The sequence below is a fragment of the Nitratireductor sp. ZSWI3 genome (assembly GCF_024655565.1).
In the GTDB taxonomy this organism is placed as follows: domain Bacteria; phylum Pseudomonadota; class Alphaproteobacteria; order Rhizobiales; family Rhizobiaceae; genus Nitratireductor.
In genome coordinates this window covers 1-55,967 of record NZ_JANKOF010000024.1, presented here as the reverse complement: position 1 = coordinate 55,967, position 55,967 = coordinate 1, and the positions used below count along the sequence as shown (strand labels likewise).

Below are 55,967 nucleotides of genomic sequence, written 5' to 3'. Positions count from 1 at the left end.
TGACGACCCCGCTCCGGTTGAGCGAGCGGACCTGATCCGGATGCCGGCCGACGGGCCGGCATCCACGCGCCTGCCGGGGCTGCCGCCCCCCTCCGGATCGCCTGTCCGAAGAGGCCTTCTTGTTACATATCTGTCGCAAGCGCGCTGTAGAGGAGAGGCGTATGCTTGCCGTTGCCGGCCGGCCGATTCCAGCATTTGTGCCAGAGGGAGTGCCCCATGAAAAAACAGGATATCGTCAGGCTGTCCTGGGACGAGTTCGATGAAATGCGCGATCCCCGCCCCGACGCGAACGGTTTCGATGCCGTCGTCGAGCGTGCGATTTCGCGCCGTGGCTTCCTCGGCGGGGCGCTCGCCTTCGGCTCTGCCGCTGCCGTGATGGGCACGGGCCTGCTTTCGTCGGCGTCCTCCGCCAGGGCTCAGGCTGCCGCCTTTGCGTTCGAGCCGATCGACATCGCGACGGACCATGAGGTCCATGTGCCCAAGGGCTACCAGTGGAAGACCCTCGTGCGCTGGGGTGATCCGCTCTTCAAGGAGGCCGAGGGCGCCTATTCGGCCGAAACCGGCGTTCCGGTGGCGATGTCCGATAAGGTCTTCGGTGAAAACACCGACGGCATGGAAACCTTCATCGACGGCGACAGGACGATCCTCGCGATCAATTCCGAATATGTGAACCCGGAAATCAACCTGCCGGCGGCTTCCGAGGGTGTGCCGAGGAATGCCGACGAAGTCCAGCTTCTCAAGAACATGCAGGGCGTCACCGTGGTGGAGATCGCGGATCGGGGCAACGGCTACGAAGTGGTGCTCGACAGCCCCTACAATCGCCGCATCACCCATGAGACGCAGATGACCATGGACGGCCCGGCCGCCGGCTCCGATCTCGTCAAGACCAATGCCGACGCGCAGGGCATGTCGCCGAAAGGCACGATGAACAATTGCGGTTCCGGCAAGACGCTCTGGGGCACCTATCTCACCTGTGAAGAGAACTTCAACGGGTACTTCGGCTCGACCGCGGAGCGCGAGGCGACCGATGGCGAGAAGCGCTACGGCGTCGGCGGCGAAGGGCGTTACGCCTATGAGAAATTCGACCCGCGTTTCGACCTGTCGAAAGAGCCCAACGAGCCGAACCGCCATGGCTGGGTCACCGAGATCGACCCGCTCGATCCGACCTCCGTGCCGGTCAAGCACACGGCGCTCGGCCGCTTCAAGCACGAGAACGCCGAGATGGTCCAGGCCGCAGACGGGCGGATCGTCGTCTATATGGGCGACGACGAACGCGGCGAGTTCATCTACAAATATGTCTCGAACGGCACCTGGGCGGAAGGTCAGGCCAGCGATGGTATTCTCTCCGACGGCACGCTTTACGTCGCCCGGTTCGACGACGACATGACCGGCCGGTGGCTGCCGCTGACGCCGGAGACCACCGGCATGCCGATCGAGGAGATCCTCGTGTTCTCGCGCATGGCCGGTTCCAAGGTCGGCGCCACCACCATGGACCGCCCCGAATGGGTCGCCGCGAACCCGCTGCGCGTGGAGGCCTATTGCGCCCTGACCAACAACAAGAACCGGGGCGTGAAACCCAATGCCGGCGGTGACGAACAGCCGGTCGGCGGCCCGAACCCGCGCGAGACCAACAATTTCGGCCAGATCGTCCGCTGGCGTCCCGACGGCGAGGACCACGGGGCCGAGACCTTCACCTGGGATCTTTATGTGATGGCGGGCAACCCGACCGTCTACAACAACAAATATGCCGGTTCGAAGAACATCAATGCGGGCAACATGTTCAACTCGCCCGACGGCATGGCCTTCTCTTCCGACGGCATGTTGTGGATCCAGACGGACGGCGAGGACAGCAACGAAGGCGAGTATGCCGGGCAGGGCAACAACCAGATGCTCGTCGGCAATCCCGAAACCGGTGAGATCGCCCGCTTCCTGACCGCCCCGAACGGCGCCGAGGTCACCGGCCTGACCTGGTCGCCGGACGGCAAGGTCGCCTTCGTCGGCATCCAGCATCCCGGCGGCTCATGGCCCGACGGGGAAGGCAAGCCGCGTTCCTCGGTCATCGCCGTGTGGCGCGAGGACGGGCAGGCCATAGGCTGAAGGCCGGCAGTCAGAGGGGCCGCGCACCGGGCCTCCTGAACCGCCGCTTTCATAGGCTTTTCCAGGAGCAGAACACCCGTTCGCGGAAACGGGTGTTCTGCTTTATCTGTTTGTTTTTACGGAATTTGTGCGACGTCAGGTGATTCCACCCCCGACTCCGATATGCTCTAAGAGATCATAACGAGTGTTCTCGCAGGACCAATCGGGGGAATTCGATGTCGAGTGCCGGAGTGGCGCCGCGTCCGTGGATTGCGGAGCGGTTGGGGATCACGGGCGGACGGAGGGACGCCGAGCACGGGCAGGCGCTGGTGCGGCTTGTCCTCGTGCCATTGTTCGGCATCTACATCATCGTCGTCCTGTCGTTCGACGGCTTTAACACGATCGGAGAAGGGCTGGCCGTTCTCGCGGTGATCGTCTACGCTCCGGTTTCGGTCGTGCTGTTCTGGCACATCGTGCAGCGGCCCGGGTATTTTGTCTGGCGCCGCATGCTGGCGATGTTCGGAGACTATGGCGCGATGACGCTGGCCATGGCCGCCGGCGGCATGACGATGCTGCCGGTTTATGCCACCCTGCTGTGGGTGACGGTCGGCAACGGCATGCGGTTCGGCTCGCGCTACCTGCTGGCGGCGACCTGCATGGCACTGGCGGCGATCGCCATCGCGACGATCTTCAACGCGCAATGGCGGGCTGAGCCGTTCGTCGTCGTCACCCTCGTGCTGACCACGCTGATCGTGCCGGCCTATATCGACAATCTGCAACGCGCCTTGCGCGGCGCGTTGGACGAGGCGCGCGCGGCAAGCCAGGCCAAGTCCAACTTCCTGGCGCAGGCCAGTCACGACCTGCGCCAGCCGATCCACGCCATCAGCCTGTTCACCGCCTGCCTGCGCGATGCCGGTCTCGGCCGCGAGGAGCGGCAGATGGTCGAGAACATCGATCGCTCCCTGCATAGCGTGGCGGGTCTGTTCAGGTCGCTGCTGGACATCGCGACGCTGGACAGCGGCAAGGTCGAGCCCAAGCTGGCGCCGGTTTGCGTCGGCGACGTCATCGCCGACGTGGTGCGCCAGTATTCGGAGATGGCGCAATGGGCCGATGTCGATCTGCGCGCGGTCCCGTGCGGCCTCGTTGTGCGCACCGACGCCGCGCTGCTGTCGACCATGCTGCAGAACATCGTCAGCAACGCACTCAAATACGCGCCGGAGGCGCCCGTGCTGATCGGCTGCCGGCGGCGCGGGGGCCGGGTGGCGATCGAGGTCCACGACCGCGGCCCGGGCATTCCCGAAGATCACCTCGGACAGGTGTTCGACGAGTTCTACCAGGTGCGCGAGCGCGGCGACCGCGATGTGGAAGGCGTCGGGCTCGGTCTGTCGATCGTGCGCCGCGTCGGCGGCCTGATGGGCCTGGAAGTCGGGCTGCGTTCCACGCCGGGGCGGGGCACGTCGGTGGTGATATCCGGGTTGGAGCCGTGCCGTAATGCCGCGAAGCCTGCCGTATCGGCGACCGCGACCGCTCCCTCCGCCGTATCGGGCCTGCGCGTGCTGCTGATCGAGGACGACGAGGACGTGCTGCTCGCCACCGCCACGCTGCTTCAGAAATGGGGCTGCGTGGTGGAGGCGCAGACCGGCATCCCGAAGACCGCGAATGCCTGGGACGTGATGATCACCGACTACGACCTCGGCGGCAGGAAAACCGGCGCCGACTGCATCCTGGCCGTTCGCAAGCTGGTCGGCCGTCCGATCCCGGCGATCATCGTGACGGGGCATGACGAGACACGCGTGCAGCGGGATCTGGGAGACGATACCGTTCCGATACTCGCCAAGCCGGTGCGCCCGGCCGAGCTACGCTCGGTTCTCACCACGGAGATGGTCGCCGCCCATCACTGATCGAGGCCGCAGGCGATCGCCCTGGCGGCGGCTCCCGCGCGGGTGGTGACACCCAGCGCCTTGAGCACGGCCGAGACATGAACCCTGACGGTGAACGGGGAAATGTCGAGTTCCAGGCCGATTTCCTTGTTGCTCAGGCCGCGCGTCAGCAGGCGCAGCACGTCGATCTGACGCTGGGTGAGGCCGGCGAGCGGTTGCTCGGCCTCGCTGACGGGCAGTCCGGATGCCTCCAGCTGGAGGACGGCATCGCCGTTGCGCACCGCGGCGACGGCGGCGACGATCTCGTGCGGCGGCAGGCTCTTGCAGATGAAGCCGTCGGCCCCGGTGTTCATCACACGCCTTGCCACTTTGATGTCATCGATCATCGAGACGACGATGATCGAGGCGCGACTGAAACGCCTGCGCAATTCGGGAAGGTGCGCTTCGAGATTTCCCACCGAGAAGAGAAGGTCGAGGATAAAGGTGCTTGGCGTCGCCCCGGCTTCCGCGAGCGCGAGGACCTCCTCGATGGTGGCGGCCTGATCGATCACGGCCTCTGGCTCATGCCGCTGGATCAGGCGCGCCAGGCCGTCCCGGAAAACGGGATGGTCATCGGCGATGATGATGCGGTCCTGACGCAAACGATTGGCACCTTTCGAGGCGGGGAAAGAAGGGGGGTCGATGAATAGCACCATGGACAAGGGCGGGCCATATGGCGCGAAAGCATTACAGAAGAGCCGGCTGTGCAAGCCGGCTATAGAGCCCCGTGCACCGCACAGAGGACGCTCTATCCCGTTGTTTTCCGCATTTATGCGCACGTCAGGGGATCTCACCTGGCTGCAAACTGCCATAGTGCATCTGTCCGACTGGATCGCTCTTTCTTCCCCAATACCATGCGTCCGATTCGTGTTGCTTGGCATGTCCTGGCGATGATGGCACGGCGCCATCCGCCGGGACTGCCTCACGAGCAAGGCAAAGCAAAGGATGCAGGATGAATTGGAAGCGGATTTCGGGGCTCGTACTGGTGTACGGCATGCTGGCGGCCGGCGCCGCCCATGCCGACGACGTGGAGGGCTCGTCCGACCATCCGTTGCTGAGCCGGTTTCCGACCGCCACGATCCGGGCCTATCAGGTGCGGAATTTCGATGAAGCGCTCCTGCCCTCCGGCAGGATCGATGATGCCGAGGCGACGGAGAACCTGCTGAAGCTCGAGGGGCGGGTGACCCGGATCGGTTACCGCATCCTCGCCGACCACTCCGTTCTGGAGGTGATGCGCAATTACGAGAACGCCCTGTCCCAAGCCGGCTTCGAAACTCTGTTCGCCTGCGACAGTCACGAGGAATGCGGCGTCGACATGATGGCGCTCATCTCCAACAGCGGCCGTGTGCGCCCGCAGGGCTTCGGGGATGCGTTTTTCGGCGAGACCGCAGAGCGGGCGCTGCTGGCGCGCCGCAGCGGTCCCGATGGCGAGATGCATGTGTTCCTGCACATGGTCGAGGACACCTCGAACAAGCGGACGGTGCTTTACCAGGAGATCGTGGAAGCGGCGGCGCTGTCGACGGATCAGGTCAAGGTGCTTCAGGCCGACGAACTGAAGCAGTCGCTCGACCGCCTCGGCCACGTGGCCGTTTCCGGCGTCTATTTCGATACCGGCAAGGCTGAGATCAAACCCGAATCGGACGCTGCGCTGGGCGAGATGGCCGCGCTGCTTGAGGCCGATGCCGCGCTGAAGGTCTATGTGGTCGGGCACACCGACAATGTCGGCGGTCTCGCCGCCAACATGGCGTTGTCCGAGGCCAGAGCCGCCGCGGTGGTCGAGCGCCTGGCAGCCGCCCACGGCATAGACGAAGCGCGCCTTTCCCCGCACGGCGTCGCATCGCTGGCGCCCGTTGCCAGCAATGCCGAGGAGGCCGGCCGGGCCCGCAATCGGCGGGTCGAGCTCGTGGTGCAGTAGCGATCGACTGCTTGGGTTTTGCCGCATCTTGTAGTGCATCTGTCCTATTGGAGCGGGTGGTCCGCGCCAATACTATCGGTCGGGCAAATCGACCTGAAGCAGCAGCATTGGCCGTCGGCTGTTTCGAGAGACCTGTTCGGCCGATGGAGACGGTGCGAGTGAAATCCGTGTGGGTCCGTTGGCTGGCGAGCGTTGTCTTCGGCATTCTGGCAGGACGTCTGGGCTACGGGATCGTCGGGCCGTTCATCCTGCCGACCCTCGGCGCCGATCCCAACTGGGTCGAAGACACATCCGGCGGCTACGGGCTTGCGGTGGCCCTGGCGGTGATCGTCCAGATCGTGGTGGCCGTTGTCGTGACGGTGCTTCTGGCACGCATCGCAAACATCTGGCGTCTGCTCGGCTGGGGCTGCGTGGTGCTGGGCGGCATCCTGATCCTGAACGTTGTGTCCACCGCCATGTTCTCGGGGCTCACATTGCAGGACTTCGTCGAAGCCGACACGCGGGCAAAGAACGATGCGGCGACCGCATTCTGGTTCTGGGTGCTCGCCATGGCCATACCCTACGTGGCGAGCGGGCTGGTCCTTTTTCTGGTCGGCTTCTTCCTGCTCCGCAGCGGGCGCAGGGTCTAGTGCCCCCCTTTCACAGGCTGGTGCCTGACACGCGCAGATTTCGAGATGGATCAGGGAAAGCGTCGATGAAACGAGCGTTGGCCATAGCAATCCTGTTGGCCGCCATTCCGGCGAACGCCGGTCCGGGAAACGCGCAGGAGGCGGTGGATCTGCGCTCCTATGCGGGCAGGTACCCGTGGGATCCGGTCGAGGGCGTCCCGTTCTTCGACAACCCCGCCGTGAAAGGCGCGGTCACCGCCGCCGTTGCCGACGCGGATATCCGGCAGGCGGTTCTGGCCGAGACCGGGGGCGGGCGGGCCGTATCCTTCCCGATGGTGGCGGTCGGCGATCGCCTCTACATGAACGCCTTCGATGCGGCGAGCGCCGGAGACACGAGCTGGGGCCTGCTCATTTCGGCAGACGGAACGGATGCGGCGGTGTGTTTCTCCACATTCGTCGAGGCAGGCACGAAGGAGGAAGGCGGGTCCGGTTCCTCCATACGCTCCTCCTGGTATGCGGATGGCGAGGTCTTCCTGACCGGAAAATTTCCCTGTCCTGCAAACGACGAGATCGAGGACGCGGCGCAGTACCGGGTGTTGCCCGCATTGGCCACGGCGCGCGGTGCGCTGCAACACGAGCGCTGCTTCGGCGTTCTGAGCACGGGTTCCGGCATGGCCGGCTCGTCGATCACCGGCGACGGGGCCTGTTTCATCTCCGCCGACAGCGAGGTTCAGGACCTCGTCACGCATGGCTGCGGCGAGGGCGACATCTGCCTCGTGGAGGCGATGGTCGAGGTCGCCAGGGACGATGGCAGGAATCTGATCCGGGAGGTGCTTTCGGTCAATCGCGTCGTGGAAGAGCCGCAGGCGGCCGGATCCTACCTGCAGCAGGTGGGCGGTTTCTTCGACGGCGTCTATGCCGACGGAGAGGACGGCTGCGACATGCCGGCCGCTTCGGCGAACGAGCGCGTGTCCATCCATCTGTCGCGCAAGGCCGGCCCTGCCATCCAGTTGCGTGATCTTTATTGCGCGGTGACGGACGCAACCGGGGACGCGCCGACCCCGGAAGGGTTCCAGAGCACGTTCCAGATCCGGTGCGGCGCCTCGCCCGACGAGGACGCGGCCCTGCGCAGCGGCGCTGCGGGCAGCCCCGATACGATCAGGCTCGGTGCATCCAACACGCGCGAGATATCCCTGCAAGGGACGGCGACGCTGCTTCGGTGTCCGATCCGGCCGTCCTACACGCCGCAATGGTGGATGAGCGAACCGCCTTCCAACGTCCTGCTGATGGACTACTGATCGGCCGGCAAGATGCGGCGCGAGATCGAAACGCTGAAGCGAAAAGATGCCGACACCCTTTGAGACGCTGAAGGCGGGCGCCAAGATTGTCTGGATTTCCCTGGCGCCTGCGATGATGCTCGGCCTGGTGGCGCTGTGGCTGAACGGCATTGCCAATGACTTCGCGCCGGATTTCGCTCTTCAGGATGTCCGGATCGTGGAGGGGACGGTCAGAAGTTTTCACGAGGCAAGAGGGTCTGTTGCCGTCACGCGAACCAGGCATCGCCGTTATGCCCCGACCATCCGACGCTTCGTTCGCTTGCAGGACTATCCGGAGACCGATTTCCTGCTCCCGTATGACGGTTACCCGATGCCGATACCAAGCGGCGCCGCGGTGCGGCTGGAGATGCCGAGCTGGCCGGCCGACGGGCGCCCCATACGCAGGGTCTACCGGGTTGCCGGGTTGGCCATCGATGGCCGGACCCATTTCACGGCGGTGCAGGAATGGTCGGCATCCCGCACGCTGGAGCGTCGCTATCGCGGGTATGCCTTGACCGTGGGAGGCCTGGCGCTTTTCTGGATCGCGTTCGTCCTGCGCTGGCGCCGCGCCGTCATCCGCCAAACCATCGAGGCCGTCCGCCGCCTTTGAAACCGCTCATCGGCGTCTGCACACCGCATATCTAGTGCATCTGTCCGAGTGGACCGGCCTGCCTGGACATGCCAGCCTCGTGACCGGGCATGGGATAGGTTGCAGGACTCCGGATCGTCGATCTCGGGGTCTTGCGACCGTTTGCGCGGGTGCCGATGGAATGGCGGGTCGGACCGCGCTTCGATCGATCGACCGACAACAGAAAGAGAACCACGCCGTGAGATTTGCAGTTTTCTTGATCCTGGGATTGCTGGTCGCAAGTGGCGCGCTCGCCCAGGGCCATGCCGAGCGGCAGCGGGCGCAGCAACGGCATTCGAACGAAATGAACCGGCAGGGCTACCTGAACCAGCAACGCCAGATGCAGGGGCAACAGATGCAGCCCGGTGCTCCGCAGGGCGACCCCATGGCCGACATGATGTCCAACCTTTCGGCGCTGATACAAATCCAGAGAAACCGCATGAATGCGGCGATGGGCACCATGAAGGCGCTGGCCGCCGATCCGCGGTTCCAGAAGCTGCATGGCGGCTACTGGACGTATTATCAGGAGGGAAATCCACCCGTACCCGGTCAAAAATGCACGGCCACCTTCGCCAATATGGACGGCATGCTCAGCATCGCGGGGCTGGGCGGCTACAAGGATCCGGCCTTGCTGTTGCTGACGGGCAAGGACGTTCCCAATCCCCGAAGGGAAGGGCGGATCCAGGCGGTCCTGCATCAATCCGGCGAGCGCCCGCAGCGCGTGTCGGTGCACAATTTCACCCACCCGCGCATGGGTCTCGGCACCGTGGCATTCGCAGTCCCAAATCTGGAGGCGGCCGTCCAGGGGCTCGAGGACAAGGCGGAAATCGGCGTCGACGTGAACAATGTGCGGATCTACACGCTGAGGTATCACAGCGGCAAGCAGGTCGGCACGCAGCTCCAGCGGTGCGCCAAACGCGCGCGTTAGTGCGCCGTCAGGCTACAATGGCGCTCAATCCTTTTTCCTGGAGACCTCCTCTGTGACGCAGCGCGTGATTGGCGTTTTTCGGGCGATATGCGGCGTCGTGGCCTCCTATATGGCGGCAACGGTGATCCTCGCGCCGTTCGGGTTCCTGGCCTCGTGGTTTTCAAGCTCGGGCTATGTCACCGGCGAGGTGCAGGTCTGGGCGGGAACGATACTGCCGATCCACCTTGGCGCGCTTCTCTTTTACCTCGCCACCGTCAGATGGGCGGAGAGAAAGGCCTGGTGGGGCGCGTCAGACGGGGCGATCGCCATCGCCATCGTGGTGCCGATACCCGCCTTGCTTCTTTCCGTTTTTCTCGCTGCATTCGCATCGTCGGATCAGCCGTATCGGCTGATCTTCCTCTTGGCGCTCTTCTGGGCCGCCGGCTGGATCGTCGCGTTTCTGCTGCTGTTGTGGCGCGCCTGGAGGAAATCCTTGAACGCGCATCCGTCATAGGGCGATCGGCCGAAGCCGGAACCGCGCATCGGGGCTGCCAGTGGCGGGTCTTTCCGGCGGGAACTCATCTCAACAAGCCTTCGGCATTGCATGCGGGCATTTACATTTGCCGCGCTTGATGCCCTGATAGGGGGCGGAGGAGAATGGGAGGGCGGCTGTGGAGGCAGCCGATTCGTTGCATGCTTCGAGGATCCGATCACATCCGGGAGATCGAGAAGGTCGGCATGGGAATGCCGACGAGCCGGGACGAGATCGTCGTCAAGTCCTGGCTGCGCTGCCTCGAGAAACACCGCCTCGATCCCGCCCGCAGTTGCGAGGCCTTTATCGTTCCCGAGCAGCAGCTGCGCGAGCACCGCCAGCAGTCGGAAGAGCTGATCGGCATTGCCCGCTCCGGCCTCGAGCATCTTTACCAGCAGGTGGCGGGGCAGAACTACGTGCTCCTGCTCTCCGACCGCGAGGGTGTCACCGTCGAGTTCCTGGGCGACCCGCTGTTCGACAACAATCTGCGCAAGGCGGGGCTCTATCTCGGCTCCGAATGGACGGAGCGGCGCGCCGGCACCTGCGCGGTGGGTGCCTGCATCGAGACCGGCGAGGCGCTGACGATCCACCAGACGGACCATTTCGACAACACCCACACGCCGCTCTCCTGCACGGCGGCTCCCATATACGACACGCAAGGCGCCCTGTGCGCGGTGCTCGACATCTCGCTGTTGAGCTCGCCGATCCTGAAAACCAGCCAGAACCTTGCCCTCCACCTTGTCAACGCTTCGGCGCGGCGCATCGAGCTCGCCAATCTGATGGCGCAGACACGGCATGAATGGGTGCTGCGCTTCGCCCGCTCGCCCGAGTTCGTCGACGTCGATCCGGAGGCTGCCATCTCCATAGATCCGAGCGGGCGGATCATCGGCATGACCCATGGCGGTGCCAAGCTGCTGGCCCGCTCGGCCCGGCTCGACTGGCGCGATCCGACACAGCTTATCGGCCAGCCGGTGTCGCGCTTCTTCGATATCGACATCGACAGCCTGCCCGAATTGACGCGCAGCCGCCCGACGCAGGAGCGCGTGCTTTTCGCGCGCGACGGTGATGCGCTGTTCGCCCATGCCATCGAGCCCAACACGCGCATGCGCCGCGCGCTCCCGACGCGCGACCAGATACCGGCGCCGCTGCACCGTCTGGGCGGCGACGCGCCGGAGATCGCGGCGCTGCAGGCGAAGACCGCCAAGCTGGCCCGCACCGCACTGCCGATCCTCATCCAGGGCGAGACGGGCACGGGCAAGGAGTATCTGGCCCGCGCCATACACGAGGGCAGCGGATTGAAGGGCCGTTTCGTTGCCGTCAATTGTGCAGCGATCCCCGAGCAGCTCATCGAGAGCGAGCTGTTCGGCTATGCGCCCGGCGCCTTCACCGGCGCGTCCGCCAAGGGGCGGAAAGGGCTGATAGAGCAGGCCGATGGCGGCACGTTGTTCCTCGACGAGATCGGCGACATGCCCTACGCGCTGCAAAGCCGCCTGCTGCGCGTCCTGGCGGAGCAGGAGGTGCTGCCGGTCGGCGCCGACGTGCCGCGCCCGGTCCGCATCCGCGTGGTGTCCGCCTCGCATCACCCGTTGCCGGAGGCGGTGAGCGACGGGCGCTTCAGGGAGGATCTCTACTATCGCCTGAACGCCGCCACGATCACCCTGCCGGCGCTGCGAGACCGCCTGGATTTCGGCTGGGTGCTGGACAGGGTGCTCGAACGCCACGCTGCGAACGGGGAGGCGCTGGAGATATCGGAACCGGCGCGCATCGCCCTCAAGGCGCATCGCTGGCCGGGCAACATCCGCGAGCTCGACAACGTCGTTGCTGTGGCCGCGGCACTCAGCGAGAACAACTGCATCGATCTCGGCGACCTGCCCGAGGAACTCGCCGGAGCCGCCGCCCTCGACGATGCAGCCGCAGCGCTGCGCCGCATGCTTGTCGCCTGTGACTGGAACGTATCGGAAGCGGCAAGGCGGCTCGAGCTCGACCGCACCACGGTGCACCGCCGCATGAAGCGCCACGGCATCTCCCAGCCGCAGTAACCTCGCCGCACAAGAAGCGCCACACCTGTAGCGCCGGCGCCGCGCCAGCGTAACGAGTTTGAGCGGCCAGTTCTTTGATATTACGCGGTTTTCCCTCGTGCACCGAATTTGGCACGACCCTTGCTCGCTTGTTGTTCGACAACAGCAGGAGGAAGCGATGTCCCACGAACTCGATGGGCGTTCCATTATAATCACTGGTGCTGCACGCGGCATCGGCGAGGCGATGGCGCGCGGGCTGGCCGCCGACGGCGCGTCCCTCACCATTGCGGACATAGACGGAAAGACGGCGGAAGAGGTCGCGGCAAGCATTCGGGAGGGCGGCGGCAAGGCAATCGCCGCCACGGTCGACGTGTCGCAACGCGAGAGCGTGCGCGCGATGATTGGCGCCGCCGTGGCCGCGTACGGCAAGTTGGATGTCATCTTCAATAATGCCGGCATCGCCCAGACAAAACCGTTCCTGTCCATCAGCGAGGAGGACTGGCGCCGCGTCATGGACGTGAACGGCCTCGGCGTCCTTGTCTGCATGCAGGAGGCCATCCGTCAGATGATCGCCCAAGGCCGCGGCGGCAAGGTGGTCAACACCGCCTCGATCGCGGGAAAGCAGGGTTACGAGCCGCTGGCCCATTATTCGGCCAGCAAATTCGCCGTCGTCGCCCTGACACAGGCCGCGGCCCGCGCCTTCGGCAAGGACGGGATCAACGTCAACGCTATCTGCCCCGGCGTGGTGGCAACCGAGATGTGGAAGGTCATCGATAAGGGTTTCGTCGACGAAGGGCTGACGCAGCGCGACAACGAAGCCTTCGAGACCTTCTCGGCGGACATCCTGCTGGGTCGTCCCTCGAAATCGGACGATCTGGTTGGCGTCGCCCGTTTCCTCGCCTCTTCGGCCTCCGACTACATGACCGGGCAAAGCCTGGTCGTCGATGGCGGCATGGTCCTCGTCTGACATTTCGAAACCTTGGGGATAGAACACGATGAAAGCACTGCGTTTCCATGCGGCGAAGGACCTTCGCATCGAGGATGTGGAGAAGCCCGACACGCGGCCGCCGGCGGGTCAGGTCCTGATCCGCAACCGTTTCGTCGGTATCTGTGGCACAGACCTGCACGAATATGCCTACGGTCCGATCTTCATCCCAACCGAACCGCATCCCTTTACCGGAGTGCACGGGCCGCAGATCCTCGGCCACGAGTTCGGCGGCGTCGTCGAGGCGGTGGGCGACGGGGTTTCCGGCCTCGCCGCCGGGGACCGCGTCTCGGTGCAGCCGCTGATCATGCCGCGCGCCGGCGACTACTATGCCGACCGCGGCCTGTTTCACCTAAGCGGAGATCTAGCGCTCGCCGGCTTGAGCTGGCCGTGGGGCGGCATGGCGGAATACGCCATGCTCAATGCCTACAATGTCCAGAAGATTCCCGACGAGATGACCGACGAGGAAGCCGCGCTGGTGGAGCCGGCGGCGGTGGCAGTCTATGCGTGCGACCGGGGCGGCGTGACGGCCGGCAACAGCGTTCTCGTCACCGGCGCCGGGCCGATCGGCATCCTTACCCTCCTTGCCGCCCGTGCGGCGGGTGCGACGCAGCTCTTCGTGTCGGACATCAACGACGCGCGGCTCGAATTCGCTCGCGCGATCCTGCCCGACGTCATCACAATAAACCCGCATCGGGAACAGCCCGGAGAGGTGGTGCGCGCCCAGACGGAAGGCGGCGTCGGCTGCGATGTGGCAATCGAGTGCGTGGGCAACGAGCATGCCCTGAAAGCCTGTGCAGACGCCGTGCGCAAGCAGGGCATTGTGGTGCAGACGGGGCTCCACCCGCATGAAAACCCGCTCGACTGGTTTCAGGTGACTTTCAAGGATATCCAGGTGCGTGGCTCCTGGGCCTACCCGACCCATTATTGGCCGCGCGTCATCCGCCTCATCGCCTCCGGACTCCTACCGGCCAAGAGGATCGTCACCAGGCGGATCGGCCTCGACCAGGCCGTCAGCGAGGGTTTCGACGCGCTGCTCGACCCATCCGGCAAGCACCTGAAGATACTGATCGACCTGACCGCATGACCATACTGGCGCCGGCGCGGCAGGGAGGCGGCCGGCACGGACCGATATCAGCAAGCAAGTGGAGGAGAAAAGAATGCTTGAAGACCATCCCAGCACGAGGATCGACACGGCGCTCGCCAAGCTCGGTCGGGCGCTCGAAGCCGGAGACATCGACGCCGCGGTGAACCTGTTCCAGGCTGACTGCTACTGGCGCGATCTCGTTACCTTCACCTGGAACATCCGCACCATGGAGGGCCAGGAGCAGATCCGCGACATGCTGTCCGCCCAACTTGCGGCGATCAGGCCAAAGCGCTTCCGGCAGGATCAGGCGGAGCCGGCGAGCGGCGGCGAGGGCATCACCGAGGGCTGGTTCGAGTTCGAGACCGAGGCCGCGCGCGGCTACGGCCACATCCGCCTGAAGAACGGCCTCATCTGGACCCTGCTCACCACCATGAGCGAGCTCAAGGGCTTCGAGGAGCCGAAGGGCCTGCGCCGGCCGATGGGAGCCGAGCACGGCCATGATCCGAACCGCAAGACCTGGAAGGAAAAGCGCGAGCAGGAAGCCGCCGAGCTCGGCTACAAGACACAGCCCTTTGTGGTGATCGTCGGCGGCGGTCAGGGCGGCATCGCGCTCGGCGCGCGGCTGCGCCAGCTCGGCGTGCCGGCGATCATCGTCGAGAAGAACGAGCGTCCCGGTGACAGCTGGCGCAAGCGCTACAAGTCGCTCTGCCTGCACGATCCCGTCTGGTACGACCACCTGCCCTACATCCCCTTCCCGGAGAACTGGCCGGTCTTTGCGCCGAAGGACAAGATCGGCGACTGGCTGGAGATGTACACCAAGGTGATGGAGCTCAACTATTGGGGTTCCACCACCTGCAAGTCTGCCGCCTTCGACGAGGAGACGAAGGAATGGACGGTGGTGGTCGACCGCGACGGCGAGGAGGTGGTTCTGAAACCGAAGCAGCTCGTGCTCGCCACCGGGATGTCGGGCAAGCCCAACATCCCCAAATTCGAGGGACAGGACATTTTCAGGGGGGAGCAGCAGCATTCCTCGCAGCACCCCGGGCCGGATGCCTATCGCGGCAGGAAAGTCGTCGTCATCGGCTCCAACAATTCCGCGCACGACATCTGCGCCGCGCTTTGGGAGGCGGGCGCCGACGTCACCATGGTGCAGCGCTCCTCGACCCACATCGTGCGCTCCGACACGCTGATGGAGATCGGCCTCGGCGACCTCTATTCCGAACGCGCGGTCGCCAGCGGTGTGACGACACGCAAGGCCGACCTCATCTTTGCCTCGCTGCCCTATCGGATCATGCACGAGTTCCAGATACCACTCTACGACAAGATGCGGGAGAAGGATGCGGATTTCTATGCCGCGCTGGAAAAGGCGGGCTTCATGCTCGACTGGGGCGCCGACGGCTCCGGCCTGTTCATGAAATACCTGCGCAGGGGGTCGGGCTACTACATCGATGTCGGCGCCTGCGACCTCGTCATCGACGGCAGCATCAAGCTCGAGTCCGGTCAGGGCGTCAGCCACCTGACGGAGGATGCCGTGGTGCTGGAAGACGGCACGGTGCTTCCGGCCGATCTCGTCGTCTACGCGACCGGCTACGGCTCGATGAACGGATGGGCCGCCGATCTCATCTCGCGCGACGTCGCCGACAGGGTCGGCAAATGCTGGGGGCTGGGATCCGATACGCCGAAGGACCCCGGACCCTGGGAGGGCGAGCAGCGCAACATGTGGAAGCCGACACGGCAGGAGGCGCTATGGTTCCACGGCGGAAACCTGCACCAGTCGCGTCACTATTCGCAGTATCTCGCCTTGCAGATGAAAGCCCGCTTCGAGGCAATCGAAACGCCGGTCTACGGACTCCAGGAGGTCCACCATCCGGGCTAGAGTATTTCATCTTTTGCTTGAAGCGTCTGGCGCCCTTCACACCCCCTCTGGCCTGCCGGAGGGGGTGCCGCGCGCGACACCGCCGGGCCGAAACCACGGCCGACCGCTTCCGTCAAAACAGGAAACGATCTAGACCGCGTCGTCTTTTGCATTCATGCGAATGATCTGAAGACTGACGATGCCATGTGCCTCAGGCGGCACATGGCATCGCCTGCCGATAACGCGTCGCTCTCGCCCCACCATCGGTCATTGCGGTGCCTGCCGGCGCAGAACCCGGCCGGGGCGTGCGCCGGTCGATCGTCCGTCGCGCCAGACGACCGTGCCGTTGACCAGCACTGTGTCTATCCCCTCCGACAGCGCGATCGGCCTCTCGAAGGTGGCGCGGTCGATCACCGTGTCCGGATCGAACAGCGTGATGTCGGCATAGGCGCCCTCCCGCACCACGCCGCGGTCGGCAAAGCCGAACTCGAGCGCCGTCAGGCCCGTCATCTTGTGCACCGCGGTTTCGAGCGGGAAGAGCCCGGTGTCGCGGCTGTAATGCCCGAGGATGCGGGGGAAGGTTCCCCACAGGCGCGGATGCGGGTTTTCGTCATGGGGCAGACCGTCCGAGCCGATCATGGTCGGGGCGTATGCGAGGATGCGCCGAACGTCGTCCTCATGCATGCGGAAATAGATCGCACCGGCCGGCTGCAGGCGCCGCACCGCCTCGTCGAGGTCGCAACCCATCATCGCCATCACCTCATCGAGCTCCTTGCCGGTGTATTGCGGCAGCGACTTCGACCAGGTGACGATGGTCTTCGGCGAACCTCGCGCATGGTCGGCCGTCAAGATGGTCGACGAGGCGGCGTAAGGATAGCAGTCAAGACACACATGCTGCTTCCGCATCTGGCCTTCGATCAGTGCCAGGGTCTCCACCGAGCGGCCATGATTGTTGGCGCCGGCCAGCTTGTGATGGGAGATCAAGAGCTGCACGCCCACCGCGCGCGCGATGCGGAAGGATTCCTCGAGCGAGTCGATCGTGTGGTCGCCCTCGTCGCGCATGTGGGTGGCGTAAAGTCCCCCGTAAGCGGCCATCGGCTGGCAAACCTCGATCACCTCTTCCGTGGTCGCCGCCTGTGCCGGCGGATAGGCAAGCCCCGTCGAAACGCCGATCGCACCGGCCGCCATGGCCTCCTCCACATGCGCCTGCATCGCGGCGATCTCCGAGGGCGTCGCCGGCCGATCCAGCTCATCCATGGTGATGGCGCGCAGGGTCGTGTGGCCGACCAGCATCGCGCTGTTGGTGGCGGCCGGCTGCTCCCCGAGCGCTTCGAGATAGTCGGCGAACCGTCTGTAGCGATACCAGTCGCCGCTCTCGTCCAGCAGGTCCAGCGGCGGCGTGACGGGCTTGCGGACCGGCTTCGGCATCGGCGCCAGCGAGATGCCGCAATTGCCGCCGACCACGGTGGTCACACCCTGACTGACCTTGGCGGTCATTTCGCCGGCCGACAGAAGAATGCGGTCGTCATGCGTGTGGGAATCGATGAAGCCGGGGGCAAGAATGAGCCCTGCGGCGTCGATCTCCGTTTTCCCACGCGCATCCGTAAGATCACCGACCGCGGCGATGCGGTCGCCCGAGACGCCGACATCCGCGGAGCAGCGCTCAGCACCCGTTCCGTCGATCACGGTTGCATTGCGGATGAGGATATCGAAGGCCTGCGGCATGGCGTGTCCCTTCCAGTGTCCGTCTGATGCCAGGGGAGAGCACAAACCCTAATCGGCCGACTTCCTGATGTTCCAGAACAGCGTCACGGGGGCTTCCAGGAAACCCGTCCATTCATTGTCATAGGCGGCGGGGATGCGGAACTGGCCGAGCGGCCCGACCACCCCCTCGTCGATGGCGAGTTTCTGGATCCTGGCCGCGATCGCCTTCTGCTCTTCGGCATCTGCTGCCCGCGCATACGCAAGACGCAGCTCTTCGATCTCCGGCACGTCGGGCCAACCTGCCCAGGACTTGCGGCCGGCGGTGGACAGCGTCGTGTTGCCGAACGGATCGCCGCTGGTCGCCAGGATGCTGTAGGTGGAGAAGGCGTTCCAGCCGCCCTCCTGCGGGGATTTCTGATTGGCCTGCTGGGTCACGACCGTCTGCCAATCCATGGCCTTCAGATCGACATTGAAACCCGCCTTTCGCCAGGCATCGGCCATGACGATGGGTTGCGCCGCCAGCATGGCGAGGTCGGTCGGCTGGAGCAGCACGACCGGCGTGCCGTCATAACCGGCTTCCTTCAGAAGCGCCTTGGCGCGCTCGATGTCGGGCTTGACCACCCATTCCTCGCCATAGGTGTTCTCATTCAGGTTGCCGCAGCCCATGACGGCCGCGCAGGTCTGGTAATAGTCGGGGTTGCCGACCAGCATGTTGAGCACGTCGTCCTGCCCGACCGCTGCCATCGCCGCCTGGCGCACCAGCTTGTTGTCGAAGGGCGGATAGAGGTGGTTCATGCGGAAATAGGTCCAGGAACCGAGCTTGTCGATCACCTTGACGTCGACGGTTTCCATCGTCTCCACGAGCGGCAGGAGGTCGAACGGAATCTGCTGGATGAAATCGATCTCCTGGCTCTGCAGCGCATTGATCGCCGTCATGTGATCCGGCATCGTTACCCATTCGACGCGGTCGACATTCACCACCTTGCCGCCGGCGGTCCAGCTCGGTGGCTCGTCGCGTGGCACGTAGTCCTCGTTCTTTTCGTAGACGACGCGGACCCCCGGCTGGAATTCCTCCTCGACGAACTTGAACGGGCCCGAGCCGATATATTCGGTGATCGCCGTGGTCCCCGGCGTCTCGGCGATGCGCTCGGGCATCATGAAGGCCGGTCGCGAACTCAGTTTGGAAAGACCCGAAAGCAGCAGCGTCGTCGGTTGCGTCAGCTGGACGACGAAGGTCCTGTCGTCGGTCCTGGTGATGCTGTCGACCATGGTCATCAGCGCCAGGCCGGTGGTGTCGACCTCGCCCCAGCGCCTGATCGAGGCGATGCAGTCGTCGGCGGTCACCGGCGTGCCGTCGTGCCAGTTCAGGCCGTCGCGCAGCGTGAAGGTGTAGGTCTTCTTGTCGTCGGACACGGTCCAGCTCGCCATTTGCGGCTGAATCTGGAAGTTCGAGTCGACGCCCAGAAGCGTGTCGTAGATCATGTAGCCGTGGTCGCGGGTGAGGAACGCCGTGGTCATGACCGGGTCCATCACGCGCAGGCTCGACATCATCACCGCTTTCACGGTTTCCGCCTGGGCGCTCGTCATGGTCATGGCGGGAACCAGAAATGCGGCAGCGCAAATGAGCGCGCGGCTGTTACGCAGCAACCTCCTGCAAGAAATCATCGTCATTCCCCTTTTTGTGGTTTGCGTTGCAATGTCGTCGCCCGCGATGCGCGCTGGCCTTCCAGCGAACGCAGGGATTTGGTCTTGAGGTCCTGCGGCAGGGAAGCGGTCAGATGCTCGATGGCGTTCCACAGCCGCTCCCATCCTTCCGGGGTGCGCAGCGGCACGCCGAGGAAGTATTCCTCCGTCTTGGCGCGCAGCATCAGATAGAGAACGCCGGCGAGCATGATGCTCACCACCGCAGGCACGTCGGTATCGTCGGTCAGCCCGTCGACACGGTCGATGAAGGCGCGCGCCGCGCTTTCGCGGCGATCGGCCAGCTTGGCGCTGACGTCGTTGCGCTCGATCAGTTCCCAGCGTCGCACTTCGCAGAGCGGCTGGTTGTTGGCCAGCGCTTCGATCTGCTCGCGCAGCATCGACAGGATGAGGTCGGCCGGCGGCCGCTCGCTCGACTCGTCGCTCTTCACCACGCTGGAGCTCTTGGTCCAGAAATCCTGCTCCTGCATCCAGGTCAGCATCAGGCCCGGCATGCCGCCGAAATAGCGGTAGATCAATTCCTTGCTGACATCGGCGCGCTTGGCGACGGAGTTCACCCCGACGCCGGCCATTCCGGTCTCGCAGATCTGTTCCTCCAGCGCCTGGAGGATGGCGCGCTCCGTGCGCTCACGACGCGACATGACTTCTCCTCATCATCATGCTGCGGCGGGCCGGCGAACCATGGGGATGGGCGGTCCCTCCGGCCAGGCGCGCGATCAGTTCCGTGACGGCGGAGCCGACGCGCCGGCCACCCTGCCAGACCTCGGCCGACAGATAGCCGACGGCGCCGACACGCTCGGCCGAGAGCATCCTTGGATCGGCGCTTTCCAGCCCCACGATCCGCCCATCGGCATCGATGTGCAGCCGATCCCGCTCGGCGGCTTCGATCCGTATGGGGGTGTCGAGCCTGAGAATCGCGTGACCGGCCGGCGTCCCGGTCAGTTCCTGCCAGACGAGCGGGCCGAGGATGTCTGCCAGCGTCCGGCATTCGCCATCGGCAACGAAAATGGAGTTGTGCAGAAGCGCGAATCCGCAGCCCGCACCCTCGCGCCTGGCCTGGCCGAGATCGGTGCGTCGCTTCACCCTTGCCGCATTTGCGAAGCCTATCCGCCCATCGGCCGTCATGGCGATGATCCCGGCGTCGATCTCCGGATCGGCTGCCAGCGCCGCATCGACGGCCTGCTGCGGCGGCTCGCCGCGCTCGAGCAGCGCCGACACCGCTTCGTTGACGGGCATGCCGCCGGCCGTCCGGCTGTTGGGAAGGCGATGGCCGGTGACAAGGCCACCAGGCCCGGCCACCAGGAACTGCGTGAGCGGCTCCGGCCGGTCGGGGCCGCTGGAGATCACCGCAGCCCTTTCCGCGTCCAGCCAGGCGGACGGAATCTCCAGCGCGCTGATGCCACCATCCTGCGTGGTCCGGTATCGAGGGGTGCCATCCGGATCGAGAACGGCGAAGACGGCAAAGCCGCCGATGGCGCCGCGGCCAAGCAGCTCCGCACCGAGCACAGCCGCAACAACAGCCGCGCCGGACCTCTTGCCATATGCCGCGATTCCGATGGTCAAAGGTCCACCCCGATCTCCAGGAAAAGCGAAGCGTTGCCGCCCAATGTGAACACCTGGTCACATTGGCGATGCTAGGGCGGAATCGTCGGCCTTGTCAATTGATCGAAGCGGCCGGACGAGAGCATCGACCCGGCGTATGGATGAAATCCGTTCCGATTGTTCTGCGGCAGCGCCGACCGTAGCATCCTCGGGCCGGCGAACTGGCTGTTGTCGGTCGATCAGCCGCCGATGACGCTTCCGGTGATGACGGCGCGTCTCAGGGAGCGATCGCGGCGAAGAAGTCGGTGAAGACATCCCGGCCGGCAACCGGGCGGGAGCCGGCGGCCAGCGCCACCGACAGTCCGATCGCCGAGGAGACGGGATTGTGCCGCTCGGCTCCCTCGCCCGCGTTGAGGTTCATGACGAGCGTCGGCGACAGAAACAGGCCTATGCGGACGACGTCTTCCCAATCCGCGGGCAGGAGGCCCCGTTCCGACAGGGTGGCGAGCCAGGGCTTCCAGAACGTGCGGGCCTTTGCTTCCAGAAGCTGGCGCCGCACGCTGCTCAATTGCCAGTTCGTGTCGATGACAAGCTTTCCCGCCTTGAGCGCGACCGTCGCCTCGTAGTGCTCGGCGGCCATGGCGGGATTGTAGAGCCACAACGGGTGCGCGAAAATGTTGTGAAAGGTCGATTTCACCTCCGCCACCAGGGACGGCACCTTGTCACCGGCAAAGGCCGGGTCGAAGAAGGCGAGGTGATCGGCGTCGCGGCCCCGTTCGTACCAGACATTGGCGTTGTGCGCGTCGCCATGGGCGACGATCCCGCCGGCATCGGCCAGACGCTCGGGGGCATAGCGCCGCCAGGCAAGGTCGAACATCTCCCCCAGGCTGCGGCTGTACTCGATCCCGTTGATGACCGGAGAGGCGTCGTGCAGATCCTCCCAGTGGATTGTCACGCCGCCCGGAAAGGCGAACCGCTTCCCGACGTAGAAGCGCGCGAGCCGCCCGCCCGGATAGCGGCCGCCGTCCTGGTCGATCAGGCGTTCGTGGAACAGCCTGTGGATCGGCTCGGCGCACGAATCTTCGGGCGTGATCGGAGCAATCGAGGCGCGCGCGCAGGACAGGATGCGACCGTTCAGCTCCGCCTCGGCAGCCACCGCGCGCGCCATCGCCGCAATATCCGACGACCGGTCGAGCTCGAAGAGGACGTCGGAAAAGCGGGGGTCGGCGCGCCTCCTGTAGACCAGGAGCTGCTCGCCCGGCAGCGTCGAGATGTGCACGGGCTGATCAACCGGCAGCCCCGCCCGGGCCAGGATGTCGGCACGATAATACTCGCCGCGCATCTGCTCCTCGCCCTCTTCCTGGTGAAACTTGAAGAAGAGCTCCTGGCCGGCGGAGACGAAGAAGCCGTTCAGCGAGTTGAGGGAATACTGGTCGGCGTTGATCTTGAGGTCGCTGACATCGATGTCGAAAAGAGCCGCGATGAGGCGCTGCAGCATCGCTTCGGCCCGCGCGACGTCGACGCGCGCAACGGCGCGGATTTCGGCGGTCCGGGATATCCCCGTCTCGGTCATGTCAGCGATCCTTGCAAAGGATGGTCTGCAGTCGAACCGCTCGCATCGATCACCCCCTCAAATAGGCGTTCCGCAGCTCGCTGACCGCGTTGGCGTGCGAGGAAAAGCCTTCGTAATCGGCGAGGGTCCTGGCCGCGGCGGCCATTTGCGGGTAGCCCTTCTCGGTCACGTAGCCGATCGAGCTGCGCCGGACGAAATCCGAGACGGAGAGGGGACCGTAGGTGTTGGCGCCGCGCGATGTCGGCAGGACCGCGTTCGGCCCGAGCGCGAAGTTGGCGATCGACACCGGCGTGTGCGGCCCCAGCAGGATCTCGGCGGCCTCGGTGATGTCGCCCAGATAGTCGAACGGCTTCGTCGACAGGATTTCCAGATGCTCGGGCGCATATTCGTTCACGAAGGCGCATGCGTCCGCCATCGATTCGGCGAGGATGATGCCTCCGGACCGTCCCGTCAGAACCGTGCGCGAGAAATCGACCCGCATCTCGGACATCCTGCTCCACAGCTCGGGAAGGGCCTCGAGCGCCTCTTCGATCAGGGCCTCGGAATCCGTGACCAGCCAGGCAGAGCTGTCGGGGCCGTGCTCCGCCTCGATCAAAAGGTCCATGGCCGCCAGACCCCCATGAACGGTGCTGTCGGCCAGGATCACGCTTTCGGAGGGGCCGGCGGGAAGGCCGGGGTCTATGACCCCGGCGAGCAGACGCTTGGCCGCCACGACCCAGGGGCTGCCGGGGCCGACGATCTTCTGCGCCTTCTTCACCGTCTGGGTTCCATAGGCCGCCGCCGCGACGGCCTGCGCGCCGCCGACCTTGTAGATGGTCTCGACCCCCGCGATGCGTGCCGCGACGAGCGTTGCGGCATCCACCTTTCCGTCCTGGCCCGGAGGGGTGAAGATCGCCAGGTTGGGCACCTTGGCCACCACGCCGGGCACCGACGTCATCATGGTCACCGAGGGAAACGACCCCTTGCCGCGCGGCACGTAGAGGGCCACCGAATTGATGGGGGTGAACCGATCGCCGGCAAAGGCACCGGGGCGCACTTCCTTCAGCCACATCGGCTCCGGTGCCTGCTGCTCGTGAAAACTGCGGATGTTCCCGATGCCGAAGCGGATCGCCTCGATCACCTTTTCGTCCACCAGCGAGAAAGCCTCGTCGAACTCGGCTTCCGACACCTTCAGGCCTTCCCTGGTCAGCGGCGCGGCCTTGTCGAGTTCGCGCCCGAAGCGCACCAGGGCGTCGTCGCCCTCGGTTCTCACGGCCTCGATGATCGGCCGCACCTTCTCCAGGTAGAAGGACAGGTCCGCCTCGGACCGCTTGACCAGCGCCGCGCGTTCTTCCGGCGAGAGCGCCTTGAGGCGCTGAATGTTGATGTCGGGCATTGGGCGTCCTTTCATTTCGTGATGGCGGCGGTGCCGCTGCGCCGGAATTCCCTCACTTGGATTTGAGGAAGATCTCGAGGCCGACCAGCTTGTCGAGAAGCCAGACCGCGAGGAGCGCGATAACGACGAAGACCGAGGAGATCGCGGCAAGGTCCGGCGTGATGATCGAGCGGATGTTGTTGTAGATCTGCACCGGCAGCGTCACGGTGCGCGCATCGGTGAGCAGGAGGCTGACCAGGAACTCGGTCATCGCCAGAACGAACATCAGCAGGCCGCCGGTGATGACGCCGGGCATCACGCCCGGCAGCGTCACATGCAGGAAGGTCTCCACGCGGCCGGCGCCGCAACTGGCGGCGGCGAGTTCGAGGTCGCCGTCGAGGGCCGTCGCGGCGGAGGAGACCGACCAGACGATGAACGGGATGTTGATGGCGGCGAGCGCCACGCCGACAGGCCAGACGCTGCCCAGGATGCCCCAGTTGCCGAACACCAGCATCATGCCGATTCCGGAACCGATCAGGGGAATGGTGAACGGCAGCAGCAGGTAGACCTGCAGCGCGTTGGCGAAGCGCAGGCGGAAGCGGGTCAGGGCGATGCCGGCAAGGGTGCCGACGGGCACGGAGACGGCGAGGCAGATCAGCGACACGATGACCGACCGGCCGAACGCCTGGCGCAGGTCGCGTGCCATGGCGATCGCCCCATACCATTTGAGCGAGAAGCCGTCGGGCGGGAAGGTGATGATGTTTCCGGCGGTCACCGAGGCGCCGACGACGATGATCGTCGGCACCGACAGGATCGCGATGCAGAACCAGACGATGCTCCAGAACAGGAGCCGCTGCGCCCGGCTGATCATCGCTTGCCTCCCATGCCGAGCGTTCCGGCTCCGAACAGCGCGATCGCGATGCCGACGAGAATGGAGCCGAGGGCGACGAGCAGCAGGGCGAGCGCCGCCCCAAGACCCTGGTCGGCGGTGCGGAAGAACTGGTCGTAGATGGCGTTGGCGATGAAATCCTGCGATCCGCCGCCGAGCATCGCCGGCATGGCGAAATCCGTGAGGGAGAGCGTGCCGACGACGAGGCCCGCGCCGACCAGCCCGGGCCGGGCCATCGGGATGACCACATGCCAGAAGGTCCTGATCCAGTTCGCTCCAAGCGACGTGGCCGCCGTTTCGATCTCCCTCGGGATGGCGGTGAGCGCGGGCGCCAGCATCAGCACCGCGAAGGGCAGCATGTACTGCACCAGTCCGAAGACCACCGCAGGGAAGTTGAACAGGAGGCGAAACGGCCCGATGCCGACGAAGCCGAGAACGTCGTTGACGGCACCGGATGTGCCCAGCACGATCAGGATCCCGTAAGCGCGGACCACCTGGCCGATGAAGAAGGGCAGGAAAAGGGCGACCAGCAGCGCCTTGCGGATCGCCGCACTCGGCGTTCGCACCATGACGTAGGAATAGGGAAGCGCGAGCAGCAGTGTGAAAACGACGGTCAGGGCCGCGCCGAGCAGCGACCGCCACATCACGCGCCAGTAGGTCGCGCTGTCCGCGACCGTCTGATAGTTCGCCAGCGTGTAATCCTCGGAAGGAAGGAAGGTCGACCGGTCGAGGGTGTGAAGCGAGCTTTCCGCGATGTTGGCAAGCCCGAGGACCAGGATGCCGACAAGAAGGAGGGCCGGGGCGACGAGCGCCCAGCCCGAATAGCGGCTCATGCTTCGCGGCCAGACGGCGTCCAGGGCTGATTCCAGACCATCCATGATCCGCCATCTGAGCGGATAGGGGAACGGCGAGGTGTCGCTTTCTCGGGTCATCACCGGGTCTTTTCTTCGCTCGTCAGGCTGGCTTTCAAAGAGTCGGAGCGGGATGCGGGCGGAAAACCGCTTCACACTTTTCCTCATCCCGCTCCGGCGCGCCGATCAGCCCTGCATGATCTCCTTGAACCTGGCGAACCAGTCGCTTTCGTTCTGGACCTGCACGGACGAGGAGATGCGGATCAGCCGCTCGAAGTCCTCCGGCTTGGTCGGATAGGAAGGATCGCCCGCCAGCCCTTCGGGCGGCGTCAGGCCGGGCACGACGCCGGGCAGGCCGAGCCCGTCGAGCCAGACCTGCTGGCCTTTCTGCGAGAGGGCGTGGTTGATGTACTGCTTGGCCCAGTAGAGCTCGTTCTCCGGCAGGTTCTTCGGGATCCAGAGGCAGTCGGTGTCGAACTTGCATCCCTCGGTCGGGACCGTCCAGGCGATGTCGAGGCCGTTCCTGCGGGCGGCGAGCGCGTTGGTCGAGATGGTGCAGGCCGCGTCGATCTCGCCGTTCTGGAACCAGGTGGTGAAATCGGGATCCTCGCCGAGAAGCGGGTTCTGCGCCTTCATCTCGCGAACGAAATTCCAGCAGGCCTCCATGTTGCCGGGAATGTCGTCGAGCGATCCGCCGCCGGCGACCTGCGCCGGGAAGTGGAAGCCGATGCCGTCATTATAGAGCGCAATCCGGCCCTTGAAGCGCGGATCGAGCAGGTCGCGCCAAGATTGCGGCGGACCGTCGGGGAACGCTTCGGGGCGGTAGGCCAGCACGTAGACATAGCCGTAGGTGTTGACCAGCGGATAGGCTTCCAGCCCCACGGGTTGGGCAAGCTCTGTCGTGTTGGAGAGGTTCGCCAGGTCCGAAAGGTCCTCGGTGACGCCCCGCAGCGCCGACTTCGTCGCATTGGTGGTGGTGTCCCAATTGACGTGGATCGGCGGCACGCGCCCCTGCGCCACCGCGGCCCAGACCTTCGGCTGGATCTCGTTGTCCTCGGTGAGGTCGTGGCGCACGGCGATGCCGGTCATTTCGGTGAACGGATCGGACACGCCGCGCTTGAGCGAATCGACCCATTCTCCTCCCCAGGCGCGCACGATGATCTCGCCGGGCTTGGCCGGTTCCTGCGCGAAGACGCGCGCGGCCGGCAGCGTCGTCAGCAAGGCGGCGCCGCCTGTCGCCATGCCGGCGCGCAGGATGCCGCGGCGGGTGTGATGTCTTGTCATCTCATGGTTCTCCTCTGCTGGATGTCGCTCGCTTCTTTTCAAACGGCGGCGTTGAAGATCTTCATGTCCTGCGCGTTCCAGCCGATCGCGGCCGGCGCGCCGATCTGGTAGAGATCGAAAGATTCCGGATCGTGGTGATAGATGTGGAAGGCGATGCCCGGCAGCGCGTCGGCCTCGACCACGTAGAGCAGCCGCTCGCCTTCGAAGATCACGTCGAGGATCGTGCCGGCGAGCTTCGTGTCGCAGCGGGCAAGGCTGTCTGGCGTCGGGCCGATGCGGATCTGCTCGGCGCGGATCGCGCCGCGGGCCGGTTCTCCGGCCGCGATCCTGGAGGAATGCGTGCCGCTGAGCTGCAGTGCGCCAACCGTGAGGCCGCCCTCCGCCGCCTCGCCCGGAATGAATGTCGAAACACCGAGGAAGCCCGCGACGAAGCTGTTGTGCGGCTGCCGGTAAAGGTCGATGGGGCGCGCATGCTGCTGGATCCTGCCGCCGTCCATGACGATGATCCGGTCTGACACGACGAGCGCCTCGCGCTGGTCGTGCGTCACGTTGATCGTGGTGACGCCCAGCTCGTGCTGGATGCGGCGGAACTCCAGTTGCATCTCCTCGCGCAGCTTGCGGTCGAGCGCGGCCAGCGGCTCGTCCAGCAAGAGCAGCTCGGGCTCGAACACCAGCGCCCGGGCGATGGCGACGCGCTGCTGCTGGCCGCCGGAAAGCTCATGCATGCGCCGGTCTCCATAGCCGACGAGCTTCACCAGATCGAGGAAGCCCTTGACCCGGTCGGGAATCGTCCGCGGATCGAAGCGGCGCATCTTCAGCGGAAAGGCGACGTTCTCGGCCGCCGTCATATGGGGAAACAGGGCGAGCTTCTGGAACACCATGCCGATCGAACGCCGATGCGGCGGATCGGCGTCGACCGGCTTGCCGTTGATCGTGATGTCGCCGCTGGTGGGCTTCTGGAACCCCGCGATCATGCGCAGGAGCGTGGTCTTACCCGAGCCCGAAGGCCCAAGAATCGTCAGGAACTTGCCGGCTTCCAGATCGAAGCTGGCCCGGTCCACCGCCGGGACGCCGCTTCCGAAATCCATGGTCACGTCGCGGACGCGGACGGCCGTCGTTTCCGGCTCCGGGACGCGGGCCCGCGTCGCTCCGGCTGACGAGCTCTCATTCATGCTTCAAATCTTCGATTCTGCGCATCGTGCGTTCCCGGCACAATCTCGCATGATTTTCGTTGGCACATTGGCATACATATTCGGGGCATACACATAGTCGGACGGCGCATCGCATGAGCGGCCTTGAAACCGCATGCTCCTCTAAATCGTGGACAGGTACCCTCCGTCAATCACCAAACACTGGCCCGTGATGTAGGCGGAGGATTCCGAGGCGAGAAACAGCGTCGCTCCGATCAGGTCTTCGAGCCGGCCGAGCCGGCCCATCGGAACCTTCGCCGTCATCGCGGCGACCCATTCGGGATCGGCGTAGAACTGGCTGGTCATCTCGGTCTCGAAATAGCCGGGGGCGATCGCGTTCACGCGAATGCCCTGCGGGGCCCACTCGGCCGCCAGCCCATGTGTCAGCCCCAGGATGCCGGACTTCGAGGCGCCATAGGGGACGGCCGTCGGGACGCCGACGAAGGAGGTGAGCGAAGCCAGATTGACGATGGCGCCTCCGCCATGCGCCGCCATGCGGGCGGCGGCGGCCTGCGCGACGAAAAAGGCGCCCTTCAGGTTCGTGTCGAGGATCTTGTCCCACAGCGCCTCGTCGACGTCGAAGGTCGGACGCACCTCTTCGACGCCGGCATTGTTGATGAGGACGTCGATCCGCTGAAGATCCGAGAGGCGCTCGCGGACCTGCCCGGCATCGCGCTGGTCGACGGCCAGGCACTCGACGGCGCAGCCGAGTCCGCGCAGCGTTTCGGCGGTCGGCTCCAGCGCCGCCGCTTCGCGCGCGGTCAGGATGAGATCGGCGCCGCTCTGGCCGAAGCCGATGGCCAGTGTGCGGCCGATTCCACGGCTGGCACCGGTTATGAGAACGCGCTTACCGCTGAAGCAGAATTTAGTGTCGGACGGCATCTGAGCCCCTTCCAGCATGCCATCTCACCCGTTCATCGATCCTGACATGTCTATACATAACCGTGCCCTCATAATCGCAGCGAGTCAATGCGGATCGGCGTCCTTCAAGCGCCCTCCCGGCGGGGGATACCCGTTTTGCAGCGGCCGCGCCCGATCACCTGAAACGGCCGACGCGCCGGCCCGTCAAGGCGCCTCTCCCGCTGCGCGCGGCTCGAATTCGGCGATGAGCTGGTGGGCCTCGCCGGGGTAGAGCAACCGGGCATAGGTCACCCAGTTGGTGCCGATCTTCGTCTTGCGCAAAATCTCGAGACAGGCTGCCCCGGTCGGCAGGTCGAGAAGCTGTGCGTCGCGGCCGGATGCGTTGACGGCGCGGATCTGATGGCGTGCGGTGGACCAGGGCATCGTGTTCAAGAGCCAGCTTCCGGGGACGTCCTTGCTGAAGTTCATCTGCAACGCGGTCGGGACCACGTCGAGATTGATGGCACGCGTCTCCAGGCAGAAGGGATTGTTGCCGGCAAAATGGATGCCCTGAAGATACAGGACCTCCTCCTCGACCACCTTCCTTCCGACGCCCAACGCCCGCAGATCGGCCTGGCTCATCCGCCGCCGCTCGCTGTTCAGGAGGGTCCAGCTGTAGCTGTGGCCGAGCGCGGCCACCTCCTCGCCGATGTTGTTGATCTCCAGCACCGCGGATTGCACCCGCGCCTGCGCGACAAATGTTCCGCTGCGCTTGCGGCGGGTGACATAGCCTTCCTGCGCGAGCTGGGTGAGAACCTTGTTCATCGTCATTCGCGCGACGCCGTAACGGGTGGCAAGCTCGGTTTCCTTGGCAAGCTGGTGTCCCGGCTTCCAGTGCCCTTCGACGATCTTGTTGCGAATGTCCTCGATGATCTTGGTGTGGAGCGTTTCCGTCGGCCGCGCTGAATCCATGGTGCTGGAAGACTCCTCCGGCTCAGATACCGCCCCTCAAACATGTACAGACATATCGAGGGGCCTGCAATCGGGGCCGGAGTCCGTCAGATCAGATGACGGCGGTCAGATGATCCGTTTGCGCATCCAGGCGGAGACGATTTCGCCGAGCACCACCAGCACCAGGATCGACAGCAGAACGGTTGCCGCCTCCTGCCAGTTGAAGGTGTCGATGGCGCTCTGCAGGATCAGGCCGATGCCACCGGCGCCAACCAGGCCGAGCACGGTGGATTCGCGCAGGTTGATGTCCCAGCGCAGGATGGCGACGGCCCAGAAGGTGGGCATCACCTGCGGCACGATGGCATAGACGATGACCTTGAAGCGCGAGGCGCCGGTCGCCTCCAGCGCTTCCACCGGGCGCTTGTCGATCTCCTCGATCGCTTCGCCCAGGAGTTTGCCGATGAAGCCGATGGAGCGGAACATGATGGCGACGATGCCGGCGACGATGCCGGGGCCGAAGATGGCCACGAACAGGAGAGCCCAGATGATCGTGTTGACCGAGCGGCTGGAGACGAGGATGAAGCGGCCGAGCCACAGCGTGAAGGCATTGGGCGTCGTGTTCTGCGCGGCGATATAGGCGACCGGCAGCGAGACGAAGACGGCGATGGCCGTCGCGATGGTGGCGATGTTGACCGTCTCCACCAGCACCCACAGGATCTTGGGCAGGTTGCTCACGTCCGGCGGCACCATGCGGCCGAAGAGGTCTCCCATCTGCTGCGGCGCGTCGAACACCCAGGCCCAGATCACATTGATGCTGGTCAGCGCCCAGACGATGGCGAGCGCGGTGGCAAGGAAGATGACGAAGCGCTGCAGGCGCTCGCGCGGGGTGTAGCGGACCCACTCTTCAGGCGTCGTGTCCATGCTTACCATATCCGCTTCCTGATCTGGCCGCTCACCGCCTCGCTGAGCAGGATGACGGCGACGATGACGATGGTGATGGCCAGCGCGAAGTCATAGTCGTAGCGGCCGAAGGCGTTGGCGAGCGTCGAGCCGATGCCGCCGGCGCCGACGATGCCCACCACGGCGGAGGCACGCAGGTTGCTGTCGAGCTGATAGATGCTGAGGCCAATCTGGCGCGGCATGATCTGCGGGAAGACCGCATAGACGAGCGTCGGAAAATAGCCGGCCCCAACGGAGCGCATCGCCTCCACCTGACCCCAGTCGATCTCCTCGATCCGCTCCGCCAGCATCTTGGCCACGAAGCCGATCGAATAGACGATCAGCGTCAGTACGCCCGCGAACGGGCCGAAACCCACCGCCTTGACGAAGATGATGGCGACGATGACGGGATGGAAGCTGCGCGCGATGATGATCAGCGCACGGCCGACGAGGTAGACCGGGCGCGGCGCCAGGTTCTTCGCCGCCATGAAGGCGATGGGGATCGACAGGAGCACTCCGCCGACGGTCGCCAGGATGGCGATCTTGAGGCTTTCGAGGAAACCGCTGATCAGCAGGCCGCTGCGCTCGAAGCTCGGCGGGAACGCGCCGCTGAAGATGCGCGCGGCGCGCGCGAACCCCTGCGAGACGCGAGCCCAGTCGATGGGCAGAATCCAAAGGGCCCAGCCGATATAGACCGCGACCGCCAGGAGCAGGCCATAGCGCAGCAGCGGATTGGCGATCATCGGCGGCCGGCGCCATGTGTCGGGCAGGCCTTTCGCCGTGTGGGCCGGTGTGGTGCTCATGCGTTCTTGGCTCTCAGCGGCGTGACGTTGCCCATCTCGCCGCGCTCCTCCGCCGGCACGCCGGCATAGATCTCGTCCATAGCCGCCTGGTCGAGGGCGGCCGGCGCGGCGTCGAAGATGATGCGGCCGTAGCGCATGCCGACGATGCGGTCGGTATAGAGCTTGGCCTCGGCGACGTTGTGGATGTTGATCAGCACGGGGAGCGAGAATTCGCGCGACAGCGCGCGCAGCAGCTCCATGATCTGCTCGGAGGTCTTCGGGTCGAGCGAGGCGGTCGGCTCGTCGGCGAGCAGGATTTCCGGTTCCTGCATCAGCGCGCGCACAACGCCGACGCGCTGCCGCTCGCCGCCCGACAATTCGTCGGCGCGCTTGTTGGCATAGTGGGCGATCCCCACCCGCTCCATCAGCTCATAGGCGCGGCGGATGTCTTCCTTCGGATAGCGCCGCATCACCGCGCGCCAGGTCGGCAGGTAGCCGAGCCGGCCGGACTGGACGTTCTCCATCACCGTCAGCCGGTCGACCAGGTTGAAACCCTGGAAGATCATGCCGATGCGCCGCCGCGCGGCGCGCAGGCCGGCCCCCTTCAGGTCGGTCAGCATCAGGCCGTTCAATTCGATGGTGCCGGAGCTCGGCTCCACCAGCCGGTTGATGCATCTGAGCAGCGTGCTCTTGCCGGCGCCCGAGGCCCCGATGATGGCGACGACGCTGTCGCCCGGCACTTCCAGGTCCAGCCCTTTCAGGACCGGCGCGCCGTTGCCATAGCGCTTCACGAGCTGCGAAATCTTCAGCATGCATTTCTCCGGGAAAAGGATCGGGCACGAGGCAAGCCCCAGGACCTCGCGCCCGACAGGAGGAGGACTATTCCTTGGCGAGGTCCTGCGGCGTGTATTTCACGCCGTTCGCCTTCTGGATTTCCCGGATCACGGCCCAGTCCTTCTCGTAGGTCACGGGCACGAACTTGCTGACGCCGGAGAACTCCTCGCCGAGCGCCGTTCCCGTGAAGTCGAAGGTGAAGAAGGCTTCCTTGATCTTCTCCACCAGCGCCGGGTCGAGATCATGGGCGTAGGTGTAGGAGGTGGTCGGGAAGGGATCGGATTCCCAGACGATCTTCACCTCTTCGGGATCGTAGAGATCGCGCTCGGCCATGCGCTCCACCACCTCGGAGGCGACCGGGGCGGCGTCGTAGTCGCCGGCCACAACGCCCAGCATCGACTGGTCGTGCGAGCCGGAATAGACGACCTCGTAATCCTGCTCCGGCGTTATGCCGAGACCGGGGAAAAGCGCCCGCGGCGCCAGGTTGCCCGAGTTCGAGGTGGGCGAGGTGTGGGCGATGCGCTTGCCCTTCAGGTCGGCCATCGCGTCGATGCCGGAATCCTTGCGCGTATAGACCTGCAGCTTGTAGCCGAACCGTCCGTCCTCCGACCCCATGATGGCGAAGGGCACGGCGCCCGCCAGGTTGACGGCGAAGGGTGTCGGGCCGGTCGAGAAGCCGGCGATGTGCAGGCGGCCGCTGCGCATGGCCTCGACCTCGGCGGAGTTCGACTGCACGGCGAAGAACTGCACGTCCTTGCCGGTCACGCTCTTCAGGTGCTCGATGAAGGGCTCCCAGATGTCGGCGTAGATCGCCGGGTCTTCCACCGGCGTGTAGGCGAAGACCAGCGTGCCGGGATTCTGCAGCTTTGCCGGATCGGTCGGCGCATCGGCCACGAGATCGCCGTCGGCATCGCAATACATGGTGTCGAGCTGGCCGCGATTGGCGCAGTCCTGGGCCTGGGCCGCCGTGCCGTAGAAAAGCGCAGTCAGGCCGAACAGAGCCGCCGCGGCGCCGCCTGCAAGGCGGTCATTGATTGTGATGAATGTCATGTCGTTCCTCCCTGGCGCTCCGGCCTGAAAACCGGAACAGGCTTCCGGCCGGCGCGATGCGCAATTCTCAAGAACTTGCAGCGCCCTGTGCCCCTGAGGCCGCACGGCGCTGCCGGGTCCGCCTCTTCAAACCCGCGTGTCGCAAACCGTAGCGGAGTTTTGTGGTAGTTTGCAACAGATCGCACAAGAAATTTTGAAATTCCCTCGAAAATTTGTGAAAAAGTGATTAGAAGCGTGGCAGATCGCTCGACAATGGAGGAGGCGCGAATGGCTCGAGGAGCGGTGAATGCGGCGGCGGAAGGTAGTTCCGCGATGCGTCCGTTTCGTCAGCTCGATGCCGGGCGCCTCGGCGCCATCGACTTCGTGCTCACCGACATCGACGACACGCTGACCACCGACGGGCGCCTGCCGAGCATCGCCTATGAGGCGCTGGAACGGCTCAGCGACGCGGGCATCAAGGTGATTCCCGTCACCGGCCGTCCGGCCGGCTGGTGCGATCTGATCGCGCGGCTGTGGCCCGTCGATGCGGTGGTGGGCGAGAACGGCGCCTTCTATTTCGCCTGCGAGGCGGGCGGCGGAATGACCCGCGTCTTCGCCCAGTCCGACGAGAAACGGCGTGCCGACCGGCAAAGGCTCGACGGTCTCGCGGCGGCGATCCTGGCCGGCGTCCCTGGGGCGCGGATCTCTGCCGATCAGCCGTTCCGCGAGGCGGATCTGGCCATCGATTTCGCCGAGGACGGACCGCGGCTCGAGGACGGGGCGATCGACCGCATCGTCGCCTGTTTCGAGGCGGCGGGCGCCGTTGCAAAAGTGTCATCGATCCATGTCAATGGATGGTTCGGGCACTATGACAAGCTGGCGATGACCCGCCGCCTGTTCGCGGAGCGTTACGGGCTCGGGCTCGACGCGGAGAATGGCAGGGCGATCTTCGTCGGCGATTCGCCGAACGACGCGCCGATGTTCGGCTTCTTCGACCACAGCGTCGGGGTGGCGAACTTCGCCGATTTTTGCGATGTGGTGGCAACACCGCCGAAATGGATCACCAGCCGCGCCGGCGGTGCCGGCTTCGCGGAGGTGGCGGATGCCGTGCTCGGGGCTTTAGCATTTTGCAGTCAGGCGGAATCGCCTGACGTCCGCATAAATGCGGAAAATCAAAAGGGCTTTAGGGAGGGCTGATGGCGCGCTTGCGCAAGAACGACCGCCGCAACCAGATCCTTCTGGAGCTGCAGCACCATCCGCATGTACGCACCTCCGATCTTGCCGCCCGCTTCGGCGTGTCGACCGAGACCGTGCGCCGCGACGTCGAGGCGCTGAGCCGCGAAGGTCTGATCCAGCGGGCCTATGGCGGCGCCTCCGTCGCGCCGATGGGCGCGCAGCCGCCTTTCGGCGAGCGCGACCAGGCGCGCATCGAGGAGCGGGCGCGCATCGCCCGCCGCGCCGCCGAGCTGGTGCGGCCCGGTGAGGTGCTGATGATCGATGCGGGCTCCACCACGCATCAGTTCGCGCTCTGTCTGGCGGCCACGGCGAGCGACCTTACCGTTTTGACCAACAGTGTCGCCGTCGCCTCGGCGCTTGCCCAGAACGAGACGATACAGGTGGTCATCTGTCCGGGCGATTTCATGGCCCGTGAAGTGGGCATCTATGGTGCCGAGACCATCGACTTCATCGGCCGGTACAATGCCAACCGCGCCTTCATCGGCGCCAGCGGCCTCACCTGCAAGGGCATCACGGAGGCCAACCGGCCGTCGGTCGCGGTCAAGCGGGCGATGCTGCGCCAGTCGCGCGAGGCCTATCTGCTGGTCGACCACACCAAGTTCGACGTCGACCTCGTCGCCACCGTCGAGCCGCTCGCCGCGCTCACCGGCGTCATCACCGACGAGCCGCCGGCGGGGCTGCTTGCCGATGCCCTGCGCGACGACGACGTTGAGATCCACGTCGCACGTTGATATCGGCGTTGCTGGGCGCTGAACGCCCGGCAAACGACGAAACGATCCACGGCGGTAATGCATGGCCGGGCCGGCTGGTGCATAGTGCCGTCATCACCCGACTGATTTGGAGAGCACTGTTATGGCGAAAGCGGATATCGGCCTTGTGGGTCTGGGCGTGATGGGCGCGAATCTGGCGCTCAACATCGCGGAAAAGGGCTACACGGTCGCCGTCAACAACCGGTCCGCAGCCAGGATAGACGACTTCATGGCGACGGCGCGCGAACAGGGCCTCGACGGCCGCACCATGCCCGAAGCCGACCTTACCGCCTTCGTGCAGTCGGTAAAGGTGCCGCGTTCGATCATCATCATGGTCAAGGCCGGCCGGCCGGTGGATGATATGATCGAACAGCTTCTGCCGCTGCTCGAGGCGGGCGACGCCATCCTCGAATGCGGCAACTCGCTGTTCAGCGACACGCAGCGCCGCTTCGACTACCTGAAGCCGAAGGGCATCGGCTATCTGGGCGTCGGCGTTTCCGGCGGCGCGGAGGGCGCGCGCCACGGGCCCTCCATCATGGTCGGCGGCTCGAAAGAGCAATGGCATCACGCCGAACCGGTGCTGAAGGCCATCGCCGCCAAGTTCAAGGGCGAAAGCTGCTGCGCCTGGCTGGGCGAGGGGGGTGCCGGCCACTTCGTCAAGACCATCCACAACGGCATCGAATATGGCGACATGCAGATGATCGCCGAGGTCTATGGCGTTATGCGCGACGGGCTCGGCATGGATGCCGGCGCCTGCGCGGAGGTCTTCAAGCGCTGGAACGCGGGGCCTCTCAACTCCTATCTGATCGAGATCACCGGCCATGTGCTCGAGGCTGTCGACGGCGAGACCGGCAGGCCGCTGGTCGAGCTCATTCTCGACAAGGCCGGCCAGAAGGGGACCGGCGTCTGGTCGGCGATCGCCGCGCAGGAACTCGGCGTGCCGGCGACGGCCATCGAGGGGGCGGTCGCCGCCCGCTCCATTTCCTCGCGCAAGAGTGAACGCATCGCCGCCGAGGCCGTCTATGGCAGGCGGCAGGACGGCAAGGCCGGGATATCCATCGACGATCTGGAAAAGGCGCTGCTTGCCGGCAAGATCGTCTCCTACACGCAAGGCTTCTCCGTCATCGCCCGGCAGTCGGAGGCGCAGGGCTGGGGCCTCGAACTGTCGACCATCGCGAAGATCTGGCGCGCCGGCTGCATCATCCGCTCGCGCTTCCTCGACCAGATGGCGAGCGCCTTTGCCGGCGACGCCTCGACCAATCTTCTGATGGTGCCGGATTTCGTGACGCTGATGAAGGACTGCCATCCGGCGCTGCGCCGGGTCGTCGCGGCGGGGGCGCTCGGCGAGCTGCCGCTCATCTGCCTCTCGTCAGCGCTTTCCTATTTCGATAGCTACCACCAGGCGCGGGGCACCGCGAACCTGATCCAGGGGCAGCGCGATTTCTTCGGCGCGCATGGGTTCGAGATCGAGGGCCGCGGCAGCGACCTGCACGGCGTGTGGCCGGCGACCATCAGCGAGGCGGCGGAGTAAGTCGCTCCGGCCGGCGGGCCGGCCGAAGCGCTTCAATGCTGCAAGCCGCCCGCCTTCTCCACGAAGGCGACGATCTCCTCCAGCCCCTTGCGCCGCAGGAGGTCGCTCATCACATAGGGCCGCCCCGCGCGCACCGTTTCGGTGTCCTGCCGCATCACGTCGAGGTCGGCGCCGACATGCGGGGCAAGGTCGGTCTTGTTGATGATCAGGAGATCGGACCGGGTGATCGCCGGACCGCCCTTGCGCGGGATCTTCTCGCCCTGCGCCACGGAGATGACATAGAGCGTCAGGTCGGCAAGGTCGGGCGAGAAGGTTGCCGCGAGGTTGTCGCCGCCGCTCTCGATCAGCACGATGTCGAGGTCGGGAAAGCGCCGGTTCAGCCCGTCGATCGCCGCCAGGTTCAGCGAGGCGTCCTCGCGGATCGCCGTGTGCGGGCAGCCGCCCGTCTCCACGCCGACGATGCGGTCCTCGGAGATCGCCTGCAGGCGCGCCAGGATCAGCGCGTCCTCCTTGGTGTAGATGTCGTTGGTCACCACGGCCATCGAATAGCGGTCGCGCATCGTCTTGAGGAGCATCTCGCACAGCGTCGTCTTGCCGGAGCCGACCGGTCCGCCGATGCCGATGCGTAAGGGGCCGTTCGATGATGTCATGGATGCGTGTCCTCAGTTGAGCCGCGGGGCGACTGGAAAAACAAAAGATGGAGCGCCTGCAGAAAGTGCACGGCGCTGACCAGCAAGAGCGGAGCGACCGTCAGGCTCATGACTTGAAGATCCTCGTCGCCAGCGTCTCGTGCTGCATCTGAGCAATGTCCGCCGCATAGGCCGCGCCGCCGATGGCCTCGAGCGGTGCCCGAAGGGCCGTTTCCGCCTCGTCGCCGATGGCTGTTTCGAGCGCGGAGAGAATGGCGAGCCCCTCGCTCTGGCCGATCGGCACGAGGCGCACGGCCACGGAGATCTGCGCCTGCACGAAAGCCGTCAGGAAGGCGATCAGCGTCGCCTGCGCATCCACCCGGTGGGCAGCGGCGACGGCGCCGAAGGCGATCGGATAGGCACAGGGCGAGGGCAGGCCGGCATAATGTGGTGAAGGCCAGGCCTCGGCCGCCAGGATGAAGGCCTCGCCCATCGCGGTGGCCTCGTGGTGCCGCTCGCTGGCCGGCGTCAGCGCCAGGCACAGGTCCGAGAGCGCGCCCAGCCTTGCAGCATCGTCGAAGGCGCGATGGGCATGGGCGAGCAGGATCGCATCGTTGCGCGCCCCGCCGCTCCTCAGCGTGCCCTCGATCCACTCCTGCGCCTGGGCGCGCGTCGAGACGCGGCCGTCGGCGATGGCGGTTTCGAGCCCGGCCGAATAGGCAAAGCCGCCGACCGGATAGGCCGGCGAGGCCCAGGCAAGCAGCCGCTGCAGGGCGCGGGTGTCAGCCATGCTCGTGGTGATGGTGATGCCCGTGATCATGGCCATGCCCGTGGCCGTGATAGGCGCCGCGCTCGGGCGAAAAGGGGGCGGTCACCTCCCTCACCGTGGCGCCAAGACCGGCCAGCATGTCGCGGATCACATGGTCGCGGCCGATCAGGATCGTGTCTTCGCGGATTTCCGCCGGCAGATGCCGGTTGCCCAGGTGCCAGCACAGCCTGGCAAGATGCAGCCGGTTGCGCCCGGTCACCGTGTAGAGCGGCTCGTGCGCCGCGCGGATCTCCACCAGCCGGCCGTCCTCCAGCACCAGCGCATCGCCATCGGCCAGCGCCACGGCGGCCGGAAAGTCGACCAGCACCTCGTCGCCGCCGGCAAGCGTCAGGAGCTTGCGCCGCAGGTGCCGTTCGTCGTGTGCCAGCGTCACGCTGTCGAAGGGCGTTCCCGGCAGAGCTCCCGCATGGGCATGGGATGTGGCGCGAATCATGCGTGGTGGTCTCCTTGCATTCGGTGGCCCGTCTTTCGCCGATATGGCCGTCTCGAGAGGCTCCGATCCTAGATCGGGATGCGGAAAAGTGTGAAGCGGTTTTCCGCCTGCACCCGCTCTAATTTTCAGGAATCGATCGCGGCGCGCGGAAACGAAAAAACCCCGGACAGGGTGCTCCGGTCCGGGGTTTTCGACGCGTCGGTTGTCCTCAGGCGGCGACGGCGTCGCCGGCCTTGAGGTTCTCGAGAATGTTCTGCGGCGAGGACACGCCGTAGGGATCGCTATCGCAATTGTCGGAGAAGCCTTCTTCCTCGAACCACTTCTCGACGATGCCGTTGTCGATCACGGCGGCATAGCGCCAGGAGCGCATGCCGAAGCCGAGATTGTCCTTGCGCACCAGCATGCCCATCTTGCGCGTGAACTCGCCGGAGCCGTCCGGGATCAGCTTCACGTTCTCTAGCCCCTGTGCCTTGCCCCAGGCGTTCATGACGAAGGCGTCGTTGACGGAGATGCAGTAGATTTCGTCGGTGCCCAGCGCCTGGAACTCCGGGTAGAGCTTCTCGAAATCGGGAAGCTGGAAGGTGGAGCAGGTGGGCGTGAAGGCGCCCGGCAGCGAGAACAGGATCACGCGCTTGCCGGCGAAGTAATCGGCGGTGGTCTTGTCTTCCCAGCGATAGGGGTTAGGCCCCTCGATCGACTCGTCGCGCACGCGGGTGCGGAAGGTGACCTCGGGAACTTTGCGGATGGTCATGAACTGCTCCTTCGACAAATATCCAGCGGCACCCCGAAAGAATGGGGCGGCTTCGCTATCGGCTTGATGGTTCCTGCGATCGGGAGGAGGATCGCGGAGTAGCGGTCGGAATAGAGCATGTTGCAGGTGCGAAGAAAAGACCTTGCGGCGCGGCATTCCGCAGCATGTCGCGGCGATTCGGTGGGGTCGCCGCCGGGCTTGCTCAGCCCCGGGAAAAGGCCATCGTTCCGCCCGAGACGATCAGCACCGCGCCCACCAGCCGGTTGAGATGGGCAAAGACCCGCTCGGATTTGAGCACCTTGCCGAGCAGCACACCGGCGACCGCATAAAGCGCGACGGCGGCGATTTCCAGCAGCAGGAAGGCGCCGCCCATGGCGGCGAGTTGCTGCCAGGCGGGCTCGCCGGCGCGGATGAATTGTGGAAAGAAGGCGGTGAAGACGGCGATCGCCTTCGGGTTGCTGATCGCCATCATGAAATCGCGCCGCATCAGCGCCCCGAGCGCCGAATCGAGCGCCCGCGCGGCGGCCAGCGCACGGGCCTTCCGCCAGAACTGGATGCCCACATAGACGAGGTAGACCGCGCCGGCGATCTTGATGACCGTGAAGGCGGTGGCCGAGGCCGCCAGAACCGTGCCCAGCCCGATCACGGTGATCAGGATCAGGAGCGTGAAGGCCGGCATCCGCCCCATCCCGCCGACAAGGGCCGGCACCAGGCCAAGCCGCGCGGCATTGGCGAAGGCCAGCATGTTGTTCGGGCCAGGCGCGCAATTCAGCGCGAAGCAGGCCGGAATGAAGAGCGACCAGGCGATCATCGGGAAAGCGTCCTTCGACATGTTCGGTTGCAGCCCGCTCCCTCGTGGTGCCGGGCCGGATGCGCGCAGAAGATGCTGTAGGGCAAAATCACGCGTTCCGCCATCGATTCCGTTGCCTGGCCGGTTTGCCATCCAGCCATCAACAGCCATCTTGATGGCAACGGCGGCATGGCCTATATTCTCTCTTGAAAGGAACCTGCCATGGCCGAGCCACAACTGTCCGTCCGAAGCGCCAGGGCCCGCGATCTGGCGCATCGGCTTGCACGCCGCGAAAAGCGGTCGATCGCCGATATCGTCGAGCGGGCGCTGGAGGCCTACGAGATCCGCGAAGCAGGCCGCGAGCCGGCGGCTTCGTTCTATGCCCGGCTGGCGGAAAATCACGGCACCGATATCGATCTCGAAGCGCTCATCCGTGAGCAGCGGACCGTCCATCCGGGCCCTGAGCTTTGATCTTTCTGGACACCAACGTCGTTTCCGAGAGCCTGCGCCGTTCCCCCGATCCGGCGGTTCTGGCCTGGCTCGTCCGTCACGATGCGGAGCTCGCCCTGCCGACGGTGACGATCGCCGAGATCGCCTTCGGCATCGGCAAGATCAGGCCGGATGAGCGGGCGGCACGGTTGGAGGAGGGCCTGTCCGAATGGCGCCGGCGCTTTGCCGACCGCATCTTCGGCCTGACCGAGCAGGCCGCCCTTGCCTATGGCGACATCATGGGCACTGCCGTGCGGCAGGGCGCGGGCATGTCGGCGCCGGACGGCATGATCGCCGCCATCGCGCGCGTCAATGGCGGCCGGCTGGCGACGCGCAACCTGGCCGACTTCCGCACCACCGGGCTCGACCTTGTTTCGCCCTGGGATTTCTGACGGCTTTTCCGCCTGTCAGAACAGGAAATATCGCTGCGCCATGGGCAGCACGTCCGCCGGCTCGCAGGTCAGCAATTCGCCATCGGCGCGCACCTCGTAGGTTTCCGGATCCACCTCGATATGCGGCGTCGCGTTGTTCAGCACCATGGCCTGCTTGCCGATGCCGCTGCGCGTGTTCTCGACGGCGAGCATCGCCTTGTCGACGCCGAGCCTCTCCCTCACGCCGGCCGCAAGTGCCGCAGCGGAGGTGAAGGTGACGGAGGAGGCGCTGACCGCCTTGCCGTAGGCGCCGAACATCGGCCGGTAATGCATGGGCTGCGGCGTCGGGATCGAGGCGTTGGGATCGCCCATGGGCGCTGCGGCGATGGTGCCGCCGATCAGCACCATCTCCGGCTTCACGCCGAAGAAGGCAGGGGTCCACAGAACGAGGTCGGCGCGCTTGCCGACGGTGATCGAGCCGATGTGGCGCGACACGCCATGCGCGATGGCGGGGTTGATCGTGTATTTGGCGATGTAGCGGCGGACGCGCACATTGTCGTTGTCGCCCGTCTCCTCGGCCAGCCTGCCGCGCTGCCGCTTCATCTTGTCGGCGGTCTGCCAGGTGCGGATCAGCACCTCGCCGACGCGGCCCATCGCCTGGCTGTCCGACGAGATGATCGAGAAGGCGCCCATGTCGTGCAGGATGTCCTCGGCGGCGATCGTCTCCTTGCGGATGCGGCTTTCGGCGAAGGCCACGTCCTCGGGGATCGACGGCGACAGGTGGTGGCACACCATCAGCATATCGAGATGCTCGGCGATGGTGTTGCGCGTGTAGGGCCTGGTCGGGTTGGTGGAGGAGGGGATTACGTTGGCGAGCCCGGCTACCTTGATGATGTCCGGTGCGTGGCCGCCGCCGGCGCCCTCGGTGTGGAAGGCGTGGATGGTGCGGCCCTTGAAGGCTGCCACCGTGTCCTCCACGAAGCCGCTCTCGTTCAGCGTGTCGGTGTGGATCATCACCTGCACGTCGAGCGCGTCGGCGACCGTCAGGCAGTTGTCGATCGCCGCCGGCGTCGTGCCCCAATCCTCGTGCAGCTTGAGGGCGCAGGCGCCGGCCAGCACCATCTCCTCCAGCGGCTCCGGCAGCGAGGCGTTGCCCTTGCCGGCAAGGCCGATGTTCATCGGGAAGGCGTCGAAGGACTGGATCATGCGCCCGATGTGCCAGGCGCCGGTGCAGGTGGTGGCAAGCGTGCCGTGCGCCGGCCCGGAGCCGCCGCCGAGCATGGTGGTGACGCCGCTCATCAGCGCTTCCTCGATCTGCTGCGGGCAGATGAAGTGGATGTGCGCGTCGAAGCCGCCGGCGGTCAGGATCCTGCCTTCGCCGGCGATGGCCTCCGTGGACGGGCCGACGACGATGGTCACGCCCGGCTGCGTGTCGGGGTTGCCGGCCTTGCCGATGGCGGCGATCACGCCGTCCTTGAGCCCCACATCGGCCTTGTAGATGCCGGTGTGGTCGAGGATCAGCGCATTGGTGATGACGGTGTCGACCGCGCCCTCGGCGCGCGTCGCCTGGCTCTGGCCCATGCCGTCGCGGATCACCTTGCCGCCGCCGAACTTCACCTCCTCGCCATAGGTGGTGAGGTCGCGCTCGACCTCGATGAAGAGCTCCGTGTCGGCAAGCCGCACCCGGTCGCCCGTGGTCGGGCCGTACATGTCGGCATAGGCCGCCCGCGAGATCGTCGTCGCCATCACAGCGCCCCCATGATTTCCTGACGGAAGCCGAACACCCGGCGCTTGCCCGAGACCGGCACCAGCGTGACCTCGCGCGTCTGCCCTGGCTCGAAGCGCACCGCCGTGCCGGCGGCGATGTCGAGCCGGCAGCCGCGCGCCTTCTCGCGGTCGAATTTCAGAGCCGGGTTGGTCTCGTAGAAATGATAGTGCGAGCCGACCTGCACCGGCCGGTCGCCGCTGTTGGCGACTTCGAGCGTGACCCGCTCGGCGCCCGCATTGATCTCGATGTCGCCGGGGGCGGTGATGATTTCGCCGGGAATCATGAGCGTTCCTCCTTGCCTGCCGTTCAACTGGCGAAGGCGAGCCAGAGGCCGGCGAGTGCCGTGGCTGCGCCGGCGGAGCGGGTAAGCAGGCCGGCCCTCCGCAGGCGTCCGAGCGCGATGCCCGCCCCTATGCCGGCCGTGTGAAGCATTGCCGTCGCGATGGCGAATCCTGCCGCAAAGGGCAGCGCCCCTGCCGCACCCAGTTCGCCGCCATGGGCATGACCGTGGAAGAAGGCGAAGAAGGCCACGGCCCCCATCACACCGCCGATCTTAAGGGGCAGGGCGAGCGCCACCATCAGCCCGACAAACACGACCGAGGCGAGGATGACCGGCTCCACGAAGGGCAGCGGCGCACCGAGAATGGCGGCCATGAAGCCCGCCGCCATCGTGCCGACGAAGACGGAGGGAACCAGATAGAGCGCCCGCCCGCCGAGGCTCGCCGCCCACAGGCCCACGGCCGCCATCACCAGAACATGGTCGAGGCCGAACAGCGGGTGCGAGAAGCCGGCCGCGAAGGAGCCATGCTCGGCCGGATCGAGATGGGCAAAGGCCGGCGCTGTCGCGGCAAGGGCGAAGAAGGCGGCAAGCGGGAGGCGTCGTAACATTCTGGTTCCCTCGTTCCTGTGGTCTAGCGAATGGGTTCGTGGACGGTGACGAGCTTGGTCCCGTCCGGGAAGGTCGCCTCCACCTGGATGTCGTGGATCATCTCTGGCACGCCCTCCATCACCTGTTCGCGGGTGACGACATGGGCGCCGGCCTCCATCAGCTCGGCGACGCTGCGCCCGTCGCGCGCGCCCTCCACCACGAAATCCGTGATCAGCGCCACGGCCTCGGGATGGTTGAGCTTGACGCCCCGCTCCAGGCGCCGGCGGGCGACCATGGCCGCCATGGCGACGAGGAGCTTGTCTTTTTCGCGCGGTGTGAGGTTCATGCGTCGTTTCCTGCTTCAGATGGTCCACAGGCGGGGCAGGGCGCCGGCGCCGGAGAGATGAGCGATGGCCGGCGCCAGGATGCGCCTCAGCGCGAGGCCGGACGGCGCCAGCAGGCGCACCACCAGCCGTTCGCCTTGCGCGCTCGCGCCGGCGGCCGTTCCGGCAGGCAAGAGCCGGCGCACGGCCGCGAGCCGCTCCTCGGCGTCGGGAACGACCGCCAAGAGGGTGGCGAAGGCGTTGCTGCCGGCCAGCAGCGACGATGCGTGCCGTTCGAAGCCGGTGCCGGCAAGCTGCGTCGCCTCGGCATGGATCAGCCGCCCCTCGCGGAAGATGCGCCATTGATCGGAAAGGCGCGCCGTCAGCGCCGTCTCCCCCATCGCCTCGCGCCCCAGAAGCACGGCCTCGACCGCGGTGAAGGTCGCGCCCGCCGCGAGCTCGACGGTGAGGCTGCGCTTCAGCCGGCTCTGTTCGAAGAGGATGGTCTCCTGCGGCAGCCAGTCGACATGGGCGCCGCGATGGGCGACGATGCGGGTCGCGACCTCGGCCGCGCCACCCGCCGAGCGGTAGATGCGCTCGCAGGCCTGCGTGGTGATCGACAGCCGCGTCTCCGCGCCGGCCTCGGCGTGCCAATTGAGCCGGTCGCCGCCCGTCAGGCCGCCGGACGTGTTGATGATGACCGCCTCCAGAGCCTCGTGATGCGCGCGCGGCAGACGGATCTTGGCGCAGCCCTCCTGGTAGAACGTCTTCAGCCGTGTCCGGCCGTCGCGGCGCACGACGCCGATGCGGCCCGTGCCCCGCGCCCGCTGGAGCCCGGAAGGGGATAAGAGGGGCACCTCGGAGAGGCTTGCCGCTTGCTGCGTGGTCACTGGCTCACACCATGAGATGGCGCTTGATCTCGGGCTTATCGAGATCGGAGGCGGGTCCGGTGTGCAGAATCTCGCCCCGATCCATGATGTGGATACTGTCGGCCAGGTCGCGGCAGAAGTCGAGATATTGTTCCACGAGGAGAATTGTCATGCCCAATTCGTCGCGCAGGAACTGCAGCGCCCGGCCGATGTCCTTGATGATGGACGGCTGGATGCCCTCCGTCGGCTCGTCGAGGATCAGCACCTTCGGCCGGGTCACCAGCGCCCGCCCGATGGCGAGCTGCTGCTGCTGACCGCCGGACAGGTCGCCGCCGCGCCGCGACAGCATGTCCTTCAGCACCGGAAACAGCGTGAACACCGTGTCCGGGATGCTGCGCTCGGCGGGCTTCAGCGGCGCGAAGCCGGTCTGCAGGTTCTCCTTCACCGTCAGCAGCGGAAAGATCTCCCGCCCCTGCGGCACATAGCCGAGGCCGAGCCGGGCGCGGGCATAGGGCGGTGTCCGGCGCATGACCTCCCCGCCGATGGCGATCTTGCCGCGCGCCACGGGCTGAATGCCGGCGATGGCCCGCAGAAGCGAGGATTTGCCGACGCCGTTGCGCCCGAGCACGGCGGTGATCCTCGCCGGCTCCGCCGCCACGCTGACGCCGCGCAGCGCCTGCGCGGCACCGTAGTAAAGGTCGATCGCCTCGACGGTGAGCCCGGTCCCCATGCTCATCTCCCCAGATAGCTCTCGATGACGCGCGGATCGGCGCTCACATGGTCGAGGCTGCCCTGCGCCAGCACGGACCCTTCGGCAAGCACGGTGACGCGTGCGGCGAGATCGCGGATGAAGCTCATGTCGTGCTCGACGACGACGACGGAACGGGTCGTGGCGATGTCTTTCAGGAGCTTCGCCGTCTCCACGGTCTCAGCATCGGTCATGCCGGCCACCGGCTCGTCGACCAGCAGGAGCTGCGGATCCTGCGCCAGCAGCATGCCGATCTCCAGCCACTGCTTCTGCCCGTGGCTGAGATTGGCGGCGCGTTCCTGCGCGCGGGCCGTGAGCCGCACCGTCTCCAGGATTTCCCCGATGCGATCGGTGTCCTCCTCGCTCGGATGATAGAACCAGGCCGAGAAAACATCGCGCGGCTTCTTCAGGGCGAGCTCCAGATTGTCCCACACCGTGTGGCTTTCGAAGACGGTCGGCTTCTGGAACTTGCGGCCGATGCCGAGTTCGGCGATGGCCGCCTCGTCGAGCCGTGTCAGATCGACCGTGCCGGAGAAATAGACCTCGCCCTCGTCGGGTCTGGTCTTGCCGGTGATGATGTCCATCATCGTCGTCTTGCCGGCGCCGTTCGGGCCGATGATGGCCTGCAGCTCGTTGTGCCCGACGATCAGCGACAGATTGTTGATCGCCCTGAAGCCGTCGAAGGAGACGCAGACGCCGTCGAGATAGAGAAGGGTTTCCTGTCGGCCCATGGTCCTACTCCGCCGGCGAGGGTTCGAGATCGCCCGAAAGGCCTGTCCCTTCCTCGGCGCGCGCCGAGGCGCGGCGGGCCTTCAGCGCCGACCAGCCGCCCGTGAAGGCGCCGACGATGCCCTTCGGCAGGAAGATGGTGACGGCGACGAACAGGCCGCCCAGCGCGAACAGCCAGAATTCGGGAAAGATGCCCGTGAACCAGGACTTGCCGGCGTTGACCAGCACAGCGCCGATGATCGGGCCGATGAGCGTGCCGCGCCCGCCGACGGCGGTCCAGATGACGATCTCGATGGAATTGGCCGGCGCGAATTCGCCCGGGTTGATGATGCCCACCTGCGGCACGTAGAGCGCGCCGGCGATGCCCGCCATGACGGCCGAGGCGGTGAAGGCGAAGAGCTTGTAGTGGTCGACCCGATAGCCGAGAAAGCGCGTGCGGCTTTCCGCATCGCGCACGGCCACCAGCACCTTGCCGAGCTTCGAGCGCACGATGGCCGAGCAGACGAGGAAGGCGAGCGCCAGTGCGATGGCGGACGCGGCGAACAGGGCGGCGCGCGTGGTGCCGGACTGGAGCGGCGCGCCGAGAATGTCCTTGAAGTCGGTCAGGCCGTTGTTGCCGCCGAAGCCCATGTCATTGCGGAAGAAGGCGAGCAGCAGCGCATAGGTCATGGCCTGGCTGATGATGGAGAGATAGACCCCGGTGACGCGGGAGCGGAAGGCGAACCAGCCGAACACGAAGGCGAGCAGCCCCGGCACCAGCACGACCATGAGCGCGGCGAACCAGAACATGTCGAAGCCGTGCCAGAACCACGGCAGTTCCTTCCAGTTCAAGAAGACCATGAAATCCGGCAGGATCGGGTTCGCATAGACGCCGCGGTCGCCGATCTGGCGCATCAGATACATGCCCATCGCATAGCCGCCGAGCGCGAAGAAGGCACCATGGCCGAGCGAGAGGATGCCGCAATAGCCCCACACCAGATCGAGCGCCAGGGCCAGCATCGCGTAGGTCAGGTACTTGCCGAACAGCGGCACGAAATGGTTGGGCACGCGCAGCGGGTGCCCGGCCGGCAGATAGAGGTTGGAGGCCGGCACCGCCACGGCGACGACGAGCAGCGCCAGCACGACGAAGATCGCCTTGCGGTCCAGCGCGCGAAAGAGGGTCTGGGTGATCATGCGTCCACCGCCCGGCCCTTGAGGGCGAAGAGCCCGCGCGGCCGTCTCTGGATGAAAAGGATGATGAAGACGAGGATCAGGATCTTGCCGAGCACCGCGCCCGCATAGGGTTCGAGGAACTTGTTGGCGACGCCGAGCGTCAGCGCGCCGACCAGCGTGCCCCACAGATTGCCGACGCCACCGAAGACGACGACCATGAAGCTGTCGATGATGTAGCTCTGGCCGAGATTGGGCGAGACATTGTCGATCTGCGACAGCGCCACGCCGGCGATGCCGGCGATGCCGGAGCCGAGGCCGAAGGTCAGCGCGTCGACCCAGGGCGTGCGGATGCCCATCGAGGAGGCCATGCGCCGGTTCTGCGTGACGGCGCGCATCTGCAGGCCAAGCGGGGTGCGGTTGAGCACGGCGAGAAGCACGGCGAAGACGATCAGCGCGAAGACCACGATCCACAGCCGGTTCCAGGTGATCGACAGGCCCCACAGCTCGAAGGCGCCGGACATCCAGGAGGGATTGCCCACCTCGCGGTTGTTCGGCCCGAAGATGGTGCGCACCGCCTGCTGCAGGATGAGGCTGAGGCCCCAGGTGGCAAGCAGCGTCTCGAGCGGACGCCCGTAGAGCCAGCGGATGATGCCGCGCTCGATGGCGATGCCCGCCGCCCCCGTCACCAGGAAGGCGAGGGGCAGGGCGATGGCCAGCGAATAGTCGAACAGACCCGGAAAGCTGTTGCGGATCACCTCTTGCACGGCGAAGGTCGTGTAGGCGCCGAGCATGACGATCTCGCCATGGGCCATGTTGATGACGCCCATCACGCCGAAGGTGATGGCAAGGCCGATCGCCGCCAGAAGCAACACCGAGCCGAGCGACAGCCCGTACCAGACATTCTGCATCGCGGACCAGAAGGCCAGCCTGTCCTCGATGGTGGCGATGCCGGCCCCGATGGCCGGCAGAAGCTCGGCGGAAGCATCGCCGCGCGCGCCGGTCAGGAGGGCCAGTGCCTCGCGGTCGCCCCTGGCGACGAGCGTGTCGACGGCCGCGACCTTGTCCGCCAGCGGGGCGGCGGATTTCAGCACCGCCGCGGCGCGTGCCTCCTCCATGGCGATCCTGGCGGCGGTGTCGCTTTCGGCGGCGATGGCCTTGTCCAGGACCTCGATGGAATCGGGATCGGCGGTCTTCAGCATGCTTCGCGCGGCCGCCAGGCGCATTGCCGGACTGCCGCCCATCAGCGTGAGCTGGCCGACCGCGCTGTCGATGGCGCGGCGCAGGCGGTTGTTGACGCGGATCCTGTCGAGCGCGCCCTTGTCCATCTTGCCGAGCGTCTCGCCGCTCAGCGGGTCGGCGGTGTCCATCGTGCTGCCGCGTCCGGTGGCGGTCACCACGGCGGCGCTGTCCTTCACCGCGTAGAGATCGCCCCTGCCGAGCGCGTCGAGCACCTTCGCCACGCGCGCATCGCCGGTCGCGGCAAGCTCCAGGATCACCTTTTCCCGGTCGCCATAGCCGCCCTTGGGCAGGGCCCGCACCAGCGCCTGAAGCGGATCGGTCTGCGCCATGGACGGTGCGGCAGCGGCCAGCAGAAGAAGCGCGGCGATCATGCTTATGGCGAGGCGTATGGCTGACATCGGTTGAGCCTGTGGTTGAGCCTGTGTGCGGTGCCTGTGTGTGGTTGGAGGCGCCAGCCCCTCATCCGGCCCTTCGGGCCACCTTCTCCCCGCCAGGGGGGAGAAGGTAAAGGTGAGGGGCGGGCCTGGGACTGCCTCAGCTTCCGCCGCCGCAGGCCTTCGTCTCGGTGTTGTAGTTCCCGCAGTTGATGGGGGCGGTCCAGTCGGCCTCGATCATCTTGGATTCGGGCAGGAAGTCAGACCAGGCATCGCCCGGCACCGTGCCTTCCGTCTCCCACACCACGTCGAACTGGCCGTCGTCCTGGATCTCGCCGATCAGCACGGGCTTGGTGACGTGGTGGTTGGGAAGCATCTTGGCGATGCCGCCGGTCAGGTTCGGCGTCTCCAGGCCGACGATGGCCTCGAGCACGGCGTCCGTATCCGTGGTGCCGGCCTTCTCGACCGCCTGGACCCACAGGTTGAAGCCGATGACATGGGCTTCCATCGGGTCGTTGGTCACCCGCTTGTCGTTGCCGGTGAAGGCACGCCACTTGTCGATGAACGCCTGGTTCTCCGGTGTGTCGACCGACTGGAAGTAGTTCCAGGCGGCGAGATGGCCGACGAGCGGGCCGGTGTCGATGCCGGCAAGCTCCTCCTCGCCGACCGAGAAGGCGACGACGGGAATGTCGGTGGCCGAGATGCCCTGGTTGCCGAGCTCCTTGTAGAACGGCACGTTGGCATCGCCGTTGATGGTCGAGACCACGGCCGTCTTCTTGCCGGCCGAGCCGAAGGCCTTGATGTCGGAGACGATGGTCTGCCAGTCGGAATGGCCGAAGGGCGTGTAGTTGATCATGATGTCTTCGGCGGCGACGCCCTTGTCCTTGAGATACTGCTCGAGGATCTTGTTGGTCGTGCGTGGGTAGACATAGTCGGTGCCAGCCAGAACCCAGCGCTCGACGCCCTCCTCGTTCATCAGGTAGTCGACGGCGGGGATGGCCTGCTGGTTGGGGGCGGCGCCCGTGTAGAACACGTTGCGCTGGCTCTCCTCGCCCTCATACTGGACGGGGTAGAACAGGATCGAGTTCAGCTCCTCGAAAACCGGCAGCACCGATTTGCGGCTGACCGAGGTCCAGCAGCCGAACACCGCGGCTACCTTGTTGACCGAGACCAGCTCGCGCGCCTTCTCGGCGAAGAGCGGCCAGTCGGAGGCCGGGTCGACCACCACGGCTTCCAGCTTCTTGCCGAGCAGCCCGCCCTTCTTGTTCTGCTCCTCGATGAGGAAGAGCATCGTGTCCTTCAGGGTCGTCTCGGAAATGGCCATGGTGCCGGACAGCGAATGCAGGACGCCGACCTTGATCGTGTCGTCGGCGGCGCGCACCGGGCCGAGCGACAGGGCCATTGCGCCCGTCAGCGCGGCGGCGAGCGTCGCGCGGCGTGTGAGATTGAGAGTCATCTGGTTGTTCCCCTGGCTGTTTTGCATGGATCGGGCATGACCTGTTCCCGACCTCGAAGCCGATTGTGCGATGCAGCAGAGGAGGCTCCTATACGTTGAATGACGTAGGTCGACTGGCCCGCGAATTGCGACGGCGGGAAAAGGCGAGGTTTCGCAGGGGATTAGCCGGTTACGACCGACAGCTTAAATTTTCAGCATATTGCGTATGTGATGAAAAAGTAGTCATCTGCAGGTTACGGCGAAAACGAGAGGCGAGGGGGCAGCCCGCAAATTCATGGCGCGACAGCGGATTCTTCCCATCAGGCGCGAGTACAATCGCTGGGTGGCCAACCAGACGCTCGAGGATTATGCGCTGCGCTTCACCGCGAAGAGCGCCCGCCGGTTTTCCAGCCAGCGCATCTCGCAGACGGCCATCGGCGCCATCTCCTTCCTGGCGCTGGAGGCGATCGGCGGGGCGATCACGCTTTCCTACGGCACGACCAATGCCTTCGTCGCCATCCTGATCGCCAGCGTCGTGATCCTCGTCATCGGTGTGCCGATCTCGCGCTATGCGACGCGGCACGGGCTCGACATCGACCTGCTGACGCGCGGCGCCGGCTTCGGCTATATCGGCTCCACCATCACCTCGCTGGTCTATGCCAGCTTCACCTTCATTCTCTTCGCCATCGAGGCCTCGATCATGTCGAGCGCGCTGGAGCTGGCCTTCGGCGTGCCCTTATGGGTCGGCTACATCGTCAGTGCCGTCGCCGTCATCCCGCTCGTCACCCACGGCGTGCGCCTCATCAGCCGCTTCCAGCTCCTGACCCAACCCGTCTGGATCGTCCTCAACATCCTTCCCTTCCTCTTCATCGCCTTTCTCGACTGGGAGAAATTCGACCTCTGGCGCGCCTTCGCCGGAGCGCAGGAGGCACCGGCGGCGGGCGGGCTCGCGCCCTTCGATCTCGTCAAGTTCGGCGCCGCCTCGGCGGTCATCCTGGCGCTCCTGACGCAGATCGGCGAGCAGGTGGATTTCCTGCGCTTCCTGCCGCCACAGGAGCAGTCGCGCAAGCGCCACCGGCTGGCGGTGTTCCTCGCCGGGCCGGGCTGGGTGCTGCTCGGGGCGCCCAAGCTGCTTGCCGGCTCCTTCCTCGCCGTGCTGGTGCTTTCCACGGGCGTGCCGGCCGAGCACGCCGCGGAGCCCGCGCAGATGTATGCGGTGGCCTTCGGCTACATGATCCCCAACGATACTGCGGCGCTCGTCCTGATGGCCGTGTTCGTGGTGGTCTCGCAGCTCAAGATCAACGTCATGAACGCCTATGCGGGTTCGCTCGCCTGGTCGAACTTCTTCTCGCGCCTGACGCACAGCCATCCCGGCCGGGTGGTCTGGCTGCTGTTCAACGTCGCCATCGCGCTTCTGCTCATGGAGCTTGGCATCTACCGGCTCCTGGAGGCGACGCTCGCCGTCTTCTCGATCATCGCCATGGCCTGGCTGTGCACCATCTCGGCGGACCTTTTCATCAACAAGCCGCTCGGCCTGGCGCCGCCCGGCATCGAGTTCAAGCGGGCCCATCTCTACGACGTCAACCCGGTCGGCACCGGCTCCATGGCGCTCTCGGCCGGCATGGCGCTCGCCGCCCATTTCGGTCTGTTCGGGACGCTCGCCGCGGCGCTTGCGCCCTACATCGCGCTGGTCGTCGCCTTCCTCGCCGCTCCGGCCATCGCCTGGGCCACGGGCGGGCGCTATTATCTGGCGCGCAAGGCGCGGCGCGCCTGGCAGGCGGAAGGCGCCATCACCTGTTCGATCTGCGAGCACCCCTTCGAGCCGGAGGACATGGCCTGGTGCCCGGCCTATGCGGCGCCCATCTGCTCCCTGTGCTGCTCGCTCGATGCCCGCTGTCACGACCTGTGCAAGCCGAAGGCGCATTTCCGGGCGCAGGCGGAAACGGTTGCCCGGCGCATCCTGCCCGCCGTCGCCATCGAGACGCTGCAGACGCGGCTCGGCCGCTACGGCATGGCGATGGGCTTCGCCGTGACCCTGATCGGCGTGATGCTGGCGATGATCCACATGTTCGCGGTTAGGGCGGCGCCGGAAACGGCGGATGTGGTGGGCGGCACCATCCTCGTCGTCTTCTTCGTCTTCACGGTCGTCGCCGGCATCGTCACCTGGTATCTGGTGCTGGCCGAGGACAGCCGCCGCGTGGCGGAGGAGGAAAGCTCGCGCCAGAACACGGCGCTGCTCAGGGAGATCGCCGCCCACGAGAAAACCGATGCGGCCCTGCAGCGCGCCAAGGAGGCGGCGGAGGCGGCCAACCAGGCCAAGAGCCGCTATGTGGTGGGGCTGAGCCACGAATTGCGCACGCCGCTCAACGCTGTGATGGGCTATGCGCAGATCCTCGAGCGCGAGGACGACATTCCCGCGCCGCGCAAGTCCTCCATCAAGGTCATCCGCCGCAGTGCCGAGCATCTGTCGGGCCTGATCGACGGCCTGCTCGACATCTCCAAGATCGAGGCGGGCCGGCTGCAGGTGCACATGGCCGAGGTCAATCTCACCGATGTGCTCGACCAGATCGTCGACATGTTCCGCCTGCAGGCGGAGGCGAAGGGGCTGGAGTTCCGCCACACGCGCGACAGGGCGTTGCCGCGTCACGTGCGCGCCGACGAGAAGCGGTTGCGCCAGATTCTCGTCAACCTGCTCTCCAATGCCATCAAGTTCACCGATGCCGGGCATGTCGCGTTCGCCGTCGCCTACCGCTCCGAAGTGGCGCATTTCCGCGTCGGCGACAGCGGACCGGGCATCGGCGAGGCCGACCAGGCCCGCATCTTCGAGCCCTTCGCGCGCGGCAGCGCCGAGCGCAACCGCCTGTCGCCGGGGCTCGGCCTCGGGCTGACCATCACCAAGCTTCTGGTGGAGACGCTGGGCGGCGACATCGCGGTGGAAAGCGCGGCGGGTGCGGGCGCGACATTCCAGGTGCGGCTGATGCTCGCCAAGGTGGATCGCCCGCTCGCCCGCGTCGCCAGCGAGCGCCGCATCACGGGCTATCGCGGGCCGCGCCGCACCGTTGTCGTGGTCGACGACAATGCCGAGCACCGCGAGATGATGCGCCACATGCTGCAGCCGCTCGACTTCACCGTGCTCACCGCCGCCGACGGCCCGGACTGCCTGACGCTGACGGAAGCAATTCAACCCGATCTCTTCTTCGTCGACATCCTGATGCCGGGCATGAGCGGCTGGGACCTCGTCAAGCGGTTGCGTGAGCGCGGCGTCGGCGTGCCGCTCGTCATGCTGTCGGCCAATGTCGGCGACGGCACCAACCGCAGTACGCGCGATGCCGGCCACAGCGATGCCATCGCCAAACCCTTCTCGCTGCAGCAGCTTCTGGAGAAGCTGGAGGGGCATCTGCGGCTCGAATGGATCTATGAGGGAGACGAGCCGGACGAGGCGTCCCGCGCCGCCGGCCGTCCGGCGCTGAGGTCGCCCGGCGCCGCCCATGTGCGCGAGTTGATCGACCTCGGCCAGATCGGCCATGTGCGCGGCATCGAAAGCAAGCTGGAGGCGCTTTCGCTTTCCCCGGAGAACACGCAATTCGTGGAGGTGCTGAGATCGCATATGCAGAGCTACGACTTTGCCGGCTACACGCGATTCCTGGAAAGCGTGAGCGGCGATGAGTGAGGCGGCAACGGCGCGGCCGGCCGGCGACATCGTGCTGGTGGTCGACGATTCCCCGGAAGCGCTGGGCTTCCTGGTGAGCGCCATGGAAGCCTCCGGCGTCACGGTGCTGGTGGCGCGCAGCGGCGAGGCGGCGCTGGGCATTGCCGATAGGCTGGCGCCCGACATCATCCTGATGGACGCCGTCATGCCCGGGCTCGACGGGTTCGAGACCTGCCGGCGGCTGAAGTCCATGGCCGGTGTCGCCCATGTGCCGGTCATCTTCATGACCGGGCTGACGGAGACGGAGCATGTGGTCCACGCTCTGGAATCGGGCGGTGTCGACTATCTCACCAAACCCATCAATCTCGACGAGCTCAACGCCCGCATCCGCGTCCATCTGGCCAATGCGCGCCGGGCGCAGAGCGCCCAGCTGGCGCTCGATGCGGCGGGGCGGCATCTCCTGGCGCTGTCTTCGTCCGGCAGGCTGCAATGGGCGACGCCGCAGGCGGCAAGGCTGCTCGACACGCCGGCCGCCGGAGGGCAGGCGCCGGAGCACCTGTCGCAACGGGTCGGGGAATGGATCGCCGCGCACGGCGCAGCGGCGTTTGCCGGGGAGACCCTGCCGCTCGATCCGGCGCGACCCGCCGGGCTGCAGCTCGTCTGCCTGGGCGCCATAGGACCGGACGAGCACCTGTTCCGCCTGATCGCCGGCGGCGGCGAGGATCAGGAAGCGGTGCTGCGCCAGCAGTTCGGCCTCACCCAGCGCGAGAGCGAAGTGCTCCTGTGGATCGCCCGCGGCAAATCCAACCGCGACATAGGCGAGATCCTGGGCCTCAGCCCGCGCACGGTGAACAAGCATCTGGAGCAGGTCTATGCCAAGCTCGGCGTGGAAAACCGCGCTTCGGCCGCCGTCAAGGCCACCCACGTGCTGCGGCTCGACGGGTGAGGCGAGACCGCTCCTGACTGGCTCTCACGCGGCCTTTGCGCCGAGTGCGCGCACGGTGTCCAGCCAGCGCCGGCGCTTCTCCTCGCTCGCCCCTTCGATCATGCCGAACAATGTCGTGCGGACGGGCGAGAACCCGGCGAATTTCAGGATGTTGCGGCGCAGATTGCCGAGGCCGTGCCCGAAAAACCAGAACCGGTAGACGAGGGCGGGCATGCCCATGGTGACGATGATGCGCGCCGACTTGCCCTTGAGCAGCGTCTCGGGGAAACCCGTCTTGCCATAGGCGAAGGCGACGCCCGGCCGCATCACCTGCTCCAGGAAGCCCTTCATGAGGGCCGGCATGGTGCCGAGCCAGAGGGGAAAGACGAACACCACGTGCTGCGCCCGGCTGATCGCCCCCTGCACGGGCTTCAGCGCCTCCGGGGTCTGGCCATGGAGGAAATCCTCCTGCGTGCGCAGGAGCGGGAAGTCGATCGCGGCGAGATCGAAGCTTTCGACCTCGTGCCCCGCCTTCTCGGCTCCTTCCCGATAGGCCTGCGCGATCGCTCGGCAAAGCCGCTCCGGTCCGGGATCCGGATGCCCGAGAACGATCACCACACGCTGCGCCATTGCCTTTTCCCCCGGCCTCTCCGCCGCCTCCCGCTCGATTCCAAAAAACTAATGCGGGATGCGGGCGGAAAACCACTTCGCACTTGTCCTCATCCCGCTCTAGTGGTGCGATCCCAACAGATGGTACCCATCTGTTGGGAT

52 protein-coding genes are annotated in these 55,967 nt (G+C 65.9%); 19 read left to right on the top strand and 33 right to left on the bottom strand.

Annotated features, from left to right (window positions below; translation table 11 throughout):
* Window positions 1–216 precede the first annotated feature (216 nt).
* On the top strand, window positions 217–2,097 hold the full coding sequence (locus NUU27_RS10240) for a PhoX family phosphatase (RefSeq protein WP_257761998.1): 1,881 nt from the start codon (window positions 217–219) through the stop codon (window positions 2,095–2,097).
* A gap of 215 nt (window positions 2,098–2,312) precedes the next feature.
* Window positions 2,313–3,977, top strand: coding sequence for a hybrid sensor histidine kinase/response regulator (locus tag NUU27_RS10235; RefSeq protein ID WP_257761997.1), 1,665 nt, complete (start codon window positions 2,313–2,315; stop codon window positions 3,975–3,977).
* Here NUU27_RS10235 and NUU27_RS10230 read toward each other — a convergent pair.
* Window positions 3,971–4,705, bottom strand: a complete 735-nt coding sequence (locus tag NUU27_RS10230; RefSeq protein WP_308219960.1) for a response regulator transcription factor — start codon at window positions 4,703–4,705, stop codon at window positions 3,971–3,973. The two genes, NUU27_RS10235 and NUU27_RS10230, sit on opposite strands and share 7 nt — an antisense overlap.
* 242 nt (window positions 4,706–4,947) lie before the next feature.
* Here NUU27_RS10230 and NUU27_RS10225 point away from each other — a divergent pair, with 242 nt between their 5' ends.
* The 10 genes from NUU27_RS10225 (at window position 4,948) to NUU27_RS10180 (ending at window position 15,867) form a co-directional block, all read left to right on the top strand.
* Window positions 4,948–5,910 (top strand): OmpA family protein, encoded by a 963-nt coding sequence (locus NUU27_RS10225; protein WP_257761996.1) that lies wholly within the window; start codon window positions 4,948–4,950, stop codon window positions 5,908–5,910.
* A 158-nt stretch (window positions 5,911–6,068) separates the two neighbouring features.
* Window positions 6,069–6,539 carry a hypothetical protein gene (locus tag NUU27_RS10220; RefSeq protein WP_257761995.1) on the top strand — a complete coding sequence of 157 codons (471 nt, stop codon included), beginning with the start codon at window positions 6,069–6,071 and terminating at the stop codon, window positions 6,537–6,539.
* A gap of 65 nt (window positions 6,540–6,604) precedes the next feature.
* On the top strand, window positions 6,605–7,816 hold the full coding sequence (locus NUU27_RS10215; protein WP_257761994.1) for a hypothetical protein: 1,212 nt from the start codon (window positions 6,605–6,607) through the stop codon (window positions 7,814–7,816).
* A 46-nt stretch (window positions 7,817–7,862) separates the two neighbouring features.
* Window positions 7,863–8,444 (top strand): hypothetical protein, encoded by a 582-nt coding sequence (locus tag NUU27_RS10210; RefSeq protein WP_257761993.1) that lies wholly within the window; start codon window positions 7,863–7,865, stop codon window positions 8,442–8,444.
* A 160-nt stretch (window positions 8,445–8,604) separates the two neighbouring features.
* Window positions 8,605–9,390 (top strand): hypothetical protein, encoded by a 786-nt coding sequence (locus tag NUU27_RS10205; RefSeq protein WP_257761992.1) that lies wholly within the window; start codon window positions 8,605–8,607, stop codon window positions 9,388–9,390.
* Window positions 9,391–9,442: 52 nt separating this feature from the next.
* Window positions 9,443–9,883 (top strand): hypothetical protein, encoded by a 441-nt coding sequence (locus NUU27_RS10200; RefSeq protein WP_257761991.1) that lies wholly within the window; start codon window positions 9,443–9,445, stop codon window positions 9,881–9,883.
* A gap of 179 nt (window positions 9,884–10,062) precedes the next feature.
* A complete protein-coding gene (locus tag NUU27_RS10195) occupies window positions 10,063–11,940 on the top strand; it encodes a sigma-54-dependent Fis family transcriptional regulator (RefSeq protein WP_257761990.1) in 1,878 nt (625 codons plus the stop codon).
* Between the two features lie 157 nt (window positions 11,941–12,097).
* Window positions 12,098–12,886: an SDR family NAD(P)-dependent oxidoreductase gene (locus NUU27_RS10190; RefSeq protein ID WP_257762001.1), complete on the top strand. Its 789-nt coding sequence runs from the start codon at window positions 12,098–12,100 to the stop codon at window positions 12,884–12,886.
* A 28-nt stretch (window positions 12,887–12,914) separates the two neighbouring features.
* The gene (locus NUU27_RS10185; protein ID WP_257761989.1) at window positions 12,915–13,991 is read left to right on the top strand and encodes a 2,3-butanediol dehydrogenase; all 1,077 of its coding nucleotides are present in this window, start codon (window positions 12,915–12,917) and stop codon (window positions 13,989–13,991) included.
* A gap of 73 nt (window positions 13,992–14,064) precedes the next feature.
* A complete protein-coding gene (locus NUU27_RS10180) occupies window positions 14,065–15,867 on the top strand; it encodes an NAD(P)/FAD-dependent oxidoreductase (protein ID WP_257761988.1) in 1,803 nt (600 codons plus the stop codon).
* Between the two features lie 246 nt (window positions 15,868–16,113).
* On the opposite strand, the gene NUU27_RS10175 is transcribed toward NUU27_RS10180, so the two are convergent.
* The 16 genes from NUU27_RS10175 to phnD form a co-directional block, all read right to left on the bottom strand.
* Window positions 16,114–17,571 (bottom strand): amidohydrolase family protein, encoded by a 1,458-nt coding sequence (locus NUU27_RS10175; RefSeq protein ID WP_257761987.1) that lies wholly within the window; start codon window positions 17,569–17,571, stop codon window positions 16,114–16,116.
* A 48-nt stretch (window positions 17,572–17,619) separates the two neighbouring features.
* On the bottom strand, window positions 17,620–19,143 hold the full coding sequence (locus tag NUU27_RS10170; protein WP_257761986.1) for an ABC transporter substrate-binding protein: 1,524 nt from the start codon (window positions 19,141–19,143) through the stop codon (window positions 17,620–17,622).
* Window positions 19,144–19,217: 74 nt separating this feature from the next.
* Window positions 19,218–19,892: a TetR/AcrR family transcriptional regulator gene (locus NUU27_RS10165; protein WP_257761985.1), complete on the bottom strand. Its 675-nt coding sequence runs from the start codon at window positions 19,890–19,892 to the stop codon at window positions 19,218–19,220.
* Window positions 19,879–20,814: a hypothetical protein gene (locus NUU27_RS10160; RefSeq protein ID WP_257761984.1), complete on the bottom strand. Its 936-nt coding sequence runs from the start codon at window positions 20,812–20,814 to the stop codon at window positions 19,879–19,881. The genes NUU27_RS10165 and NUU27_RS10160 overlap by 14 nt, the downstream gene beginning before the upstream one ends.
* A gap of 256 nt (window positions 20,815–21,070) precedes the next feature.
* Window positions 21,071–22,291: a hypothetical protein gene (locus NUU27_RS10155; RefSeq protein WP_308219961.1), complete on the bottom strand. Its 1,221-nt coding sequence runs from the start codon at window positions 22,289–22,291 to the stop codon at window positions 21,071–21,073.
* A gap of 124 nt (window positions 22,292–22,415) precedes the next feature.
* Window positions 22,416–23,741 (bottom strand): histidinol dehydrogenase, encoded by a 1,326-nt coding sequence (gene hisD / locus NUU27_RS10150; protein WP_257761982.1) that lies wholly within the window; start codon window positions 23,739–23,741, stop codon window positions 22,416–22,418.
* A gap of 52 nt (window positions 23,742–23,793) precedes the next feature.
* On the bottom strand, window positions 23,794–24,591 hold the full coding sequence (locus tag NUU27_RS10145; protein ID WP_257761981.1) for an ABC transporter permease: 798 nt from the start codon (window positions 24,589–24,591) through the stop codon (window positions 23,794–23,796).
* Window positions 24,588–25,541 (bottom strand): ABC transporter permease, encoded by a 954-nt coding sequence (locus NUU27_RS10140; protein WP_257761980.1) that lies wholly within the window; start codon window positions 25,539–25,541, stop codon window positions 24,588–24,590. The genes NUU27_RS10145 and NUU27_RS10140 overlap by 4 nt, the downstream gene beginning before the upstream one ends.
* Window positions 25,542–25,646: 105 nt before the next feature.
* A complete protein-coding gene (locus NUU27_RS10135) occupies window positions 25,647–26,744 on the bottom strand; it encodes a PotD/PotF family extracellular solute-binding protein (RefSeq protein ID WP_257761979.1) in 1,098 nt (365 codons plus the stop codon).
* 38 nt (window positions 26,745–26,782) lie between these two features.
* Window positions 26,783–27,916, bottom strand: a complete 1,134-nt coding sequence (locus tag NUU27_RS10130; RefSeq protein WP_257761978.1) for an ABC transporter ATP-binding protein — start codon at window positions 27,914–27,916, stop codon at window positions 26,783–26,785.
* A 141-nt stretch (window positions 27,917–28,057) separates the two neighbouring features.
* Complete coding sequence (locus NUU27_RS10125; protein WP_257761977.1) at window positions 28,058–28,816, bottom strand: SDR family NAD(P)-dependent oxidoreductase; 759 nt, start codon at window positions 28,814–28,816, stop codon at window positions 28,058–28,060.
* A 183-nt stretch (window positions 28,817–28,999) separates the two neighbouring features.
* Complete coding sequence (locus NUU27_RS10120) at window positions 29,000–29,746, bottom strand: UTRA domain-containing protein (protein ID WP_257761976.1); 747 nt, start codon at window positions 29,744–29,746, stop codon at window positions 29,000–29,002.
* Between the two features lie 105 nt (window positions 29,747–29,851).
* A complete protein-coding gene (phnE, locus tag NUU27_RS10115; protein WP_257761975.1) occupies window positions 29,852–30,655 on the bottom strand; it encodes a phosphonate ABC transporter, permease protein PhnE in 804 nt (267 codons plus the stop codon).
* On the bottom strand, window positions 30,649–31,467 hold the full coding sequence (gene phnE / locus NUU27_RS10110; RefSeq protein WP_257761974.1) for a phosphonate ABC transporter, permease protein PhnE: 819 nt from the start codon (window positions 31,465–31,467) through the stop codon (window positions 30,649–30,651). The genes phnE (NUU27_RS10115) and phnE (NUU27_RS10110) overlap by 7 nt, the downstream gene beginning before the upstream one ends.
* Window positions 31,464–32,258 carry a phosphonate ABC transporter ATP-binding protein gene (gene phnC, locus NUU27_RS10105; protein ID WP_257761973.1) on the bottom strand — a complete coding sequence of 265 codons (795 nt, stop codon included), beginning with the start codon at window positions 32,256–32,258 and terminating at the stop codon, window positions 31,464–31,466. The genes phnE (NUU27_RS10110) and phnC overlap by 4 nt, the downstream gene beginning before the upstream one ends.
* Before the next feature lie 67 nt (window positions 32,259–32,325).
* Window positions 32,326–33,330, bottom strand: a complete 1,005-nt coding sequence (phnD, locus tag NUU27_RS10100; RefSeq protein WP_257761972.1) for a phosphate/phosphite/phosphonate ABC transporter substrate-binding protein — start codon at window positions 33,328–33,330, stop codon at window positions 32,326–32,328.
* Window positions 33,331–33,642: 312 nt separating this feature from the next.
* Between phnD and NUU27_RS10095 the strand changes: the two genes are divergently transcribed.
* The 3 genes from NUU27_RS10095 (at window position 33,643) to gndA (ending at window position 36,825) form a co-directional block, all read left to right on the top strand.
* Window positions 33,643–34,506 carry an HAD-IIB family hydrolase gene (locus tag NUU27_RS10095; protein ID WP_257762000.1) on the top strand — a complete coding sequence of 288 codons (864 nt, stop codon included), beginning with the start codon at window positions 33,643–33,645 and terminating at the stop codon, window positions 34,504–34,506.
* On the top strand, window positions 34,506–35,276 hold the full coding sequence (locus NUU27_RS10090) for a DeoR/GlpR family DNA-binding transcription regulator (protein ID WP_257761971.1): 771 nt from the start codon (window positions 34,506–34,508) through the stop codon (window positions 35,274–35,276). Before NUU27_RS10095 ends, NUU27_RS10090 begins: the two co-directional genes overlap by 1 nt.
* 121 nt (window positions 35,277–35,397) lie before the next feature.
* The gene (gene gndA / locus NUU27_RS10085; protein WP_257761970.1) at window positions 35,398–36,825 is read left to right on the top strand and encodes an NADP-dependent phosphogluconate dehydrogenase; all 1,428 of its coding nucleotides are present in this window, start codon (window positions 35,398–35,400) and stop codon (window positions 36,823–36,825) included.
* Between the two features lie 32 nt (window positions 36,826–36,857).
* On the opposite strand, the gene ureG is transcribed toward gndA, so the two are convergent.
* From ureG to NUU27_RS10060, 5 genes are all read right to left on the bottom strand, one after another.
* Entirely contained in the window at window positions 36,858–37,475 is a 618-nt protein-coding gene (gene ureG / locus NUU27_RS10080; RefSeq protein ID WP_257761969.1) for an urease accessory protein UreG, read from the bottom strand.
* 106 nt (window positions 37,476–37,581) lie between these two features.
* Window positions 37,582–38,280, bottom strand: a complete 699-nt coding sequence (locus NUU27_RS10075) for an urease accessory protein UreF (RefSeq protein WP_257761968.1) — start codon at window positions 38,278–38,280, stop codon at window positions 37,582–37,584.
* Window positions 38,237–38,716: an urease accessory protein UreE gene (locus NUU27_RS10070; protein WP_257761967.1), complete on the bottom strand. Its 480-nt coding sequence runs from the start codon at window positions 38,714–38,716 to the stop codon at window positions 38,237–38,239. Before NUU27_RS10070 ends, NUU27_RS10075 begins: the two co-directional genes overlap by 44 nt.
* Before the next feature lie 208 nt (window positions 38,717–38,924).
* Window positions 38,925–39,467, bottom strand: coding sequence for a peroxiredoxin (locus tag NUU27_RS10065; protein ID WP_257761966.1), 543 nt, complete (start codon window positions 39,465–39,467; stop codon window positions 38,925–38,927).
* Between the two features lie 202 nt (window positions 39,468–39,669).
* Window positions 39,670–40,299: a LysE family translocator gene (locus NUU27_RS10060; protein WP_257761965.1), complete on the bottom strand. Its 630-nt coding sequence runs from the start codon at window positions 40,297–40,299 to the stop codon at window positions 39,670–39,672.
* Between the two features lie 180 nt (window positions 40,300–40,479).
* Between NUU27_RS10060 and NUU27_RS10055 the strand changes: the two genes are divergently transcribed.
* The gene (locus tag NUU27_RS10055) at window positions 40,480–40,728 is read left to right on the top strand and encodes a type II toxin-antitoxin system VapB family antitoxin (RefSeq protein ID WP_257761964.1); all 249 of its coding nucleotides are present in this window, start codon (window positions 40,480–40,482) and stop codon (window positions 40,726–40,728) included.
* On the top strand, window positions 40,725–41,138 hold the full coding sequence (locus NUU27_RS10050) for a type II toxin-antitoxin system VapC family toxin (protein WP_257761963.1): 414 nt from the start codon (window positions 40,725–40,727) through the stop codon (window positions 41,136–41,138). The genes NUU27_RS10055 and NUU27_RS10050 overlap by 4 nt, the downstream gene beginning before the upstream one ends.
* A gap of 15 nt (window positions 41,139–41,153) precedes the next feature.
* Here NUU27_RS10050 and ureC read toward each other — a convergent pair whose 3' ends face one another.
* From ureC to urtA, 10 genes are all read right to left on the bottom strand, one after another.
* Window positions 41,154–42,863, bottom strand: a complete 1,710-nt coding sequence (gene ureC / locus NUU27_RS10045; protein ID WP_257761962.1) for an urease subunit alpha — start codon at window positions 42,861–42,863, stop codon at window positions 41,154–41,156.
* Window positions 42,863–43,168: an urease subunit beta gene (locus tag NUU27_RS10040; RefSeq protein ID WP_257761961.1), complete on the bottom strand. Its 306-nt coding sequence runs from the start codon at window positions 43,166–43,168 to the stop codon at window positions 42,863–42,865. Before NUU27_RS10040 ends, ureC begins: the two co-directional genes overlap by 1 nt.
* A gap of 23 nt (window positions 43,169–43,191) precedes the next feature.
* Complete coding sequence (locus NUU27_RS10035) at window positions 43,192–43,773, bottom strand: HupE/UreJ family protein (RefSeq protein ID WP_257761960.1); 582 nt, start codon at window positions 43,771–43,773, stop codon at window positions 43,192–43,194.
* 23 nt (window positions 43,774–43,796) lie between these two features.
* Entirely contained in the window at window positions 43,797–44,099 is a 303-nt protein-coding gene (locus tag NUU27_RS10030; protein ID WP_257761959.1) for an urease subunit gamma, read from the bottom strand.
* A gap of 15 nt (window positions 44,100–44,114) precedes the next feature.
* Window positions 44,115–44,966, bottom strand: a complete 852-nt coding sequence (locus NUU27_RS10025) for an urease accessory protein UreD (RefSeq protein ID WP_257761958.1) — start codon at window positions 44,964–44,966, stop codon at window positions 44,115–44,117.
* Window positions 44,967–44,970: 4 nt separating this feature from the next.
* A complete protein-coding gene (gene urtE, locus NUU27_RS10020) occupies window positions 44,971–45,675 on the bottom strand; it encodes an urea ABC transporter ATP-binding subunit UrtE (RefSeq protein ID WP_257761957.1) in 705 nt (234 codons plus the stop codon).
* A 2-nt stretch (window positions 45,676–45,677) separates the two neighbouring features.
* Entirely contained in the window at window positions 45,678–46,424 is a 747-nt protein-coding gene (gene urtD / locus NUU27_RS10015; protein WP_257761956.1) for an urea ABC transporter ATP-binding protein UrtD, read from the bottom strand.
* A 4-nt stretch (window positions 46,425–46,428) separates the two neighbouring features.
* The gene (urtC, locus tag NUU27_RS10010; RefSeq protein WP_257761955.1) at window positions 46,429–47,595 is read right to left on the bottom strand and encodes an urea ABC transporter permease subunit UrtC; all 1,167 of its coding nucleotides are present in this window, start codon (window positions 47,593–47,595) and stop codon (window positions 46,429–46,431) included.
* Window positions 47,592–49,211: an urea ABC transporter permease subunit UrtB gene (urtB, locus tag NUU27_RS10005; RefSeq protein ID WP_257761954.1), complete on the bottom strand. Its 1,620-nt coding sequence runs from the start codon at window positions 49,209–49,211 to the stop codon at window positions 47,592–47,594. The genes urtC and urtB overlap by 4 nt, the downstream gene beginning before the upstream one ends.
* Window positions 49,212–49,347: 136 nt before the next feature.
* Window positions 49,348–50,643, bottom strand: coding sequence for an urea ABC transporter substrate-binding protein (gene urtA / locus NUU27_RS10000; protein ID WP_374566316.1), 1,296 nt, complete (start codon window positions 50,641–50,643; stop codon window positions 49,348–49,350).
* Between the two features lie 274 nt (window positions 50,644–50,917).
* Between urtA and NUU27_RS09995 the strand changes: the two genes are divergently transcribed.
* Both NUU27_RS09995 and NUU27_RS09990 read left to right on the top strand, forming a co-directional pair.
* The gene (locus tag NUU27_RS09995; protein ID WP_257761953.1) at window positions 50,918–54,292 is read left to right on the top strand and encodes an ATP-binding protein; all 3,375 of its coding nucleotides are present in this window, start codon (window positions 50,918–50,920) and stop codon (window positions 54,290–54,292) included.
* On the top strand, window positions 54,285–55,217 hold the full coding sequence (locus tag NUU27_RS09990; protein ID WP_257761952.1) for a DNA-binding response regulator: 933 nt from the start codon (window positions 54,285–54,287) through the stop codon (window positions 55,215–55,217). Before NUU27_RS09995 ends, NUU27_RS09990 begins: the two co-directional genes overlap by 8 nt.
* 24 nt (window positions 55,218–55,241) lie before the next feature.
* On the opposite strand, the gene NUU27_RS09985 is transcribed toward NUU27_RS09990, so the two are convergent.
* On the bottom strand, window positions 55,242–55,826 hold the full coding sequence (locus NUU27_RS09985) for an NAD(P)H-dependent oxidoreductase (RefSeq protein WP_257761951.1): 585 nt from the start codon (window positions 55,824–55,826) through the stop codon (window positions 55,242–55,244).
* Window positions 55,827–55,967 lie beyond the last annotated feature (141 nt).

What these genes read in the sequence shown, in the direction of transcription:
- NUU27_RS10180 (WP_257761988.1), top strand. Translation starts at nt 14,065, where the DNA reads ATGCTTGAAGACCATCCCAGCACGAGGATCGACACGGCGCTCGCCAAG.
- NUU27_RS10135 (WP_257761979.1), bottom strand. Translation starts at nt 26,744, where the DNA reads ATGACAAGACATCACACCCGCCGCGGCATCCTGCGCGCCGGCATGGCG.
- NUU27_RS10040 (WP_257761961.1), bottom strand. Translation starts at nt 43,168, where the DNA reads ATGATTCCCGGCGAAATCATCACCGCCCCCGGCGACATCGAGATCAAT.
- NUU27_RS10055 (WP_257761964.1), top strand. Translation starts at nt 40,480, where the DNA reads ATGGCCGAGCCACAACTGTCCGTCCGAAGCGCCAGGGCCCGCGATCTG.
- NUU27_RS10145 (WP_257761981.1), bottom strand. Translation starts at nt 24,591, where the DNA reads ATGATCAGCCGGGCGCAGCGGCTCCTGTTCTGGAGCATCGTCTGGTTC.
- NUU27_RS10070 (WP_257761967.1), bottom strand. Translation starts at nt 38,716, where the DNA reads ATGATTCGCGCCACATCCCATGCCCATGCGGGAGCTCTGCCGGGAACG.
- NUU27_RS10120 (WP_257761976.1), bottom strand. Translation starts at nt 29,746, where the DNA reads ATGGATTCAGCGCGGCCGACGGAAACGCTCCACACCAAGATCATCGAG.
- urtD (WP_257761956.1), bottom strand. Translation starts at nt 46,424, where the DNA reads ATGGGCCGACAGGAAACCCTTCTCTATCTCGACGGCGTCTGCGTCTCC.
- NUU27_RS10175 (WP_257761987.1), bottom strand. Translation starts at nt 17,571, where the DNA reads ATGCCGCAGGCCTTCGATATCCTCATCCGCAATGCAACCGTGATCGAC.
- NUU27_RS10155 (WP_308219961.1), bottom strand. Translation starts at nt 22,291, where the DNA reads ATGCTGCAGCGCCTCATCGCGGCTCTTTTCGACATCGATGTCAGCGAC.
- gndA (WP_257761970.1), top strand. Translation starts at nt 35,398, where the DNA reads ATGGCGAAAGCGGATATCGGCCTTGTGGGTCTGGGCGTGATGGGCGCG.
- NUU27_RS10215 (WP_257761994.1), top strand. Translation starts at nt 6,605, where the DNA reads ATGAAACGAGCGTTGGCCATAGCAATCCTGTTGGCCGCCATTCCGGCG.
- urtE (WP_257761957.1), bottom strand. Translation starts at nt 45,675, where the DNA reads ATGGGGACCGGGCTCACCGTCGAGGCGATCGACCTTTACTACGGTGCC.
- phnD (WP_257761972.1), bottom strand. Translation starts at nt 33,330, where the DNA reads ATGACATTCATCACAATCAATGACCGCCTTGCAGGCGGCGCCGCGGCG.
- NUU27_RS10190 (WP_257762001.1), top strand. Translation starts at nt 12,098, where the DNA reads ATGTCCCACGAACTCGATGGGCGTTCCATTATAATCACTGGTGCTGCA.
- phnC (WP_257761973.1), bottom strand. Translation starts at nt 32,258, where the DNA reads ATGCTGAAGATTTCGCAGCTCGTGAAGCGCTATGGCAACGGCGCGCCG.
- NUU27_RS10030 (WP_257761959.1), bottom strand. Translation starts at nt 44,099, where the DNA reads ATGAACCTCACACCGCGCGAAAAAGACAAGCTCCTCGTCGCCATGGCG.
- hisD (WP_257761982.1), bottom strand. Translation starts at nt 23,741, where the DNA reads ATGCCCGACATCAACATTCAGCGCCTCAAGGCGCTCTCGCCGGAAGAA.
- NUU27_RS10095 (WP_257762000.1), top strand. Translation starts at nt 33,643, where the DNA reads ATGCGTCCGTTTCGTCAGCTCGATGCCGGGCGCCTCGGCGCCATCGAC.
- NUU27_RS10060 (WP_257761965.1), bottom strand. Translation starts at nt 40,299, where the DNA reads ATGTCGAAGGACGCTTTCCCGATGATCGCCTGGTCGCTCTTCATTCCG.
- urtC (WP_257761955.1), bottom strand. Translation starts at nt 47,595, where the DNA reads ATGATCACCCAGACCCTCTTTCGCGCGCTGGACCGCAAGGCGATCTTC.
- NUU27_RS10235 (WP_257761997.1), top strand. Translation starts at nt 2,313, where the DNA reads ATGTCGAGTGCCGGAGTGGCGCCGCGTCCGTGGATTGCGGAGCGGTTG.
- urtA (WP_374566316.1), bottom strand. Translation starts at nt 50,643, where the DNA reads ATGACTCTCAATCTCACACGCCGCGCGACGCTCGCCGCCGCGCTGACG.
- NUU27_RS10165 (WP_257761985.1), bottom strand. Translation starts at nt 19,892, where the DNA reads ATGTCGCGTCGTGAGCGCACGGAGCGCGCCATCCTCCAGGCGCTGGAG.
- NUU27_RS10125 (WP_257761977.1), bottom strand. Translation starts at nt 28,816, where the DNA reads ATGCCGTCCGACACTAAATTCTGCTTCAGCGGTAAGCGCGTTCTCATA.
- phnE (WP_257761975.1), bottom strand. Translation starts at nt 30,655, where the DNA reads ATGGTAAGCATGGACACGACGCCTGAAGAGTGGGTCCGCTACACCCCG.
- NUU27_RS10130 (WP_257761978.1), bottom strand. Translation starts at nt 27,916, where the DNA reads ATGAATGAGAGCTCGTCAGCCGGAGCGACGCGGGCCCGCGTCCCGGAG.
- NUU27_RS10205 (WP_257761992.1), top strand. Translation starts at nt 8,605, where the DNA reads ATGGCGGGTCGGACCGCGCTTCGATCGATCGACCGACAACAGAAAGAG.
- NUU27_RS09995 (WP_257761953.1), top strand. Translation starts at nt 50,918, where the DNA reads ATGGCGCGACAGCGGATTCTTCCCATCAGGCGCGAGTACAATCGCTGG.
- NUU27_RS10075 (WP_257761968.1), bottom strand. Translation starts at nt 38,280, where the DNA reads ATGGCCATGATCACGGGCATCACCATCACCACGAGCATGGCTGACACC.
- NUU27_RS09985 (WP_257761951.1), bottom strand. Translation starts at nt 55,826, where the DNA reads ATGGCGCAGCGTGTGGTGATCGTTCTCGGGCATCCGGATCCCGGACCG.
- NUU27_RS10240 (WP_257761998.1), top strand. Translation starts at nt 217, where the DNA reads ATGAAAAAACAGGATATCGTCAGGCTGTCCTGGGACGAGTTCGATGAA.
- NUU27_RS10065 (WP_257761966.1), bottom strand. Translation starts at nt 39,467, where the DNA reads ATGACCATCCGCAAAGTTCCCGAGGTCACCTTCCGCACCCGCGTGCGC.
- urtB (WP_257761954.1), bottom strand. Translation starts at nt 49,211, where the DNA reads ATGTCAGCCATACGCCTCGCCATAAGCATGATCGCCGCGCTTCTTCTG.
- phnE (WP_257761974.1), bottom strand. Translation starts at nt 31,467, where the DNA reads ATGAGCACCACACCGGCCCACACGGCGAAAGGCCTGCCCGACACATGG.
- NUU27_RS10140 (WP_257761980.1), bottom strand. Translation starts at nt 25,541, where the DNA reads ATGACCCGAGAAAGCGACACCTCGCCGTTCCCCTATCCGCTCAGATGG.
- NUU27_RS10035 (WP_257761960.1), bottom strand. Translation starts at nt 43,773, where the DNA reads ATGTTACGACGCCTCCCGCTTGCCGCCTTCTTCGCCCTTGCCGCGACA.
- NUU27_RS09990 (WP_257761952.1), top strand. Translation starts at nt 54,285, where the DNA reads ATGAGTGAGGCGGCAACGGCGCGGCCGGCCGGCGACATCGTGCTGGTG.
- NUU27_RS10170 (WP_257761986.1), bottom strand. Translation starts at nt 19,143, where the DNA reads ATGACCATGACGAGCGCCCAGGCGGAAACCGTGAAAGCGGTGATGATG.
- NUU27_RS10185 (WP_257761989.1), top strand. Translation starts at nt 12,915, where the DNA reads ATGAAAGCACTGCGTTTCCATGCGGCGAAGGACCTTCGCATCGAGGAT.
- ureC (WP_257761962.1), bottom strand. Translation starts at nt 42,863, where the DNA reads ATGGCGACGACGATCTCGCGGGCGGCCTATGCCGACATGTACGGCCCG.
- NUU27_RS10195 (WP_257761990.1), top strand. Translation starts at nt 10,063, where the DNA reads ATGCTTCGAGGATCCGATCACATCCGGGAGATCGAGAAGGTCGGCATG.
- NUU27_RS10225 (WP_257761996.1), top strand. Translation starts at nt 4,948, where the DNA reads ATGAATTGGAAGCGGATTTCGGGGCTCGTACTGGTGTACGGCATGCTG.
- ureG (WP_257761969.1), bottom strand. Translation starts at nt 37,475, where the DNA reads ATGACATCATCGAACGGCCCCTTACGCATCGGCATCGGCGGACCGGTC.
- NUU27_RS10210 (WP_257761993.1), top strand. Translation starts at nt 7,863, where the DNA reads ATGCCGACACCCTTTGAGACGCTGAAGGCGGGCGCCAAGATTGTCTGG.
- NUU27_RS10090 (WP_257761971.1), top strand. Translation starts at nt 34,506, where the DNA reads ATGGCGCGCTTGCGCAAGAACGACCGCCGCAACCAGATCCTTCTGGAG.